We start from the raw sequence: 57,671 nt of genomic DNA, 5'->3' as shown, positions 1-57,671 counted from the left end.
CACTATAAGTACGGACAATTCTCAGCAGGTCTGTTTTGACACTCTCCCAGTTTTCCCCAGCCAATTCTGCCATCCTTTGGTAATCCACAAAGGAGGGCTTCATTTGAAAAGCTGCCTTGATTGCTAATAAAGCCGCTTCACTATTACCCAACTCACTAGCTAAATCACTTGTCCAAATTCCCAATTCATACTGACAATTACCTGGTAAATTTAATCCACTCTGGGCTATATCTAATGCTTGCTGTAATGCTCCCTGAACGCTGAGTGTTTTCGCCAGGGCAAAGGCTTCTTCCATTGAGTTCATCTGGGTTTGAGCAGCATCAATTGCTTCTTCCACCCTGCCTAAACGCCCCAACATTGTCAGATATTGCTGAGTTTGCCCTTCCGCTTCTGCTAAATACAGGTATTCTTGATAACGTTCTTGACGTTCGAGAATTTTCAGGCGAATTAATGCCAAATCATCAGCATAATCTGGTACGTCTTCTTCCCAAGCTCCCCTTTCAGTAATATTGCCTTGGAGAACTTGTACCAGCGGCGGATAGTCCCAACCTTGGCGTAAAGCCTCCATAACTAGACCAAAATCAGCATTCCACTCATCTTGCCAAGCTTCCAAATTTATTTGAATATCAACTTTTTCTTCTGGAGTAAGTTCGGCAATCAGAACTGCTTCACACCAAGCATTATTTAATTCCCCGACAACTTCATCATTTTCAGCCCCGTATTCGGCAACATCATCCCAATTTTCCGCACAGGTAGAGGTAATCGCTTCTAAAATAGCGATCGCATTTTCACCTTCTCCCCGTTCGCTAAAATCTACCGCAGTTTGCACTACACTCAGCAAATCTTCGCCAATCGGGTCTTCTTCGTATCCCTCCTCAAAGTAGCGCACGGTATCCTTGAGAATCTGCCGTACTTGCCGCCGAAACGGAGCGGGATCGAGAGTACTGCGGCGCAAGGATTTTATGGTTGTTTGGTTGTCAGCAGGATTCGTCATCCAACTTACATGACGGTCAATTGCCTCAATTAGGGGGGGGTATTCTGCTACCAACTCTTGCAGCAGCCTTTGGGTTTCGATATAATTCAGGCGATTTAGTAGTTCCTCTAAGGTAGGGCGCTGCTCAATATTTTCGGAGTTACGCGCACAAACGAGCATCGTCGCGACAATGTGTTTGCACCACCCTTCATAGTCGTAGGCACAGGTGCATTTTACTGAGGTTAACCCACTGCTATCGAAATTCAGGTTGACATGATAAGGTCTAGCTTGAGTGCCTGTAACCTCTGCCTGAACCAGATGACCGCGTTGGATAACGGCATTGACAGCACCAGCGTTATAATATGCCTCGCCCCGCTGGAAAGATTTGGCGTTGGCATGACGGCGGATAGTAAATTCACTAATTTGGGGAATAGACATCGAGCGATCGCCTGCGTAAATCTTCTGGATCAATCCTAAATCCAGCTTAGTGTTACGCTAACGCGCTGTAAAGGAGAAAGGTGTGGAGATTCTGAATGAGACTGCAATTTCTATTCATTAACTAGCTCAGAACTGGGAATCAGCTTCATTACCCTGCAAATACTCACTTAATTTCTTGTCGCTTTTCTGGGAAAACCAACCCATATAATGAAAATATCCATATTTTCGCCAGAAGTGAGTGAATCATAATTTTAGTTAGCAATACCCAAACCTGAAATCAGTGAACAGTCAACAGTAAACAGTCAGGGTAATGTAAGGTAAGGGATTTAGAGTTCAGCGATAAAACTGATAACTGATAACTGTTAAAAGGGTTGCGCTGATTGTCGGTCAAGTTGAGAATAAATAGGCGAAGCAGACGGGGAAACTAACGTGAGTCAAGGATATGATTACGATTTAGTAATTATCGGCGCTGGTGTAGGCGGACATGGCGCAGCCTTACACGCCGTAAGTTGTGGTTTGAAAACAGCAATTATTGAAGCTGCTGATATGGGAGGAACCTGTGTTAATCGGGGCTGTATTCCTTCTAAAGCACTGCTGGCAGCATCTGGACGCGTGCGGGAGTTACGCAATGCCCACCACCTCAAGTCACTAGGAATTCAAATTGGTAGCGTAGAATTCGATCGCCAAGCGATCGCTAATCATGCTAACGATCTCGTCTCGAAAATTCAAGGCGACTTAACCAACAGCCTCAAACGTCTAAAAGTCGATATTATCAACGGTTGGGGAAAAATCGCTGGGGCGCAAAAAGTCTCTGTTACCGGAGACGGTGGTGAAAAAACCATCACAGCCAAAGACATTATTCTTTCCCCTGGTTCAATTCCTTTTGTGCCTCCAGGGATTGAAGTAGACGGTAAAACTGTCTTTACCAGCGATCAAGGTGTCAAATTAGAGTCGTTACCAGACTGGGTGGCAATTATTGGTAGTGGTTATATCGGTTTAGAATTTTCTGATATTTACTCAGCTTTGGGTTGTGAAATCACCTTGATTGAAGCCCTAGATCAGTTAATGCCAGGATTTGACCGCGATATTGCCAAACTTGCCGAACGGGTGCTAATTACTCCCCGCGATATTGAAACGAAAGTCGGGATATACGCCAAAAAAGTTATCCCCGGTTCACCTGTGGTGATTGAGTTAGCAGATTTCAAAACCAAAGAAGATGTAGATGTCATCGAAGTAGATGCCTGCTTGGTGGCTACGGGACGCATTCCAGCGACCAAAAATCTTGGTTTAGAGTCTGTGGGTGTAGAACTCGATCGACGGAATTTTATTCCAGTAGACGATCGCATGGCAGTGCTATCAGCAGGTGAAGTCGTGCCGCATTTGTGGGCAATTGGCGACGCTAATGGGAAGATGATGTTAGCACATGCGGCTTCTGCTCAAGGCATCATCGCGGTAGAAAATATAGTTGGGAGGGAAAGAATAGTAGACTATCGCAGCATCCCAGCAGCGGCGTTTACCCACCCAGAGGTCAGCTATGTAGGCTTAACTGAAACAGCAGCTAAGGAGTTGGGACAAGCCGAAGGATTTGAAATCGCCACAAGTAGGAGTTACTTCAAAGGAAATTCCAAAGCGTTGGCAGAAAATGAAGCCGACGGTATTGCCAAGGTGATATATCGCAAAGACACCGGAGAAGTTCTAGGAGTCCATATTTTCGGACTACACGCCTCAGACTTAATTCATGAAGCGTCAGCTGCGATCGCCAACCGTCAATCTGTCCACAATCTTGCACATCTAGTTCACGCCCACCCGACACTTTCCGAAGTCCTAGACGAAGCTTATAAACGAGCCATTTAGTCATTTGTCCTCTGTCATTTGTCCTTTGCTAATAAACAAGGACAAATGACTAATGACAAATGACTAATGAACAATGACCAATGACTAATGACAAATTATGCAAATCCGTCGTCGTTCCCCTAACCCAGCTATTGATGTATCGATATTACGTTATCAGGCTATCGTGCCTGATGCAGCGCCAAACAACATTTTGGAGGAAATTGTCTGGCAGAAAGAAGTAGAATATGACCAAATGCGGGAAAAGGTTCCTTTACAGCAATTGCTTAAGCAGGTACTCACTGCACCGCCAACCCTTGATTTTGTTGCCGCTTTGCGCCAAGGGAAGACAAAGCCAGCATTGATTGCCGAAGTCAAAAAAGCTTCTCCCAGTAAAGGCGTTTTCCGAGAAGATTTTGACCCAGTAGCGATCGCCAAATCTTATCAGCAAGGTGGTGCTAGTTGTCTTTCTGTACTCACAGATACCAAGTTCTTTCAAGGTAGTTTTGATAACTTAGCCAAGATTCGCGCTGCGGTAGACTTGCCCTTACTATGTAAAGAGTTTGTCGTTTATGCTTACCAAATATACTTGGCGCGAGTTCAGGGTGCAGATGCTATTTTGTTGATTGCAGCTATCCTGAGCGATCAAGATTTGAAATACTTCCTCAAAATTGCTAACAACCTGAAAATGGCAACCTTGGTTGAAGTCCATAGTTTGGCAGAACTTGACCGTGTGTTAGCCTTAGATGGAGTCTCCTTGGTAGGAATCAATAATCGCAATTTGGAAGATTTCTCTGTCGATCTGCAAACTACTTGCCAACTTTTGGCTGCAAGAGGTAGACAATTGCAAGAGAAAAATATCCTTGTTGTCAGCGAGTCAGGACTACACAACCCAGAAGATTTGAGTTTGGTGCTGACAGCAGGTGCATCTGCTGTACTCATTGGAGAATCTTTGGTAAAACAACCAGATCCCGGTGCTGCGATCGCTCGTATATTACCGAGGAATTTTTGAAAGAAACACCCCAACTGCCCTAAAAGGCGCAGGGCAACTGCACATAATAGTTGAGCAATTGGGCACACTATGCGTATACACCCAGCACTTTGCTATCAAATATCATCAATATCTTTGCCAAATCTTCATTGCTAATCAAATCAAAGCCATAAGCAACTAGTTATTTATTATGTAACAATTTATTAACAAGAAACAAACTGTGACTAATACAAAATCCCAAATATGAAATCAAAAGTTAACTTCATGGAGCAAATTCCTCTACCTTCGCCTATTCACTACGAACTTATACTTCAACTCTTAGAAAGACAAACTATGTTAGCGGTCAATGATAACCCAGATTTACGGCATCAGGTGAATCAGCTAATTATTACTCTCCGTAAAGCTGCTGTACAGCAAAAGCGACTAGAAGAAATTTGCGAGTTTTCCTCTGTAACTATCGATCACCGTTGGTCAATCAACCATCATAATGGTAGCAAAGTTGTTGCCCCCGATTGAAGTTGATAACCTAAATATTTCAACCTCAAAATTGACATCTTTGTTAAGTTAGCTTCCCATCATCAGAAAGTGTCTTTGTTTATTCAAGTGGCAGTGTTAAAAAAACTACTGCATTTAGTTAACTCAAATGCGCGGTTTAGAGTGTAATTTCAAAGAATTTACATAGATTCTGCTGACAAAACTTTCTCTACTTTGCAAAAATATCTAGAAATAGTAGGTGAAGATTTTAAATCGACAGTCTCAATGCTCAGACTTTAATTAATATAAATCTTAATTTCTTGAGCTACTGTCCTCAAGTTATACATAATTATTTTTTCTATAACTACTAACTTATAGCATTTCCTAATAATATCAGGTACATTCATAGTCCCCTCTTTGCTTGCAGGGAGGGATTCAGGTTCTTACAACTCACTCAAGCGAGAATCGCTATGGCTTTCAAAAATTTATACAAAAATACTATTAATGCTGTAGATAAAAATTGTCATCTTTAGAAGATTTTAGTTCTGAGAAAGTTCATCTTGATTTAGACAAAACTGTATATAAGTTAAAATAAAATATTGATGAGATTCTCTCTCGAATTTGATGAAAGATGAAATACAACAGCATTGATGAACTCCTCAGAAATAATCAAGCTTGGGTTGCCGAAAAGCTAGCTCTAGAACCAACTTACTTTCAAGAATTATCTAATGGACAAACACCACCTTTTCTATACATTGGGTGTTCTGATAGTCGTCTGGCATTAACAAAGTTTACCCGTACTGAACCAGGAGAGTTATTTGTACATCGTAATATTGCCAATCAAGTTTCTCTAACGGATATAAACTTTTTAGCCGTTTTAGAGTACGCAATTTTACACCTGAAAGTGGAACACATTATCGTTTGTGGTCACTACGATTGCGGAGGAATTAAGGCAGCTTTAGAAGGGAGAACTATAGGAATTCTTGATAACTGGGTAAATCCGATTCGGGAACTGTATTTAGAGAAACAAGAAGAAATTGATGCCTTGCCAACAAGAGAAGAACGTCTGAATCGCTTGGCAGAAATCAATGTTGTGGCGCAAGTGAAAAATCTTTACCAAACTTCCATCATGCGTCAAGTACTCCATGAGCGAAAAGCGCCTATGGTTCATGGCTGGGTACTAGATATACGCACTGGCCTAATTAAAGATTTAAACGTTTCAACTGTGCAATGGCAATTGCACATCTGCCCCTTGCTTCTAGAATTTAGACTCTATGCCATGTTAAAAAATTAGACTTAATTCGGTATTTAAGCTGTTCCACATTTAAATTGCATAATTACGGCGGGCAAGATGCCCACCCCACATGAGTTATATAAATTTTAGATATGCAAACTAGATGTAGTTTAGCTTACCGCCACACAAAAGCTGACATTAAAGACTTGATAAATATTGTTTTTACAACTTTTTTTATTTAGATATCGGGTTTTCTTGGGTAGTATTTAGTATATTTCAAAAATTAAAGTAGTATTCTTAGAGATTTTTGTTTAATTAAAGTTACGAATACAAAGTAGTTAATTTCATGAAACTTTTTTTATAGAGGCAATTCATAAATTGCCTCTACAAGAATCAGTAACACAGATATTGGTACACTTAACCTACTTCTACAAAAATTATTTCTTAGCAATTATCCATATTGCATGAATAATTCCAGGAATGTAACCAAACAGCGTCAAAAGTATATTAATCCAAAAGTCTACACCAAAACCTACTTGTAAAAAAACTCCCAAAGGCGGTAGGAAAATGGCACACAGAATCCGAACTAAATCCATTTAAACCTCCTATTAATCTCAGAAAAGACAGCTTGTTGGCAAACTAATTTACCACTATTCAAGCATATTTGTACCTTTCAAAGATAACATCTCCTCTCTTAATCTAGATTGCGGTTAAGATACGGTAAACCGCACTCAAGATTAGCCACCGCTAATTTTGGCTTTGTAACCTAGCTTGGTCAAAATCTCGACAATTTTCTGTTTGTGTTCGCCCTGAATTTCAATTTCGTTGTCTTTAAGTGTCCCACCTGTGCCACACTGGGTTTTCAACTGCTTCACCAAATCTGCTAATGTTTCGGGTTTGGCTTGAAAACCGCTAACGACTGTGACGGTTTTGCCTTTGCGTCCTTTGCGGGAAGCTTGTACTTTCAGATTTTGTTGTTGTGGGGGTAGTTCTGGAATCGGTCTTTCTGTGGCTGCGGAGTTGTCATTGCCAAATTCGCGGTAGACAAAGCTTTTGTCAGAAGATTGAGACTTGGAAGAAGACATAAAATGAATGTTTAAGAAAAATTTCAAAGGCAGTGGAAACTTCTACGCAACCATTCTGCTAGGATACAATTTCTAGGCTAACATTACACATCCATACATCATAACCAAACTGACGTAATACTTGAACTAATTCAGGAAAATGGCTTATCTATATCTAGAATTAAACCTAATCTTACCTAAACCATCTCAAACTCTAATTGATGACTCTTGAGAAAATCATGGGTGAAATGATCCACCATATTTGTATCAGCTAGTTCCAAATTATAAAAATCCACAGCTTCATGGTCAAAATGGGGGCCAGCGTGCCAAGTACCCTCATGTAGCTTGATAAAACAATTCCCCGGAATGCGGAAAGCAGCAATCTCTTCTAATGCTGGTTCATTCACATCATTATGAGGAGGACAAACTGCAATTAACCAATCCTTCCCTTCCAAAGAACCCAGACATTGAGTGCATTGCACATGGCGAGTAATTTTGTAGAACTTTCGCCCTATATTCTCCAAACGCATAATATAAAATCGTGGAATCCCATTTTGCAGGTTTAACTGGGCATCTTCCCCATCGTAAGTTTTGCCATCAAGACTTGCAAAAATAACCTGTCCATAAGGCCGAAAGTTTTCAGAAGTCACCCATTCTACCTGCAATTGTTGCACTGTCTTTGGTGTACTCATATCAAATCTTTGAGAGAGATTATTTAGATTTATTTTCCCCCAGAATGACTGAATTTTATACAGCCATTATGGTGACTTCCTGAGTTTCAATGCCTTAAATTATGAAAAAATAACTTTAGCTAGCTAGATAACTACGTACTTGTTCCTTTTGGCGTCGGAGAAGACTGAGAGCTTTTTGTTCTATTTGACGCACCCGTTCTCGACTAATACCCATGCGATCGCCAATCTGTGCTAAAGAAAGTTCATACCCATCCGTTAGACCAAAGCGCAGGGTTAATATTTCTCGCTGCTGAGGAGACAGCTTTGCCAATAAGTCTTGTAAATCTTGGTGAAGAGATTCTTCAACGGCATAATCTTCAGGAGAAGGGCCATCATCCTCCAGTATGTCTTGCAATTCTGTATCTTGTTGTTCGCCAACTCTCGCCTCTAGAGAGAAGGGTTGACGAGCTAAGTACAAACACTCTCGAACTTGGCTAGCTGTCAAAGATAAGGCAGTGGCAATTTCAGCAGTAGTAGGAACGCGACCTAACTGTTGAGATAATTCTCGCTGTACCCGTTTAATTTTGTTCAGTTTTTCAAAGACGTGGATAGGTAAACGAATTGTACGTCCTTGTTGAGCGATCGCTCGTGTGATTCCTTGACGAATCCACCAGTAAGCATAAGTAGAAAACTTGTAACCAAGAGCGGGATCAAATTTATCCACCCCTCGTTCTAAACCTAAAGTACCTTCTTGAATTAAATCCATAAATTCAAGGTTCCGGTGCTGGTATTTCTTTGCCACAGCTACCACTAACCGGAGATTAGCCTGAATCATTTTCTGCTTGGACTGGTGCCCTAAATTTAGCTGTTGCTCTAGCACCTCTACACTCAACTCCACCCGATCTGCCCATTCTTGCAGCGTGGGTTCATGGTTTAATTTCACAGCCAATTCTTCCTTAGCAGCTAATAAATTCATCATCTGCTGCACTTGTTGGGCAAAAATAACCTCTTGTTCGCGAGTCAACAAATCTACACGCCCGATCTCTTGCAGATAACTACGCACAATATCATCTGTCGCTCGAGGCTTTTTATCTGCGGCTAAACTTTTTTTCTTCGTTTTTTGAACTTCGGTATGTAAAGATGTTAAGTTGCTCATGGTTATTTGCTCCTCTGTAACCTCATCAATTTATTGGTATCAAGTCTAGATATTCAGACCCACAGCCATTTCACACTGCTAATCAATAGATATCTTGCAAAAGTACTTAACACCCCATTCCTTAATTTCCTTCCCGCTTTCGGGGAGGGGTGACAAAGCTACGCTTTGGTGGGGTGGGGTTCTTAATTTGTAATTTATGCAAGAGGTCTAATCAATTTGCAACACGGATGAATTCTGGTCTATGATACATTACAAGTTAATTCTTGGAGATAATAAACCCAAAATCAACCCACCCCTTAATAATAACATCATCACCAGTCACAAATCAATTACCTAAAGTATCATTAGCATATCCTTTGAAGTAATTACATTCTTTTATCATTGATTTTTGCATATTCTAAAATACAATAGCAATTAAATTTAGTATAATGATCCAATGCAGTTTCTGGAAAAAGTAAAAAATATCGAGTAGCGATTTAATTATCTAAAAGATAAATTATTAATAGCAACTCTGAAAATATCACAAAAAATTAATTTATTGAAGTGCTCATAGTCTGCTTATCAATAGATGCAATCTTATTAAATAAAAACTTATTAAATATAAAATATCCATTTTTAATGTCATTTTTTTTGTAAGAAAATCTAAGCATATCAAGTCAGGTACATAGTGGGCGATCGTTAAAGATTAAAGAAAGAACTTTTCCTGTTCCCCTTATTTAACTCTCTTCCGTCAGTCTTAGAAAATTAACGAATTTTCGGCGTTTCAGCCAATGAAAATTTAAGGCTTTACCCCAGAGTGACGGAAGAGGGTTAATAACAGCTTTCTTGAAGAATCTGGTCAAATAAACCATGTCTACCTTGACAACCGTAGTTTTTTGGAATTAGGTTAAAGCTCAGAAATGAAGCCACAAACGAATAATACACTCTCCTTAAAAACTCCAGGTTTCAAAATGAACGGGGTTTACTTAGTAATTAGGCATCTAGTGAAATTAATTATGCGGTATCCAGAACACTTGCACAGACGTAGCACTCCTACATCTGCGTTTGCGGGAAGTATACAAAAATGTCAAAGCACCTTTAGTTTATGACTTGCCCTATAACATTACCTTACTAGAAGGCGAAGGATGGGTAACACGCAAGGGCGGTTGTCCTGCCAATACAGGACAACCAGTGATTATCCCTGGTTCAATGGGTGCTTATTCTTATCTGATGGTGGGTAAAGGGAATTCAGCATTTTGTAATTCGGCGTCACATGGGGCGGGAAGAATTCGTTCTCGCTTCGACCTCAGTCGCAGAGGTGTATCTCAAAGTGAGACAGAACTGGGACTAACTGGAGTAGACTGTATTACCCTGCGTGAAGAACGCCGAATTGAGGAAGCACCTGCTGCCTACAAACCGATTCAGTCTGTGATTGATGTGCAAGTTAAGGCAGAAATGGTAGACGTTGTGGCGCGATTGAGTCCGGTGTTGACGTTTAAGGCGTAGATGGCCAAATAAAAAGCCCCTGGTGTTTACCAGGGGTTATCCATCTTTATTCCCTCATCTAGAATGGCATCTGTGAAGCGATAGTAAATCCGTATTAATGCGATAAACGCATATCAATGATGATTATTTTGCAATCGGCTAGCTTAGATAGGAATTTACTTAGTTTTATGGATGAGAGCGATGTCTACAACGGATGGGCTACGCCTACGCTTTTTTGCCAAATTAGGCAATAGTTCTAATTGTTTGTATAACTTCTGAGTGCAATCTCCATTCAAAACATGGGATTGTGTTCATTATCCCAACACTTGCGATCGCTCCAATGTCTGCCAGTATGTTCGCATTCAGATGCATTATCTATCCAAGGAATCGATGTAGAGTGGTACGAGTTTCCAATGGCAGCAAATAAGCTAGCACTGAATAAGGGTAATAATAAGGATAAAATTATTAATGTACAAATTGGTAGAGTGATTAAATATCCAGTGAGCAGTACAATGTTGCTATGAGTCAAAATAAATGTACCTGTATTCTTGTTTTTTTGACGAGTTTTTAAGCTGGTTCTTGAATTCGATAAATGCATAATGCAACCCTATTAATACCAGTTTATATAACAATCAAATTTGATTTCTAAAAGCCAAGCTAACTAAGAGCAAGCCCGATTGGGTTTTGCTCTCAGTCTATTTAGCAAAAATCAAATATGAGTCTTATACAAGTATGGATTTTTACGTAAGAACATTATTCAGGCTATACACTCTGATGTCAAAGCTACAAGTGATGACTTCTTAGAACTTTTAATTTGTGGGCGTAAAAAAATGTTTTACGTGAAAATATCTTGAAGTTTTGGCACTCGCTTTTGTGTAAATACTGACAAACTTCACTCACAGCCTTCTTTCACAGATACAGCAAAAATACTGATATATTGCTGGATATTTATATATAGCAGTTTTCAAGTTGGTGAGGTACACAAGCTAAGTCTATTATCCAGACAGAAAGAGTGTTTTACTTCTGAATTCTGCTGTATCTGTATCTGATACCAAAATTTGGTGTAATCCTGGCAGAGTAGAAGTAGCACTAATTCTTTTTTATGCCTAGAGATGATAAATCCGAAGCTTCACAAAAGAGTGCATCTGCGATCGTTGGTTATGAAGATTTTTTAACTGAACTAAAAACACGAATTTCTAGCGCTCAGTTACGAGCCGCAGTTGCAGTCTAATAGACCTCTGCAAAAGTCTCTAACACCCTACCCCCAACCCCTCCCCGTTTGCGGCTACGGTGTACACACAAGTCTTCTAGAGTTGCACCACAGCCTTTTGATCCCCCCAACCCCCCTTAAAAAGGCTACGGTGTACACACAAGTCGAAAAAAGCTTGATTGTTCCATTCTTCTCTCGTTTATCTCGAACACAAGCTCTACATGGGAATGCTCCTCGTGGAGGCTCTGCCTCCAGTCTGGCATTGAGTCAGAGACTCAATGAATGCATTCCCAGCCGGAGACTGGGAACAAGGAAAGTCTTATCAAGCTAGGTTTTTAGGACTTGTGTGTACACCGTAGCTTAAAAAGGGGGGGCGCAAAAGTTATCAATCGTCTGACTTACAGAAAGCTTTTCCAGAAATAGAAAGCCTTTTCGCTTCGCAACTTCAAGTATATGCGGGCATTTACCGAAGCTTATGCAGATGAGCAATTAGTGCAGCAAGCTGCTGCACTAATTGCCTGGAGTCATGACAAAAAAACTGAGTTCTCATCAGAAGAAATAGAAAACGAAGTTGCAAAAATTCGGAGCGAAATAAATGCTAATACAACTAAAGATTCTGATTTAATTTAGAGTGTATTCCAATGCAGAGAAAAATATCTTCAATCTGCTGTCAGCGCGAGACGCAAAGAAGCAGAGAGTATTTGATAACTTCTCTGTGCCCCTGCGTCTTCCATAAACTACTACTACCAAATTCGATTTCCATTTTCATCAAGTCGTGCCTGCCGAATTACGTCAGAGATTTCTTCAGCATCTTTAACGTGATGGAGTGCCTTCTTTTCGCCGTTGGGTTCATCCACAACAAAGTAAGTCGGGACTGTGATTCTGTCGCCTGTAATGTCTGGTACATCATCAACAGCTGCCTGTTTAGCCTTCTCTTCAATTGATTGAGGCTTATCGGAAATTCTATCTCCTGGATTCGCAGTTAAGTTTCTTTCGTTCACATCTGGCTTATCACGAGAATCTCGATCTTCGCTTACTGGTTGATTAATTTGATTTTCTTGATTTTTATCGCTCATGGCACTTTCAGTTATTAAAACATGTTGCTTGACTAACAACAGCTTAAAAAATCAAAGGCATAAAGAGTTCTTTCTCTGGAGAGAGTTTGAGAATATATTTTGAAGAGATTTTGTGAGGAACATATCTTAGGTTATAGCCTAGCTCTGAGGTTTATAAATAACCTCATACTCCAGAAATAAATAATAATTAAAAATTAAAGCTTAGGCACATCTATTAAAAAAAGCCAATTTTATGAAAATCAACCCACAGTAAACACAAATGTACATTAATATTAATGCGATCGCACCGTAGTATATTAGTAGACCTTTCTTGGTAAATCGAATCATCATGGAAGATTCTTCTAGTAATGGCAAAATTCCAGCGAAGATAAAAACGCGCCGGGATTTTTTAACCTATATGCTAGGTACTACAGTTGCATCAGTAGCTATCGGATATCTTTTTCCCAAATTCAGCCAAAGTCGTGAGATAGACCTAGAAACCCTTTGCTCGCTTTATCCCAAGAATTCACGCTGTCAAAATTATCTTCCAGGATCGGTGGCACTGGCTGAAGACGGCAAGCAAATTGAAGCTAATGCACTATTAGCAACCGCAAAGCCAGGAATTCCGATTCTCGTAAAAGGCTTACCAGATCGTAGCGTTGATTATCTGATTATTCAAGACGGGCCACAGATTGCTGAGTACGCTATCAGTCCAATCTGCACCCATTTAGGATGTACAGTCGAGTGGGATCTTGAGGAAAATCACTTTATTTGTCCTTGTCATGGATCTCAATACGATTCTCAGGGTCGAGTTGTTCGTGGCCCAGCTAAACGTTCATTACCACTAATCACTGTAGTAGTCAAGCAAAACCAAATTCGTTTAGTCGATCGCAAACCTGCTGTAGATCCTCGTTAACCTACCAGTAAAAAATCAAATTTAACAATGCCACCATACTTTTTCAGCAAATTTATGAATTATAAAAGACTAACAAAAATTACTGCATCATTTAAATTTGTCGGGTAAGCTGACAACAGCAGTTTCATTCTCAAACCAATGACCGCAAGTAGTCCCAAAATTTTAGCCCTGGACTTTGATGGAGTGATTTGCGACGGATTAATTGAATACTTTGAGGTAGCATGGCGTACCTACTGTGAAATTTGGTCTTCTGCTAACGATACACCACCAGATGATTTAGCTTTGAGATTCTATCGACTAAGGCCTGTTATTGAAACAGGTTGGGAAATGCCCATTTTAATTAAAGCCTTGATAGATGGAATTTCTGATGAAAAGATTCTGCATGAATGGGTGAGTATTGCACCACAAATTTTGTTAAATGATAAGCTCCAAGCAAGAGAAATTGGTGCGAAACTAGATAATCAGCGAGATGAATGGATTACCACGGATTTAGATGGTTGGCTGAGTCTGCATAGATTTTATCCGGCTGTAGTCGAAAAAATAAAATTAACTATTGATAGTGGAGTTAAGCTATACATTGTGACAACTAAAGAAGGACGTTTTGTACAGCAGTTGTTGCAACAAGAAGGGGTGAATTTACCACCTGAAGCAATCTTTGGAAAAGAAGTTAAGCGTCCCAAATATGAAATTTTGCGAGAATTAATTCAGTCATCAGAAGACAAATCAGTTAGTCTCTGGTTTGTAGAAGATAGACTCAAGACATTACAGTTAGTCCAACAACAAGCAGACCTTGAGGATGTAAAACTTTTCCTGGCGGACTGGGGCTATAATACCCAAGCAGAAAGGGAATCTGCTCAAAACGATCCGCGAATTCAGTTGTTATCACTTTCTCAGTTTGCCAAAGATTTCTCAGCTTGGCTTTAATGTATTAAATATCTCGTGAAAAAGAGACGTAGCTCTGCTACGTCTCTACAAGGATTCTGAATAATGCATATTTAATTTGTGAACGTATATATAATATAAATCAAACTATGTGTTTTATAAATTTAGGTGAAATAATAACTTACAAGTATTCACTCCTCACTTCGCACTTACTTTTATGCTTGACCTAACAAAACTGGCGCGACAAATGCAGGGTTTAAGCCAGCATCTTACCTTAGAAGCTGCTGCCAGTCGTCAGCGTTTAGAACTGGCACAACAACATTTAAAAAATGCTTACGAGTCTCAACAAGATTTAATTGATCGCCAGGAAAAATGGCGCGATCGCATTCTCTTTGCTAATGCTACCCCAATCGAGCCGCTAGAAACCTGCATCAATATCCCAGTTCCCCCAAAAATTCATACTGTCATCGCTACCGATGGTTCCCAAATTGCCCCCAACCATCACGAAATTGCTTACTGTTATCTGCTAAATATTGGCAGAGTCGTCTTGCACTACGGACAAAATCGCCATCCGCTACTCGATAGTTTGCCAGAAGTATTTTACCGCCCAGAAGATTTATATATGTCTCGGCAGTGGGGAATTAGAACCGAGGAATGGATGAGTTTTCGCCGCACTGCTTCCGAAACAACGGTGTTAGCAGAACTTGCGTGTAGTGCAGCACAAGCGGAAACGCCAGCGCTAGCAATGGTAGATGGTTCGCTAATTTACTGGTTTTTAGAACAATTGCCGATGGATGCACGCGATCGCATTTTACCCCCCATTCTAGAAGCTTGGCAGCAGATGCGTGATGCTCGAATTCCTTTAATGGGCTATCTTAGCGCCTCTCGCAGCATTGAAACAATGAACTTTTTACGGTTATTAGCTTGTCCCCATCCAGCGCCAGACTGTAAAAGTCATTGCCCAAATCAGCTAGAAAAAGTACCTTGTAAAATTTTTGAACAGTTGCGAGATACTTCTGTTTGGGCAAGCCAACTCAAACCAGGACAACGCAGTACTCTGTGGCGCAGCAATTCCCCCATTCTCGAACTTTATGGCGATCAAACAATTTACTTTTGCTACGTCCACGTTGGCACTGAAATCGCCCGAATCGAAGTTCCGGCATGGGTAGCCGAGAATGCAACCATGTTAGACCAAGCATTGGGACTGATGTTAGCACAAGTGCAAAAAGGGTATGGTTATCCTGTAGCGATCGCCGAAGCCCATAACCAAGCAGTAGTAAAAGGTGGCGATCGAGCGCGTTTCTTTGCTCTTCTCGAACAACAAATGATTAAAGCTGGTTTGAAAAACGTGGGAACTTCCTACAAAGAAGCCAGAAAGCGCGGGAGTATTGCTTAAAATAATTTGTAATTCGTAATTCGTAATTGAATTCTTAGCTACTTAAGGACAATTACAGATAAAAATTCTGATTAATTCAGTTTATGTAACACTTCTTATCTTAAATTTAAAATATAAATGTTTACTTTACAGCTTTTTAGGGAAACCTGTATTTAGTAGAGAACTAAGTCAACAGCTAGCTAGCTTACTCAGTAAAAACTAGTAGATACTTATTGGCTTTACTATCAAGCTCATTATGTTTTTATTCAGAAGTAGCCAGTCTTCGTCATAACTGATACTAGGCGAGTCTCTAGATTGAAACATCCTATTGCAATGGTTCTTAAATTTTAACAATAAACGTATTAACTTTTATCCAAAATATTCATACCTAAAAAAAGCTGATGAAACTAGTTAAATCTGAGTACAAAAAATCCGAAGAAAAATACTCTCGATTTTTCTCACTTTCTATAGATTTATTGTGTATTGCTAATTTTGATGGTTATTTTAAGTATTTAAATCCAGTATGGACAAAAACACTAGGTTGGTCAATTCGTGAACTTGTTACTAAACCTTTCATCGAATTTATTCACCCTGAAGATCGTGAATTAACTATTGCAGTAGCCCAAAAAATTACACAATCTGTAGATTCAGTCAGCTTTGAAAACCGCTATCTTTGTCGGGATGGCTCTTATAAATGGCTGTCATGGAATGCGACTAGTTTCAGTGAAGAAAAATTAATTTATGCAGTAGCTCGTGACATCACTGCTAATAAACAAAATGAGATAGCACTAAAAAATTCCATCCAAGAATTAGAAGCTTTTAGATTTGCTTTAAATGCCCATTCACTGGTAGCTATTACTGATAGAACTGGAAAAATCACCTATGTCAATGACTTATTTTGTGAAGTTTCTAAATATTCTTCAGAAGAACTTTTAGGGCAAGATCATCGGATTATCAATTCTGGATACCACACAAAAGAATTTTTTGCAAACTTATGGAAAACTATTGCCCAAGGGAAAATCTGGAAAGGAGAAATTCAAAATAAAGCTAAGGATGGCAATTTTTATTGGGTGGATACTTTGATCGCCCCAATGTTGGGACAAGATGGAAAGCCCTATCAATATGTATCGATTCGTACAGATATTACACAGCGTAAGCTTTCAGAGTTAGCTTTGTTGGAGCGATCGCGCTTGTCAGTTTTGAGTGCAGAAGTCAGTTTAGCCTTATCTCAAAGTGGCACACTTCCAGAAATTTTGCAAAATTGTACAAATACTATTTCCCAATATCTTGATATCGGCTTTGTTTGTATCTGGACATTTGAACGACAGACAAACCAACTACAATTGCAAGCTGGCGTTCATTGTACAGATATTACTTGTAGTACTTTGAGCGATACCCAAGATTTCCCAGAACATATCGCTTTAGTCAATAATATTATTGGCTTAATGATTCAAAACCATCAAGCTATTTTTAACCAAGAACTGTCAATTAATAATTCAGGAAAACTTGTAAATTCTACATTTTCAATTTCTCGATTTTCTGCTTATCCCCTAATAGTAGAGCAGCAAATAATCGGTATAATGGCTTTATTTAGCAAGCAATTATTTACCGAACCAACTCATAACCTATTAAATTGGATTGCTAATAATATTGCTGTGGCTATTGACCGAATCTGGGCGCGAGAAGAACTCCTCAGTCGTCGGGAAGCTTTGTTACTGCGTCTAGCTAGTCAAATCCGCAGTTCTCTTGACCTAGATATGATCCTAGAAACTGCTGTGAACGAAATTCGCAGCTTATTACAAATTGACCGTTGCTACTTTCTTTCTTATTTACCGCACCCATCCCAAGCAAGCCTAACTATTACCTATGAAGCACGAAACCCTAACTTGGCAAGTATGTTAGGCAGTATTCCACTGCAAAAAAGCACTTTTTTGACTCAAAACCTTCTCTCTCAAGAGCTAATTTGTATAGAAAATATTAATAATAAATCACAACTTGATTATGATACGCAAGAACTTTTAACTGAGTTTGGGATCACATCTCAACTAATGCTACCAGTGAAAAGCAATTCTGGAGAAATTGGAGCAATTGTGTGCAGTCATTGTAGTGGCGATCGCATTTGGAATAACAGTGAAATTAGCCTGTTACAAGCTGTTTGCGATCAAATAGCGATCGCCATCGATCATGCACAACTTTATACCCAAAGTCGCACTGCTACTTTAGAAGCTCAAACTCAAGCTGAAAAACTCACCGAAACCTTGCATAAATTGCAACAAACTCAATCTCAACTGATCCAAAATGAAAAAATGTCTAGCTTAGGACAATTAGTCGCTGGAGTTGCTCATGAAATCAATAATCCAGTTAATTTTATTCATGGTAACTTAACCTATGCTAACGAATACTTTCAAGAGATGTTAACTCTCTTGCACCTTTATCAGCAACATTATCCCCAACCGGAAGTAGAAATTGAAGATTTTGCTAAAAAAATTGATTTAGAATTCCTTACTAGTGACCTTTCTCAACTTCTATCCTCGATGAATATGGGTACTAATCGTATCCGTGAAATCGTTTTGGGATTGCGAAATTTTTCTCGCCATGATGAAGCAGATAAAAAATTAGTTGACATTCATGAAGGAATTGAAAATACGTTATTAATTTTGCATCACCGCTGGAAAAATAATGGAATTGGCTTAGATATATCTATAGTGAAAGAATATGGTAATTTGCCTCTAGTTGATTGTTATGCTGGGCAGCTAAATCAAGTATTTATGAATATTTTAACTAATGCGATCGATGCCTTAGAAGATTCAATGGTCAAGAAAAAAACAAATCATAAACCGCAAATCATAATTCGTACTGAAATTTTAGAGAGTAAATTTGTTGTCATCCGAATTGCTGACAACGGATTAGGAATGGTAGAAGATATTAAAAAGCGGTTATTCGATCCATTTTTCACCACGAAACAGGTAGGCAAGGGAACAGGTTTAGGACTGTCAATTAGTTACCAAATTATAGTAGAAAAACATGGTGGAATTTTGAATTGTCTATCAGAACCAGGAAAAGGCACAGAATTCTGGATTCAAATTCCAATTTAAAAAGACTCTACCAGAACATCCCAAAATTGAAATAATCAAGGAATATGGTGAGTTACCTGTGTTAGAGTGTTATGCAGGGCAGTTAGATCAAGTGTTTATGAACGCGATTAACAATGCGATCGCAGCACTTGATATGTGCAATCTTCAACGTTCTCTGCAAGAGATTGAGAGCAATCCTAGTAAGATTATAATTAGTACTAAGCTGATTAGTAATAACCGAGTAGTGGTGAGAATTCCAGATAATGGGCCAGATATGACCCAAGAGTTGAAAAATAAACTGTTTGATCCATTTTTTACCACTAAACCTGTGGGTCAGGGAACAACGTTAGGCTTATCGATTAGCTATCAGATTGTGGTGCAGAAACACTCTGGAGTACTGCGGTGTGAATCAGAACTAGGCAAAGGAACCGAGTTTTGGATTGAAATTCCTTTGCATCAGGTGGGAAAATCGGTAAGCCACAACGGATTAAAATTGCTTACTGATTTGCAAGAGTCAAAAGTCTAGAGAAATTATTGACTAAAAACTATGCAAAATTTAAGTACATCCAACGCTACTATCGGACTGAGTTTAGAACTTTTTCATGTCCAAACCAACACTGCTTTTGAGTTACCACCAAATACTACGGTGTTTCATATCGGTAAACCCAATGACCAAATTCCGCCAGATATTGATGTTTCCAACTTGCCAGATGCAGATGTAGTGTCTCGCATCCATGCACAGATTAAAATCTACAAAAATAATTACTTTATTGAAGATTTAGGAAGTTCTAATGGGACATTTGTGAACAACACTAAATTAGAACCTAGAACACCCTGCCAAATCAATTTAGGAGATAAAATAGACCTTGGTCAAGGAGAAAAAGTCACGTTTATATTTCAAGATCGGATACAACATCAACACAACCTTCTTCCTCTTGCAAGTTCCACCAAAATGCAGGCTCAAATTGCTGTTAACAATACACAGCCTCCAGTCAAAAAGACAAGCAAGTATATAGGCTTGGCTTTGATGATTGCAGGGATCATCATTTTAACTGCAAATATTCGTGTTGGTATATTTTTTGGTATTCCTGGTTTATTACTATGTATTTCCGGTATTTTTATCCTTTGTCAGCAGCGAATAAACCCTAACTTAGGATGGATTTTGATAGCTCTAGGAATTGTAGTCATAGCTTTTACTGGTAATGTATTTGCGTCAGTTAATCTTTTAGTTGTTGTGGCATCATCTGCGTTAATTTTCGTAGGATATCAACTTTTGAATACTGGAAAAATCTTAAATTATGAATTGCGATCGCTCTACAAATTAATTAAAAAATAGCTTATTTTCAATAATTCCAAATTACCTTTTTATTCTTTCCACAATGCCACTTGCTCTTTCAGTTCCGTCATATCCAAATAATCGTGAGCAAAAGCTTTCCATAAAAGTGGATGAGGAATAAAAGCATCATATTTTTGAATTTCTGGTGCTTCTGAGGTACTTACTAAATCTTCTGAGGTAATTCTTTGCTCACATAATGAAGTAATTTCACGATACAGATATTTAAATTTATCCTTACCTAATTTGATTGTCAAATAATAGGGATTTACTCCACCAATACTTGTAATTTCCAATGATTCCCGACAGTATGAGTTGAGTAATCTTTCTAAAGTGCGATAAGCAACCGTACCCATCCAAGGAAAAATGCAGCATTTACCTTTTTTCAATTGCAAAATATTATGCTTATCTAATCCAGCGTGCTGCGCTAATTGGCGAACTTGATGTAAACGTTGCAAAGCATTTGGTTGCAAGTAACTGTACTCAATATTCTCAAATAAAACTTGCTGCATTCGTTGCAAAACTTTGGTATGAATAGTACCACCACCACCACGCCAATAAATACTAGCTTTACCCTCAGCTTGTTTAACAAAAATAGCCTTCTTTTTAAAGTCAACTTCTACGACTTCCCAAGTTCTCCCAGCTAAAGCAAATTGATTGCCAACAGGAAGTGGCGTGACGATACTACCAATTTCTGTTGAACCTTGCTTAACAATATATTCTTGCTGTTCAGCAAAGACAGCATAAAACTGAAATTTTCTCACCACCTTTTCTCCTGACAAACCCAGGATTAATTTACCTTGTTCAGTACGCTGAATATGACCAATATCAATTAAATAACGTAGTAATAGTTGTAAATCCTCTTTGAAAATCATAGCAAAGGGCGGCAGGCTAAAAATTTGTTTAGCTAGGGCATTAGCTGAAATTTCCCCTGCTGCTGTTAAAATACTCATTGTTTGGTGATAAAGCAAACTCAAAGGATATTTAATTGGTCTAATTGGTTCAATCCATTGTTCCTCTAAATAAAGTTGAATTATCGCAATACACTGTAAAAGTTGCCAGGGTATTTGTTCTGGCAGAGAAGCTTCTGATAATGGCTGATCTTCAGCGCAGACAAAACGCATATCAGCAGCTTCACCTCTTCTACCGCTGCGTCCCAAGCGCTGTAAAAAGCTAGCTACAGACAAGGGTGATTCTAACTGAATCACTCGCTCTAAATGACCGATATCTATGCCTAATTCTAGAGTCAGAGTGGCGGCAGTAACAGCTGGATTGTTGGGTTCGCGCATCGCATTTTCAGCAGCTTGCCTTAAGCTAGCAGATATACTCCCATGATGCACATGATATATATCTGGTAGTCCTTGTTCTGTGGCAATTTTTCGCAAAGATGCAATTACAGATTCGGTTCGTGTGCGATTATTAGCAAATATCAGGCATTTGCGAGACTTGCTGAGGTTGAAAATATATTGTTCATCTGCTGTCGCTTCTGATTCATCTACTTCATCAGTAATATAAAAATGTTCTACAGCTAGTTTTATTTGGCGTTTTATCCCGTCAATTTTTGGTGTAATAACTGGCTTATCTGTTCCTGAACTCAACCAGTTTTCAGCTATTGAGTAATCACCAAGAGTTGCCGACAAACCAATACGACGCGGTTGTTTTTGTGTCAACTTTGCTAAACGTTGCAATTGGCAAATAATTTGACAACCGCGTTCTGAACCCATAAAGGCGTGAATTTCATCAACGATCACAAATCTTAAATCACCGAATAAGCGAGGTAAGTCGTTATTTTTGTTAATTAGCAAACTTTCTAGAGATTCTGGGGTAATTTGGAGAATGCCTTGAGGATTTTTTAAAAGTTTGTTTTTTCGAGTTTGCGAAACATCACCGTGCCAGTGCCAAACTGGAATATCTGCTTCTTTGAGTAAGTCGTTGAGACGCTCAAATTGATCGTTAATTAAAGCTTTGATTGGACTAATATATAATGCGCCAATTGTGGCAGCAGGGTTTTCATGTAATAGGGTCAAAACTGGTAAAAAAGCTGCTTCTGTTTTACCCGCAGCAGTTGCAGCTGTAACTAGTAAGTGAGCATCAGTATCAAATATAACTTGACAAGCTGCAATTTGAACTGGTCGTAATTCAGTCCACTGGTGATGATAAATATATTCTTGGATGAAGGGTGCAAGTCGGTTAAAGGCATCGCTCATATTTTTTATGGATAAAAGTGTTAGGGATTTCCAAGAAATAAATTATCCAAAGAAACGAACCACAGAGACGCAGAGAACACAGAGAGAAGAGAAATAGAGAGGATTTTTGCGTCAGTTTTGGGATATCTTTTTATTTGGAAGTCCCTTAGTAAAACTACTCCTTGGTATTTCAGAACCCTCGAATCATGGATCGACGAGTTCCATACTTGGAATTACCGATTGCTAAAAGCGATCGCTAACCTTCAATTTCTGCTATAGAGATTCTACGACAAGAGCATTCTATGTCATATATGGAGATTGTTGCTTAATTATTTTATGCCTATTCAAATCTACGGAATTCCCAATTGCAGCACTTGCAAAAAAGCTTTGACATGGCTCCTACACAACAACATTGACCATGAATTTATCAATACCAAAGATACTCCGCCGACTCGTGAGATGATTCAAAACTGGGTAAAGTCTTTGGGTTTTGCTCCTATGCGAAACACCTCCGGTCAATCCTACCGCGCTTTAGGAGATGAAAAGAAGACTTGGGCTGATGAACAGTGGGTTGATGCATTCACTCACGATGCAATGCTGCTCAAACGTCCGCTTTTTGTCAAAGATGGAACAGCTGTGTTGGTTGGCTTTAGAGATGAGGGAATAGTTCGAGAAAAATTAGATTTAGCTTAAAGAGTTCTAAGTGTTGATTCCCGATAGTTAAAACTAGGGAAACTATATTATTGGCGATTATTATAGCGTTTCCTAATAAAACAAATAGCCCCCTGCCATGAGACAGTGGGGAGGGGGTTGGGAGTTGGGTTCAGTACCTACTTAACCAAGAATTGGTGACGATCGCCTTTTTAGATTTGGTGCGATCGGAAGCCGATAGGGCCTTCACCAGCATAAGTGATAGTTCCAGTCAGGGTTTTACCGTCGTCGTTCGATGTAATATCGATCGCTTTTGTAATTACTTTGGAAATTTTGTCGATTTTTACTCCTATTGACTCAATGCAGATTAACATCAGTCAGTCAAACTGAAGTAATAAGGGGAAGTATATAATGAGGCAAAAACTATGAAGAAGTATAAGGAAATATTACGTGTCATCCTGGCTATAGCCATCATTGTGGTTGGAGTGACACACTTTGTTATCCCAGAACCGTATGTCAAAATTATGCCACCACAACTTCCTTACCCTTTAGGATTAGTTTATCTCAGTGGCTTTTATGAAATTTTGGGTGGTATTGGGTTATTAGTTCCGCCTGTAAGTCAAGCTTCTGCTTGGGGACTTATTGCTCTTTTTATTGCGGTTTTCCCTGCCAATATCAACATGGCGGTTAATCACATTCAGCTAGAACATATACCAAATTCACCTTGGGTACACGTAGTTAGACTTCCTTTTCAAGCCGTTTTAATTGCTTGGGCTTGGTGGTACACAAAATCTTCGTTTGGGGAAAAACAAGCTTCTATTATTCCTAAGTCACTGATTCCCAAGGAACTAGAATGAGAATAAGTGCGTTTTTTATATCTGAATTATGCGCCTTACAACTTTGTTTGGAATAACACTCTCGTTAACAATAGGCATTGGAGAAGTTACGCTGCCGGTGGCTAAAGCTGTGCAGCTTAGAGATGGCCTAGTCTATTTCGTTCAACCGCCAACACTTGTTAACGCGACAACTACTTATAAAGAGGTGAATGTTTGGGGCGCAACTTACTATTTCACTATCAATGTGCCGGAAAATGCTGGAGAATCCCTCCAAAAGGTAACGATCGCACAAAAAGAGGGAGCAGAAAACATCCGCTACAATCTTGATGATACCCGTGCATTTGTCGGAACACGCGATGCCTACGGCGGGCTACGCCTACGCAAAGAAACGCAACTGAAACTAGGCTCAGTCACAAACGACCGTAAGACACGCACGGTTTCTGTAAATTTTGACCCACCTGTAACTCCAGGACAGACAATTACCATCGCTCTCCGCCCTGTAAGTAATCCAAGCTTTTCTGGTGTTTACTTATTGGGTGTTACAGCATTCCCTGTGGGTGAAAAATCTCACGGTCAATTTCTTGGCTTTGGACGGTTTCAGTTTTACAGCAATAGGGGAAGTTGGTGGTTCCGATAGAGGGAATAGGGGATAGAAAATGGGGAATGGGTGTGGAAATATTTGTGAGATGTGTGGAGAAGTTTTTGCATTAATTGAGTAGGTGTAAATTAGCTGTTTTTTTACCCTGTTTAATTTACACCCAACTTTACCAAGAAATTTCTCTGACTTGTCCTGGTTGTTAATTGTACCTGACCAAGCGATCGCAAGTGATTTACAACGTTAGGCACACCTTCCATCAAGAAAGAACAGTGATTAGTATCCAAGAGATACATAATTAAAATTCTAGAGGTATCCGACTGTCATGAACTAGTTGCAGGCATTCTCTAATATCTGAACCTTCCCAACTGCCCACAAATTCTAATAAATCTTCAGCAGTAGAACCTGTTAAGGTATGCTCTGTTGTAAGCATCTGAGCAGATTGGCTATTTGAAGATATGCTGTTTGGCTTGCAAAAATTGCACAAAATCTAAAATTTCCTGTAATAAGGGTTCAGGTAATTTTTCTAGTTCTTGATTAATTTGTTCCTTAGTAGTCATTATTGGCCCTGTGTTTACAAGGTTGAAAAACTGGGTATGATTTTGTTATTACCAGGACTTACGCAAGAACTCTCTGAAACTCTTATTCCTTTGTGTCCTTTGCGTCCTTTGTGGTTCGTTTTATCATGATTTTGCGTAAGTCCTAATTACATTTATATATTATCTAATGTTGAAATATTGATTTCGGCTTTTTGTGTTTGCCAAGTGTGCGCCTTAGTGCCTTGCCTATTTAAACAGTGACAGGTAACAAAAAGCTAAAACCCGCAAGGCTTCGTGGAATATATCTTGTTCACAAAGTTTTACAAATCTCGAAAACCTTTATAGATTACAATTTACAAGTCTGGACGCGAGAGAAGAAGTTTTTGGGAGATGCTCTAGGAACATCTCGAGCCTGGTAGTGGTATCGGTTGTAGGGAGATGCCCCTGGGTAGAGTCTAGCGAATAGTTGTATTCGTTAATCTCTAGCCAGCAACTTTTATTGCGCCATCCTAAGCGATCGCCCAAAAGACACTCCGTTTCATAATCTACTTTGCCAGCGCATTCTAGCCAAATGCGTTTTTGTACGCTAAAGCCAAAATGACCATTGCTGTATTTTACCCATAATTGGTCAATTGTCCGTAAGTCTGTGCAGGGAAATTTTTCTATGGATTTAGAGTCAAGCCAGCCTTGCCATTCTCTTTTGGCTGCTTTCAGCATGACTTTGGTGGTTTCTTCGTCTGCTGCTTTCCATTGACCCGCTTTGAGTAAATTCTCTAGATTTTGGTAATTTACCCCCACATCTGAAGCTAATATCACTTCTGTTAGATTAGCTTCAGATGTGGGGAGTAAATTCAACCACTCTTCCATTGTCTGGGGTCGGTCTTTTGCCTCTAATGCCATGCCTTCCAGAATCGCTTCATTTACAGCATCACTAAGACTAGGGACAAGTTGCTTTGGTGGTACTAATTCCTCTTGATCGTACTTACGGTCAAATGAATTGGTGGGGCATTTTCCAGTGATGGCATAGTACAACGATCCAGCTAAACAGTAGATATCAACTGTTGGGTGACGAATCCCTTTGCGTGTTAACTCATAGGGCGCAAATACTCTGTTACCAAAAGACCTAGACAGGGTACTCGGTGGAGACATATCGCCGGCAATACCAAAATCTATCAACACCGCTTTGCCAGAGTTAGGAATCCCTGAATTAAAATTGAGCATAATATTAGGAGGAGTGACATCAAGATGTAATACTCCTTTTTTATGTACATCTACCAAAGCTAAACCCATTTGACGGATGTATTTTACAGCTTCAGTTTCAGGTAATTTCCCTTGGCGTTGCACGTATTCCCATAAACTCTCACCTGCTATATATTGCATTTCTAAGCAGTAGCGATCATTTTCTTCAATAAAAAAGTCGAATACTTGCACAATATGGGGATGTGAGTCTGTACAACACATTGCTAGCATCTGTGCTTCTTTTTTGAAGCGTTCTACATACTTGGGATAGTTTGGATCTCGTTGGACGCTAATGTTGGGGGTTTTGATCACGACTCGGCGGTTTAGCTTAGTATGCATTGCTTGGTAGGTAACTGCAAAACCACCACCACCCAAGTATTTTTCTATTTTGTATTTGCCGTTATATATTAGCTGTCCGTCTTGCCAGAACATACGCCCAGATTTATTAATGGCTAATGTTGATTGTGACACGCTTTTTGTGAGTTCTCGTGGTTGGCGTTGTTGAATAAGCTCACGCAGCACTTCGACTACGCTCAGTGACCGGCGCAGAGAGGTGAGGTCTTCTGGCTAATGCTGAACTAACTATTAGAGTCGCAAAAGCAACTAATGTGACTTGAAAACCAACTTTTGGAGTCACAAAAGCAACTAATGCGACTTGAAAACTAACTTTTGGAGTCGCAAAAGCAACTAATGTGACTTGAAAACTAACTTTTGGAGTCGCAAAAGCAACTAATGCGACTCTAAAACTAACTTTTGGAGTCGCAAAAGCAACTAATGCGACTCTAAAACTAACTTTTGCGTAAGTCTAGCCTATTACCTATTTTGTGGTTTAGCAGAAGATGATGGCGTTTGTTGTGTTGGGGGATTGGTAGGTGCTGATTTGTCTGGGAACCAATCTTTGAATAAATCTGTGCCGTCTTTGACTCCTGATATCAAGGCTGCGAATAATGCTAATACACCCATAATCTCTAATATCCACGCCCACAAGGGTTGTGTCCAAGGAAGTTTGGGAAGAGAAAAACCTGCTGTTTTGAAACCCAATTCTTTTAACCAGTCTTCCACTGTTTGGGGACGGTTATCTGGTTGTAGTTGCATTGCGTGGAGAATGGCATCATTGACGCGATCGCTAATCTTATCATTCAATTCGTTAGGTGGAATTAAACGCTTATTGTTATCTTGGCGCTCAATAGCACTTTCTGGCTGTTTTCCTGTTAATAAAAAATATAAAGTTGCCGCAAGAGAATAAATATCAGTCCAAGGTTTACGTCGCGCCTGTTGTCTAGGAGAGTTGGAATACAGTTCAATTGGTGTAAATTTGTCAATCAAGTTCCCGCGACTTGACACTGGGTTATCAACAAATCTTCGTGCTAAGTCGAAGTTTATCAAAACAACCTGATGCGTACCCGCCCGCAAAATGATATTTTCTGGTTTCACATCTCGATGTAAAAATCCTTGTTCATGCACTACGATGAGTGCTTTTCCAATTTGTTGGATGTAATCTAAAGCCTCTTTTTCAGGGAGAAATCCTCGCGGTTGGACAATCTTGGCTAAATTATCTCCTTGAATATACTCCATGACCATGCATTTTAAATCACCTTCCTCGAAGGTATCAATGACTTGGACAATATTCGGATGTTTGCATATTGCTAGTTTACGGGATTCATCTGCAAAACCTGATTTTAAGCGATCGCGGTCTTTGTTACTTAATTGATTGAGCAAATTGGAATCCAATGTTTTAATTACAACATTCTTGGCATCCCGATCCTCAGCAAGATAAGTAATAGCGAAGTTCCCTTGTCCTAACTGTTGTTTAATTTCATACCGATCGCGGTGTAACTTTTGTCCAGATGCCCAAGTCATTGGTTGATTATCTCAGAGACTTGTATTAATTTTTGCATATAGCAATTCTCCTGTGGATGTAATACAGCTTCTCTCAACAAATGTTCTGTAGCTTGCACCCTGACATCTAATAGTGAAGCTGTTATGCTTCAAAAAATGTAATATGACGCGATCGCAAAAGTTGTGTTATAAAAACGGGCAAAGTCTTACAAAATACAAAAATATTTACTGTGAAGCTTTTTCGGTAAATGCGTAATTTCTATATCAATGGCATCAAATGCTACTGTAACCAATCGAGCTTTAGCGTTTAATCATCAGTAATCTTTAAAAAATTGAAAAAATAATGTTAAGTATACCTATTAACTTAAATTTACCTCGTACACCCCATTTAGTAACTTCCTTACCTGGGCCTCGCGCTCAAGCAATTGTACAACGCGATCGCGCCGTAACTTCTCCTTCTTATACCCGTGATTATCCGTTAGTTGTATCTCGCGGTCAGGGCTGTATGGTGGAAGATGTGGATGGCAATGTATTTCTGGATATGACCGCAGGTATTGCCGTTACCGCCACCGGACACGCCCACCCGGAAGTCGTCAAGGCAATTCAAGAACAGTCGGCGCGGCTGTTGCACATGTCAGGGACAGATTTTTATTATGAGCCGATGGTGGAACTAGCGGAACAATTAGCAATTCGCGCCCCTTTTCCTCAGCCACAGAGTAATGCTGCATTTCCCGCAAAAGTATTTTTCACGAATTCCGGGGCAGAATCGAACGAAGGAGCAATCAAACTAGCTCGATATTACACTAAGCGATCGCTAATCGTGGCATTCTTAGGTGCATTTCACGGACGCACCTATGGCGCAATGTCTCTCACTGGTTCTAAAGCAGTGCAGCGAGCTAACTTTGGGCCTTTAGTTCCTGGCGTTACTCATATTCCCTACGGCACTCACGCCAGCTTAGATTATCTAGAACAACAGTTATTTTGTACAATTTTACCACCGCAAGAAGTAGCGGCGATCGTCGTCGAAGCAATTCAAGGAGAGGGTGGATATATCGTACCCGAAGATGGTTTTTTGCAGCGAATTCGGGAGATATGCGATCGCCACGGTATTCTGATGGTAGTGGATGAAGTGCAAGCGGGGATGGGGCGGACTGGTCGCTTATTTGCGATCGAGCATTGGGGTGTGATGCCTGATATCATTACTACTGCTAAGGGTATCGCCAGTGGTATGCCATTAGGAGCGATACTAGCTAGACCAGAGTTAATGACTTGGCCTCCCGGTTCTCACGCTACTACATTTGGCGGTAATCCCGTAGCTTGTGCTGCTGGTATTGCCACACTGCGACTGCTAGAAAGTGGTTTAATGACTAACGCTACCCAGATGGGAGAATTATTACAAGCTAGTCTTACCCAGTTGCATCAAAAATTTCCGAGAGTATCGCCGCCACGAGGTAAGGGTTTGATGGTAGCGGTAGATTTATTGGATGAACAGGGTAATCTCGATCATAAATTGCGCGATCGCATTATTCAAGAAGCTTTTTTACGCGGTTTATTATTGCTAGGTTGCGGTAAAGCAGCAATTCGTTTCTGTCCCCCTCTAGTTATCGACAGCGACCAAATTAAAATCGCCCTTCAGATTATCACCGAGATTTTAAGTTCTTAAAAAATGAAGGAAATCGGGGACAAGGGAAAAATAACCCATGTCCAATGCCCAATGCCCCATGCCCCAATACATTATGAAACCCGAAATAGCCATTGATTTATGGAAATTACTTTGGCAAGAATACAGTGCCAGGGTCAATCATGCTCGTACCTACCAGCAAATGATTACTACTGCGGGTGGAACTGTCGCCAATGACCACATCGCCTTTCGGTCTTTGCGTTTATTAGTAGATACTCCAAAAGGTAAACTTAACTTAGGAATTGACTACCTTGGACAACTTGCAGAAGCTTTAGGTTATGTGGCGGCTGGAGAGTATACTTTTGCTCAAACTCATTTGTACGCCCGTCATTATCGTCATCCACAGCAAGAGGAATTTAACTTACCCAAGCTGTTTATCAGCGAGTTAATTGTCGATGAATTGCCTGCTAATATTGCCCAACTCATCTTTAAAACAGTATCTTCAATCCCAGACGGACTGACTTTACCCTTTACTCTTCTACAAAAAGACGGGAACCTTGAAACCATCGCTAAACAACTCCAGCAAGTCTTCACCCGCCCTTGGCTACCTCCACAGCGTTCTGTCGTTGAAGAGGTGAATCAGGTTACTCAGTATGGGGCTTGGGTGTTGCTGCACGGATATGCTGTCAACCACTTTACAGGCTACATCAACGGACAGAATACCCCAGAATATCCAGACATTGATACTACTGCCAATGCTTTGGCTAACCTGGGTGTACCAATGAAAGCAGAGATAGAGGGAAATGTTGCTTGTGGTTTGCGGCAAACTGCAACTCAAGCAGTACCAGAAATGGTAACGGTATTAGATGATAACAGTGGTGCAGAAATTCAGATTCCTTGGACTTACGCCTATTATGAAATTGCCCAGCGCTATCTAGTAGAAGTGGAATCTGGAAAGCAGGTACTTTTCGATGCTTTTTTAGGAAGTAATGCCCAGCAATTGTTTGAAATGACTCGTCTATCTAAATAGCCCAGAGTTGTTATACCAATTGAAAAAAAGAATGCGACAAATAGGCCATTTGTAGAGACGCGATTCATCGCGTCTTTACCCAAAGAGGTGTTGCAATCATTAATTGAATTGGTATTAGTAAAGGATTCAATTTCAAAGTTCCGAGCTAGTAGTTTCGTGTTTTGGACAAACTACACTTGCAAGGCAAAATCTGATGCCGTGAGAGTTGGCGCACCAGTTATAGTCGCAAATAGACCACCATTGCCAAAACCTGGTGCGCTGGCATTTTGGTTGTAGAACAACTGTCCACTGACAGGATTGTACACAATTTTCGCCATGCTAGTCCCTGCTAAATTAGTGACTTGAAAATCATTGGCGTTACTAAAACCATTTCCTGCAACAGAGGTAATGGCACTAAAGGAAGTTATATCCAGTACAATCTTGTCACCTTCAGAACTATTAAAGTCACTAATGGTATTTACTAGAAGAGTAAAAACTCTGTAAGAATCGTTTTTGTACACAAATCTATCAGCACCTGCACCGCCAACGAGAGTATCATAGTCTTCACCACCACTGAGGATATCATTACCAATGAGGGTATCATTACCAGCGCCGCCTCGTAGCAAATCGTTGCCACTCTTGCCGTCGATGATATCATCACCTCCCCGACCATTAATCACATCATTGGAATTGTAAAAACCTGTGATGTTATTGTTAAGGTCATTGAGGAATGTCACCGTGTTCTTATTAAACAAGTTAGTTTGAGTGGAGTTGGCATCGAAGACATCAAAACTGTCAACGACGCTGGTCTGATTATCAAACAGGATATTGCCGATCGCAGCTCTGCTACCTGATACTGGTAAATTATCCAATTGTTCTAGTTGAAAGTCTTGCAGGATAACTTTGGTATTGGCGACATTTTCAAAAGTGACTTCTAAATCGTTACCATTTTGAGTTAATTGCAGATTTCTAGCAGTCAATCCCAATCCTGTAAAGTTCAGGGTGTCAACTTGAGAAATCACCACCGATGAAGGATTTGTACCTTTGCCAATGCCGCCAAAGTCGGTGATGGTGTCGATACCATCGCCAGGATGAAAGATAAATTTATCTTGACCACCGTTACCTGTGAGGATATCGTTACTAACTTTTCCATCGATAATGTTGTTGTTGAGTGTGCCGATAAGGATATCTGCACTCTTAGTTCCCGTGATGAATTTCTGGATAAAACCCAAGGTGGTAGTTGCTACTGTACTGGTATTACTAAAACTTTTCCCATCATTAACGACAAACTCAATTGTAGTGTTAGCAGTAGCGGCAGCAGTATTGTTGTAGGTAAGGCTGTTAAGAACTTGTTGGTAATTGGCAATAGTATCTGTGCCGCTCAGGGTGAGAGTACCCGTAGTTGGGTTGTAGGTAGAAGTGATATTACCAATGGCAGTGGCATTAAGACTTTCGGCTGCGCCATTAAAAAGATTAGTAATGGTAATGGTGACACTAGCTAAGGTAGTATTGTTGTCACTTAGAGTGAAATTGCGATCGAGGATGGCGACGGGAGTACCGCTAAAGGTAGTGCTAAAATCCATTCCCTCTGAATTGCCGTTGAGGTCGAGTACGGGAGCGCGGTTGCCAAACACCACGTAGGTGTTCTTCTGTGAGAAATAACCTCCGCTGAAGTCGCCATCTAGTGAGCTGAGAATTAGGTCGTCGATGCCGTCACTGTTGATATCTCCCGCACTGCTGCTGACAGAGGAGCTAAAAGGGCTACCTCCGTAGCCATTGAGGGTAAAGCCATTAGTGCCGTTGAGGGTGGAGAGGTCGAGTTGGGCACGAAAACCGTCCTTGCTACCAAACACCACGTAGCTCTCCCCTGAACCTCCTCCCCCGATAATCAGGTCGTCGATGCCGTCACCGTTGATATCTCCGGCACTGCTGACAGACCTACCTGAGTAGTCAACTATATCAGTGCCGTTGATGGCAAAGCCATTAGTGCCATTGAGGGTAGAGAGGTTGAATTGAGCATCAAAACCGCCCTTGCTGCCAAACACCACGTAGCTTTGCCCTGAGAAGTCGCCGTTGGGGCTGGCATCTGGTGCCCCGATAATCAGGTCGTCGATGCCGTCACCGTTGATATCTCCGGCACTGCTGACAGACCTACCTGAGTAGTCAACTATATCAGTGCCGTTGATGGCAAAGCCATTAGTGCCATTGAGGGTAGAGAGGTTGAATTGAGCATCAAAACCGCCCTTGCTGCCAAACACCACGTAGCTTTGCCCTGAGAAGTCGCCGTTGGGGCTGGCATCTGGTGCCCCGATAATCAGGTCGTCGATGCCGTCACCGTTGATATCTCCGGCACTGCTGACAGACCAGCCTAAACTGTAACTTTCTTTGATGCCGTTGATAGTAAAGCCATTAGTGCCGTTGAGAGTGGAGAGGTTAAATTGGGCATCAAAATCGCCCTTGCTGCCAAACACCACGTAACTCTGCCCTGAACGGTTGCCGTTGGGGTCGGCAAAGAATGCCCCGATAATCAGGTCGTCGATGCCGTCACCGTTGATGTCTCCTGCACTGCTGAGAGACGAGCCGGAGAAGTCACCTTCTTCGATGCCGTTGATGGCAAAGCCATTAGTGCCGTTGAGGGTGGAGAGGTTGAATTGAGCATCAAAACCGTCTTTGCTGCCAAACACCACATAGCTTTGCCCTGAATAGGAACCGTTAGGGTCGGCAAAGCGTGCCCCGATAATAAGGTCGTCGATGCCGTCACCGTTGATGTCTCCCGCACTGCTGAGAGACCAGCCTAAACCGTCACCTTCATTGATGCCGTTGATAGTAAAGCCATTAGTGCCGTTGAGGGTGGAAAGATTAAATTGGGCATCAAAATCGTTCTTGCTGCCAAATACCACATAGCTTTGCCCTGAAGCGGAGCCGTTAGGCGAGGCTCTAAATGCCCCAATAATCACATCGTCGATGCCGTCACCGTTGATGTCTCCTGCATTACTGACAGAGCCTAAGAAGTCACCTTCATTGATGCCGTTGATAGTAAAGCCATTAGTGCCGTTGAGAGTAGAGAGGTTAAATTGGGCACCAAAATCGTTCTTGCTGCCAAACACCACGTAGCTCTGCCCTGAATTGTATAAGTCGTTGGGCGAGGCAAGGAATGCCCCAATAATCACATCGTCGATGCCGTCGCTGTTGATGTCTCCCGCATTGCTGACAGAACTTCGTGTACTGTCACCTTTATTGATTTCGTTAATAGCAAAGCCCTGAGTGCCGTTGAGATCCGAAAGGTTAAAAGTTGAATTTGCCATCATTTCTCTTGTGTTAGTTTTTATGAGTTATTTGTCGTTAGTTATTAGCAAAAATACTAGTACTGCTTTGCTTAATTCGTAATTACGATCGCATAAAGATTTTAGACATTTTAAACGGGTGGTTTATTTACGCGGTGCCGTATTCAACCTCCCCACACTGCCATTGAATTGCCAATCTTTTACTACGTTGCTGTTCAGGTGATGTCTACGACGGGCTACGCTTATGCACTTACTCTGAGATGCAATATTCTTCCGCTTACTCTCTTTTATGTCCTTATGCTGCCACATCCAACCGATAGCGGCAATTGAATAATTCGTAATTTGTGATTCGTAATTAGCAAGTTTGATCGCAAGTTACAAGCTTACAATTACGAATTGTATTAATAGAGGTATTTTGATGTCAGCTAGTCAACTTATCTGAGGTTGTAGGCAAAAATCACTTTAATAACTGTTAAATCACTTAAATACTCTGATGAATATCTAAGCATTGTCAATAGGCTAGGTGTAATTTTGATAAAGTTACAGTAAATTTTAAGAAGCACTATATAAAGTTTTTGCGTCACTGATAGCGTATCTTTAGGGTTAAGCAAGCTAGTAAGAGCGTCTTGTAAAGAAGCGTTAGCAAGTCATTGAACATCACAATTCTTGGTAGACATGGCACTCTTCTTAAAGATGATGTTGAGGAACGAAACCTAAAAATTTGTGCGTTTGCTAGCTGAAATTTGGGTTCGATACAACCTAAATCACAGCGTTACTAATGAAAAGAATGAATTTACTAACCAAAATCATTCTTTTGTAACGAAAATAATGATTTTACTAACTAAAAGGGTAATTTTATAACGAAAATTATAATATTTGTTATAAAAATAATTACTTTACTAACCGAAATGATTATTTTGTAACAAAAATTGCAACTTTAGTAACTAAAGTTGCAATTTTTATAAATAAAACTAGGGCTGATGCTCAGAGAATGTCGCGCTTTGCGAGATATTGGTACATTTGCCAACGGGCATCTACCTCAGTTTGGGCTTGTTCTAACAAGTGCTTGGCAACGTCAGGTTTACTCTTAGTGAGCATCTTGAAGCGATTTTCTTGATACATCGAATGTTCTACAGATTGCGTAGGCGATCGCATATCCAATTGCAATGGATTTTTACCCTGGTTAAGCAACTCTGGATTATGCCGATACAGCAACCAACGACCTGATTCTACCAGAGTTTTTTGATGATTCATCCCGGTAGTCATATTAATGCCGTGGGCGATGCAATGGCTGTAAGCAATAATTATAGATGGGCCATCATAAGCTTCTGCTTCTAAAAATGCTTTCAGGGTATGTTCATCTCTAGCACCAAGAGCTACACTCGCTACGTAGACGTTTCCGTAGGTCATGGCAATCATCCCTAAGTCTTTTTTAGGTGCTGGCTTACCACTGGCGGCATATTTGGCAACTGCGGCTCGTGGCGTAGCTTTGGAAGATTGACCGCCTGTATTAGAATATACTTCTGTATCCATCACCAATATATTGACATTGCGACCACTAGCAATTACATGATCGATGCCGCCAAAATCGATATCATAAGCCCAACCGTCACCGCCAACAATCCAAACGCTTTTTCTCACCAAATAATCTGCAAGGGATTTGAGATTTTGGATTTTAGATTTTAACTTGGGGTCAAAAGTTACGATTTCATCTAACTTCTGCTGCAACAGTTCTATTCTTTCGCGCTGTTCCCAAATATCAGCTTCGGATTTTTGTTCAGCTTTCAGGATGGAGTAGACAAGGTTTTCATCTATTTCACTTCCCAACTGTTGCAACAATTCCGCCGCAAACTCAGCTTGTTTGTCAAGGGAGAGGCGGAAGCCAAAACCGAATTCGGCGTTATCTTCAAATAGATTATTAGACCATGCGGGGCCGCGTCCTTCGGCGTTGGTTGTCCAAGGAGTGGTAGGAAGATTGCCACCATATATTGAAGAACAACCTGTAGCATTGGCAATGACGGCGCGATCGCCAAACAATTGTGTTAATAATTTTAAGTAAGGTGTTTCACCACAACCTGCACAAGCACCAGAGAATTCAAATAGAGGTTCTTGCAGTTGTTGTTGGCGAATCTGGTTTAATTTTAGCGATCGCCTGTCAGGATTAGGTAAACTCAAAAAGAAATCCCAGTTTTTTCGCTCTTGCTCTTGCAATGGCAACTGTCTTGCCATGTTAATCGCTTTCAGCGATGGCTCAGATTTATTTTTAGCAGGGCAAATATTTACACAAATAGTGCATCCCGTGCAATCTTCTGGCGCAACTTGAATGGTAAATTTTTGATTGGCAAAGTCTTTATCCTTTGCACCCGTTGACTTGAAGGTTTCTGGTGCATTAACTAACTCATCGACTTGATAAGCCTTGGCGCGAATGGCACTGTGGGGACAAACCATAACGCACTTACCACATTGAACGCAGACATCCGGTTCCCACACAGGTATCTCTTCGGCAACGTTACGTTTTTCCCACTTCGCAGTACCTACGGGAAAAGTGCCATCAACAGGCAGTGTGCTAACAGGTAAGTCATCACCTTCCCACACCATGATTTTGCCCAGAACTTCTCGCACAAAATCGGGAGCGGAGTTAAGTGAGGAGTTAGGAGTTAGGAGTGAGGAGTTAGGACTTGTACTGAGCGGAGCCGAAGTAGTGAGGATTGTTTGGGGGACATCTACTTTATGCAAGTTGTCTAAGGTATTGTCTACAGCTTGCAGGTTCATGCGGACAACTTCTACGCCTTTTTTACCGTAGGTTTTGTCAATTGCTTGTTTGATTTTAGCGATCGCTTCTTCTTGCGGCAAGACACCCGCTAAGGCAAAGAAGCATACTTGCATAATGGTGTTAATTCTGCCACCCATGCCACTTTCACGGGCAACCTGGCTAGCATTGATTACGTATAACTTCAAATGCTTATCGATAATTTGCTGTTGTACCTTCAAAGGCAGATATTCCCAGACGGTATCTGCATTGTATGGACTGTTAAGCAGCAAAGTCGCTCCAGGAATAGCAGCCTTCAAAATATCTATGCGTTCCAGAAATCCCCAGTGATGACAACCAATAAAGTTAGCTTGGTCAATTAGATAGGTAGAGCGAATTGGCTTTTTACCGAAGCGGAGATGAGAAACGGTCATTGAGCCAGATTTTTTGGAGTCAAAGACAAAGTAGCCTTGAGCGTAATTGTCGGTTTCTTCACCAATAATTTTGATGGAGTTTTTGTTAGCGCCAACTGTACCATCAGCACCCAACCCATAGAACATCGCCCTGACAACATCATCCGATTCTGTAGAAAAGTTAGGGTCAAAGCTGAGAGAAGTGTGACTAACGTCGTCATTAATCCCAATCGTAAAATGATTTTTTGGTTTAGCTTGGGCAAGATTATCAAAAATGCCCTTCACCATCGCCGGAGTAAATTCCTTAGAAGAAAGACCGTAACGACCACCAATAATTTTAGGGTATGAAAAAGTATTTTCTCCCCCTGCCTCCCCTGCTCCCCCTGCTCTCCTATCCCCCCACGCTTCATGAATAGCAGCCACTACATCTAAATACAAAGGCTCACCAGCGCTACCTGCTTCTTTGGTGCGATCGAGAACTGCGATCGCTTTTACACTAGTTGGTAATACTGCAACAAACCTTTGGACATCAAAGGGGCGGTAAAGTCGCACTTTCACCACGCCAAGTTTTTCACCACGGGCGTTAAGGTAATCTACTGTTTCATGGACGGTTTCACAACCTGAACCCATAAGAACGATAACGCGATCGGCATCCTTAGCACCGTAATATTCATAGATTTTATAATGCCTTCCCGTGCGTTCTCCAAATTCATCCATGATGCGTTGGACAATATCTGGACAGGCATTGTAATAAAGGTTAGCACCTTCACGTCCTTGAAAGTAGACATCGGGGTTTTGGGCAGTACCGCGCAATACGGGACGATCTGGGGTGAGGGCGCGGCTGCGGTGGGCGAGTATTAGATTATCGTGGATTAGCGATCGCAAATCATCATCTGAAAGCAATTTGACTTTCTGCACTTCATGTGATGTGCGGAAACCGTCAAAGAAATGCATAAACGAGACTCGCGTCTCTAAAGTAGCAGCATGGGCAATGAGAGCAAAATCTTGACTTTCCTGCACCGAAGCCGAACACAGCAGGGCGAAACCAGTCGCACGAGCTGCCATGACGTCGCTATGGTCGCCAAAAATTGATAAAGCATGAGTAGCCAAGGAACGGGCGGCAACGTGAACCACGGCACTAGTCAACTCACCAGCAATTTTGTAGAAGTTGGGTATCATCAACAATAATCCCTGAGATGCCGTAAAGGTGGTACTCAGGGAACCTGTTTGCAAAGCCCCATGTACAGCACCAGCCGCTCCCCCTTCGCTCTGCATCTGCACGACGCTGGGAACAGTACCCCAGAGGTTGGGACGACTTTCTGCCGACCAAGCATCTGCCCATTCACCCATTGCTGAAGAGGGGGTGATAGGATAAATGGCAATCACTTCATTTAATTTGTAAGCAACACGGGCAACAGCCTCATTCCCATCGATAGTTGCAAAGGTTTTGTTCATAACTTGATTTTGTCCCCGCCTCTAAACTGCATTATCAGAACACTTGAATATAAGAATCATAAATAGCCAGAATTAGAAAGTGAGTGTATTATATGCATTAAAGATTTAGCGGTAGGATTTACCCACATTTAAAGGATAATTTATTGATGGTTTTAGGCTTTTAAATTAACTTTCAACCAATACTGCATCTATTAATTATCTCATTTGCAATACCGCATCTATTAATATGCATTAATAATGTACTCAACAATCAAAATCTCTGTTTGAAAAGACTTTGAGGCAATTTATTCTTTTTTGTGGGGTATAGGGTCGGGAATCTCTGATGTATTTTACTTAAACCTTAGAGGTCACTTATCAAGTCAAAATACAATTACTGTAGTACAAACAGAATGAGCAGTAGCTTATTCTGCTTCTATTACTTAAGATTACTCACAAAAGTCAAAAGCAATTTACTATTCATTCAAAGATGACCTATTTTTTACTTTCTCTAGCAGCAATCTCATTATTTGGTAGTATTAATCCTAATGGCTTTGCAGTACAAATTTATCTACTGAGTACGCCGAAACCTGTTATCCGTGTATTAGCTTTTACCTTTGGGGAATATGTTGGACTTTTGATTTCAGGACTATTAATTGGTTGGGGACTTAGACAAGTAATTCAAGAAGCTTTAAATTATGTTGGTGAGAGTATTTATGTATTGCAATTACTTGCAGGAATAGGACTATTGATTGTCGGATATAACGCACCAAAAACTTTGAAGCCTTCTACAAAAGCTGTACAACCTCATTCACTCAAGCCACTGCACACTTTTCTTTTAGGTTTTACCATTGTCGCCGTAGAAACTCCAACTGCATTGCCTCATATTGCTGCTCTCCAGCAAATGAATGATGCCCATCTTTCAATCCCAATATTTATATTAATTTGGGCATTATACGATTTAATTTTTATCTTTCCATTATTGATAATGGTTGCTATCTATCTAGTGTTAAATGACAAAGCTATTAGTTATTTAGAAAAATTTTATTATAGAATAAATAGTTTGGTAAGCAAAATCTTACCCTTTGTTTTAAGTGGGATTGGGGTTTTTTTGATTGTCAACAGTCTCATTCAGTTTTTTAGTTAGATAGTTTTTTGTCGCAGCATAATTTATTTTACTTTGTCATCATAAAGTTTAACCAATGGTAAACCTCGATTGTGAATACTACTAAGAAAAAGCTGCTTTATCTCATTCGATTTATATGATAAAAAATAACTAAATACTGCAATGATACTTGATATTAATACTAAACTTACGTGAACACTTATTGAGATCAAAACCAATGTTAATAATGCAAATATCATAATACAAATATTACCAAAAGTTTGTACCTTTTCTAGAAAAACCAGAGAATTACGACAACTTGGACAATGCTTTGTATGTCTATGCCATCGGTCATATAATTGTTCATCACTCAATTGTTTAACACTGTCTTCTACACACCCTTGCCATGAAGGACTACCTCCAGCAAATTCGTCTAGCCATTTTCTGAAAGTTATAATACCCACATCAGAGGGAGAAGGCAGAAAGTATGCCCTTTGCCATTTTTTATCTAATGATGACTGATTCACTTCCTGGGAATGCATAGCTGATAAATCTTGGTCACTTAGCTTATATGTGGATAAGTGCTGTAACCCAGTTTGTAAATCTTTTGGGAGAATCTTAAACCAAAAATTCCTTTTAACTGAACTTCCATCAGAAATCAACTTGCCAATATACCTACAACAACCTGGTTGTGTAGGAACAAAGTACAACTGAAAAATATTAGTTTTGCCGTTGGGGTAACGATATATCGTAGTATTAGAACAGGGTGGAGTAAACTTCCGCATCGCCTCCATATCTTTGTTGAAGAGATTGTAGCCTTGATGTTTGAGAGTAAAACCTTCTTGAGCAGATATTTCTCCAACAGATTCAAAATATTCCATAGGCACAGCTGTTTTAGGTGAAAAAAGACCTATTCCTTCATGAAGAAATTCTGCATGAGAAGGATCAAAAGTACTTTCAACAGAGACGGTATAACCAACCGGAACTTCTGTCATCTGCCAGGAGGTGGAAGATATATCTAATTCTGATTCAGGGATGGTAGCTGGCTGCTTTGAGTAACAATCTTCAAAGGCTGTTGAACTATCATCTGGCCATACCCAAAGCAATTCTTGGATAACTTGTGTAGGATATGTTGTAACTCGTGACCTTAAACTATCACAAGCAGTTACTTCTGCTTGGCTACCAGCCAACATAGGAATTTTAGTGCATTTCCCTTCACCGTTAAAACACCAACCGTGATGTCTACACATTAAGTTTCCATCTTCAGTAATGGTTCCCATAGATAGTCGCACCAACTTATGAGGACAAACATCATCCATTACTACCCACTTGAGATTTTTGTCTCTCCAAATCACCAGTTTTTTTCCCAGAAGAGTGATAGGAGTGGGATTCAAAATATCTAAGTAGTTTAAAGGAATAATAGGATACCACTGTTTAGTCCAAGAAAACTGAGTTGTCATAATAAGAGTTAGAAACCTAATTTATAAAACTATAACAGTAAGTTAATTTGACAATATAACGACTCACAGATTGGTATTAATTGCCGTTTGTGACAATAACTACACTATCGATTTTCAATTGACTATATTCCATATAAATGATGCGATCGGCTTTACGTTCTAAGAATAGCTGGAGAAAAGTAGAGTCAATGGCGATCGCATCACCATCGGCAGCAAAGTAGTACGATCTAAAAACATCACAATTTTGCAACTATCCGGTGCTGATTTAGACATAATTAACTATTTATGATCGAATGAATCTTTATTATTAAGGATAGTATCTTTCCCGCTAGTATGTTGTAAAAGTACAGTTAATTGATGTAAGTCGAACATGCGTTATACTTTAACATTTTTATATTGTGTAATGACTGTGTGAATTATCACTAAACCTCAAAAAGTATCAAAATTTATTTTGTAATATAATCTTATGTGTTTTTGATTAAATACAATTTATGCCTTATCGGAGAAATTTTTTAAGAAGAGCAGGATATACAACCCTTTCTGCTTTATTAACTATGGGGTTTTTACAAAAGGATAACCAAAAAGAAAATCAAGGTACGAATGCTATTGCAGGAAATTATACAAGTAAAAATTTAAATTCTCCTCTTCGGCCTCTTCGGCAATTAGCTGCCGCCAAAGGAAAGCGTTATGGCGCAGCAATTTCTAGTGAATTTTTGCAAACAGAGAAAGATTACGCTAACCTGATGGCTCGTGAATGTTCCATTGTGACACCGAACGGTGAATTAAAATGGAACGCTACTGAACCACAGCCAGGACAATTTACCTTTGAATCAGCAGATGCGATCGCTGATTTCTGCCAAAAACATAAGATAGAATTGCACGGGCATACCCTTTTCTGGCACATGGGAAACCCAGACTGGGTTCCTTATCCACCTACACTTACGATGATCGAACGCCATGTTAAAGGAGTCATGGGGCATTATCGCAATAGTCCCGTTTTAAAGTCTTGGGATATTGCCAATGAAATCATCGCTGATAGTGAAAATGAAACTGATAACGCTACCTATGGTTTGCGTAAAGGGGTAAAACCAGAATTGATTCGAGACTTGTTTTTAATTGCCGCTTCAGTTGATAGCAGCAAGAAATTTTACCTAAACGATTTTGGCATCGAAGGCACCACATGGAAATCAGAACGTTTCTTAAGAATGGTCGAATATCTGAAGAATAGTGGCGTTAAAATTGACGGGGCAGGTATCCAGTCACATCTATGGTTTTCTACTGCCTATGGTTTTGACGAGAAAGGATTTAATTCGGTCTTAAAACGGCTTAACGATCTTGAAGTGAAACCAATAATTACGGAATTAGATATTATCATTGATACCCCGCTACCCGATAGTATCAAAAGCTTAGACCAAATGGTAGCCGATAGTTACAAGCAATATCTTGATCTGTGTTTTGCAGCTAAAGTCGATACTGTGATTACATGGGGACTTAGCGATCGTCATACCTGGATACGTCATCCCGAATGGATGCCAAGAAAAACCTTTAGAAACAATCCAAGTCTCTGGAAATTTCTACGTCCGCTTCCCTTCGATGAGAACCTGCAATCTAAACCAGCTCGCAATGCTATAGCCCAGGCTTTTCAGGAATCAACTTAATACTCCGCCCAGGCGTAAATATAGCGTTTCCTTAGCAACTGAGGTACATAAAAATCTTGTTTACCAAGCTTAGTAGCTTTGAAAATGTACCTCACTATACCGGGAATTGCTATAAAATTTTTATTATTTTAAGCAAAATAGATGGAGATATTTTTAGTTATTCACGATTATGAAAGTTGAATAAGACTTACTGACTAATTAATCATTAAATCTTAGTACAACATTTCATAAATTCGTGACGAATTGAGCGACCTACTGCTAAGAGTCTGAGAGACTCGATCAAGCTACGAACTTTTGAAATTTCGTACTTATAAATACCAGAAGGTTATTTTTTTTTCGTTTACTTGAGATATTCCAAATTTCTTGTAAAAATAATGTGCCAACAAACCAAGGCTCAACTAAGTAACGTCTCCAAAGCCTCTTCGGTTCAGACAACAAGCGATACAACCATTCCAAACCCACCTTTCCCATCCACCGAGGAGGAGTAGGTATTGCTCCTGCTATATAGTCCATACAGGCTCCACTAGTCAAAATAGTATTGGCATGAATATATTCAAGATTTTCGTAAATCCAATATTCTTGGCGTGGCATACCCATTCCCACCATTAATATATGGGGTTTGTAAGCATTAATTGCAGCCACAGTGGCGAGATTTTCTTGACTATCTTTATCTATATCAATATAGCCATGAGCGCAAGCAATCTGTAAACCAGGAAATTTCTGGCATAAAATATTTGCTGCGTTTTCAGCAACTCCTGGCTTTGAACCTAAATAAAATACACGCCAGCCTTTAGTAGCAGCTTCTGCCATCAGAGGCCATACCCAGTCAGCATAGGTTACTCTTTGTTCGCGTTTAATTGGAAAACCCAACAGCTTTCCAATAAACACTAAAGGCATACTATCAATATGGGTATATTCTGCCTTGGAATAAAAAGCTTGCATTTTTAGATCATTATGTAAGAGATAAAGACTATGTAAGTTGTGGTTAGCAATAATCCATTTTTCATTCCGATCGATAGATTCTTCAATCAATAAATTTAAGTCAGGAATAGAGAGTGCATCCACTTGAGCACCAATAATTTTATAAGAAAATTGCTTTTTCATATTTTATTTTTCTTTTGACAAATATGAGATTTTATCTCAATTTAAAAGTGATTTTGTAAAACTAATTAGTAATATTCCAACACTGAATTACTGAAATATCCAAGTTTTTTAGTTAAAAATTATTATTTAAATATAACTAAAAAACACTTATTTTCATGAGGATGTCTGCGATATTCTGTGCTCTTGCATTCCAGGAATACTTTTCTGTAATTAAAGTATATGCTGTATCTACAAGTGATTGATATCTATCAATATTTGAAGCAGCATCCAGTATTGTATTAGCGACTTCTTCGCTAGAACATCCTGTTACTAACAGATGTTCTAAATGGCGAAATTCTTCTAAACCTCGTAATCCTTCTGGTGTTGATACAACTAATTTTCTACTAGCGAAATAATCTAATGCTTTATTGCGAGCGCCACCTGCTACTGCTTGTTTTGAAAATGGCAATAAAGCAATATCTGCATATTTCAGATGGGAGACAAAATCTTCTCTTTTAGGTAAAAAGCCTAAAAAAGAAATATTAGAGGGTATTGGTTCTGAAATATCATTACTATCCCTACCAATGACGACAAAATGTAGTTTTTGCTGATGACTTTCAAGGTATTTAGCAACCTCAATAGCCATTGATACAGACATATCATTAGTTGGAAATTGAAATGTTTTGGGAGCAATGATAACGACTATTTTAGCTGGTCTGAATGCCTGATAGGGGTCTTTATCTGGAAAAACTTCAGTATTGAGTAAGTCTTCAGTAACACCATTCCCGATAGAATAAATTTGCTCTGGAGTTTTTCCATACCATTGGGAAATTAGTTTAGGAATTGATTCACCTGCTGCAATAATTGGACTACCAGAAAATATTAAAATTCCCTGAGCAATATATGTCTTAATACATTGTGCAAACTCTTTGAAAGGATTGGCAACTGAAAACAAACGCATCCAGTATTCATAAGGCGAAAATGTATGAAAATCTAAGACAAGAGAGGAGCTACTGTGTTTTCTAAGCTTTAGTGAAATTAAAGCAGCCAATCCAGGTAGTGTTTCTTGAGCATACACAATATCTGGACAAAACTCGTCGATGCACTTTTCTATGGATTGAATATATGACTTCAAGCTTCTTGAACCAATAGAAACAGAAGGTGCATAATCCACAGACGAACAATCTAAACCTAGTTGAAAAACATCAAAATGTTTAGTAAGATATTGCCCTAGATAAAAAGGTCTAGTAAATGCACCGAATGGCTGACTAGAATCGAGAGTTGAGACGATTAGTAAGCGTTTACCCATAGAATGATTTCTGATTATTATTTTATAATTTGAAATTGCATTTGTCAAATTCTTAAGATACGTTAGAACTTATCCAAATATTATCTAGCAATGACTCTCGTGCAAGTATTAGACTTCTGAGCCAGTTTGATTAATATCCTCAGAAAACGTAGGAGAGGTAGCCAAATCTTTGTAACCAATAATTGCTCTTATATAAGGTAAGAACCAGTAAAATATCCAGAATGGCCCAGAGTGTCTGCTACAAAATATAGTCCATGATTTCAATGGAAATGCTTTGATTTGTAGTACTTTTTTCAAACGTTCTAAGAGATTTAAATTGGTGTCTGCCCAACTATTGCGGATAGAGTTTTTAGTGCAAGTACCAATATACTCAGGGGCTACCCATATTTTACAACCCAATTTACGCGCTCTCAGGGCATAATCTAAATCTCCTAAACTATGGACAAAAGCTGTATCAATATTGCCAACTTTGGCGGCCACACTTTTAGGAATTAGCACGCAGTTACCATACATAGCATCGCATTTTTGGATAACGGAGCTTGGTTTTAAAAATTCAAATTTATTAGAATACCAATTTTTAGATTTTACTGCTCCTCCATAGGTTGCTTTTCCTGTAATTGAGTCTTTAGTTGAACCAACTACAATTGAGTCTGGATAACCAAGTTCTGTTAAATTTTGATGAACCTGTAATAGTTTACTCACAGCATTGGCTTCCAAAAATGTGTCATCATTCAACCATAGATAATAATCATATTTATATTTTATTGCTTCACCAAAAGCGAGATGCATTCCTCCCACCCAAAATAAATTGCCATTACCTTGAAGAATTTGTACTTCTGGATATTCTGCTTTAATAGCCTCTGTAGTCCCATCAGAACTTCCATCATCGGTTAAATAAACATCACAATCATTTTTTTGCTGATATAAGGCATTTAGACAGGCAAGAGTTGTATTCCGTCTGTTATAACATGTCATAATTACAGCTAGATTCGCTTTATTCATCTCATTTGCCTCATAATAATATGTACAAAAATAGTTAATCAAAATAATAAATTTAGATATATTTTAGATGGATTTTATTTATAATCTCAATTCTCAAAGTTTTACCTTTCATATATCGTGATGTCAGTTTAAAACTTAACCTTGTTCTCTATCCATCCGCTGAAATTAATATCTAAGTTAAAGCTTTTTAGTTTTTGTTCCATTCTTCTGACTTCCAACAAATATCTATGCCAAACTGATACACGAGGCATATTAAACCTGACAACCTCTTTACATAACCATTGATATTTATCTGAATGAATATTAAACTTTTTCAAGCTTTTTATTTGTCCATACCAATCGTGATAAAAAAATAAGTTGAAATAATGAATGGATACAATATCATCCCAATGTTTAATTTGTATTTCTTTCGATAAACGGTTATGTAAAGGTAATGGATAACTATAATTAGAGGGAAGATGTTCAACGTTTTCTTCCAAGGCACATAAAGTTACAGACAAAACAGACTGCTCAACAAAATAAATACCCTGGGGAGGAGTAATATCCAAGCGCATTACTTTTTCAAAGTTCTCTTTCCAAGTTGTAAATATACCCGTACTCCTTCTGACAGCAATCAAACCAGAATTCCAGTAGGCTCTGATTCTCTTATTACCAATGGGTGTGTCAACAAATACCTCACGCTTTACTCCCAGTACTTCATATAGTTTTTGCCAATACCATTCTTGAGGATCTTGCAAACCTGTAGAACCAATTCCTTGACCATACTCAGGACGCATCCGTACATTACAATCTACGGGCAATAAAAATTCTTTTGGTTCCGAAAAAAAGCATTTGTCACTGTCTAAAAAAACCAATATTTCTGCATCGATATTTTGTTCTGCATAGGCACAAACTAGGGGCTTATTAGCTAAATAATATTCATGGAATTCTTGATTTATCGGGATTTGTTGATGAGTCACCTGCAAAGCTTCAAAGGCTTGTTGGGTTTCCTTTAAAATAGGTTCACCTACTCTAGGATGGAAACTATATATAGGTGTATTTTTCAATTCGCCGCAGAACTTACGAATACTTTCTGCAAGCATCAAAGATTGGCCTTCTAAACGACCAGGTTCTGTACAAATTATAAAAGCTATAGGTATTGACATATTATGAAGTATTGATTTACTAAGTTAATTACTCAATGAAGATTTCTTTGCTATCATCAATATTTCCTGAAACAAGCCTGAATAACGACGTGCTTGAAGTTCCAGGGTAAATTCTTGCTCGGCTTTCTCACGAGCATGAAATGACATTTTTTGCAACCTCTGTTCATTTTCAAGAACCCAGGTAATTCCTTTGGCAAAATCCTCAACTTCATAAGGTTTAGCCAAATAGCCGTTCTGCTGATGATCGACAATATCTTTTAAGCCAGTAGAATTAAACGCTACAACTGGAGTACCACAAGCGAATGATTCCGAAGCTGTCTGTCCAAAAGATTCTTGAAGAGATGGTACAAGCATTACATCAGCAGCTGAGTAAACAGTTGCTAAAGATATAGCATCATGTAAGTGTCCCAAATAGTGGGTTTTGAAGCCTAAATCAGGTGGATTTTCGGGTTGAGATGCTCCAAAAATCACAACTTCCAAGTCATTCTTCCAGCCAGATTTACTCAATTCTTGTAAAGCTGGTTGCAACAAATGAAATCCTTTATTTCTGTCGCTTGTGGCTTCTATCGCTCCAAAGAGTATCAGTTTTTTATCTCGAGGTAGATTGAGTGCTTCTCGTGCAAAATGTTGATTAATCGGTCGATATTTTTGAGTATCTAATCCGTGGGGAATTACCTCAATTCGCAAATTCTGGAATAAAGAGCTAGAACGAGCACACTCTGCTAACCAAGAACTTGGTGAAACCAGAGTTAAATTTAAATTTTTCCAAGCTTTTACTTTGCGCTGCCATACCCAACGGGATAAATCCCATTCACTACCACTGTTGAGTTGAGGACAAGCCCCGCAGGATGCTTTGTAGCGATCGCATTCTCCAGTAACGTGACATCCTCCTGTAAACCCCCACATATCATGGAGAGTCCAAACTAGAGGACGCTTCAGTTTAGCAAAGGTTTCTATTTGCATAAAACCTCCGCTAATCCAATGCAGATTGATTATATCTGGATTAATCTGAGCAACTTTCGGAATAACTCTATCTGGCAACCATTGAGTAAAAAATGGAGTATTTTTCTTTTGACGATAAAGCTTTAATGGTAAACTTTCAACTGTCAACTTTGCCTTAGCGATGCCTTGAAATAGTCTAATTTTAGGTGCAATTACTGTTTTATCATTGCTATATTTTTCCTGAACTAACATTTGTGACTGTAGTCCTATATCCTGTAAACCTGTGTGTAAACGATATGCAGCCCTCGCCGCACCGCCATTAATATCATAGGTACTAATATGTAAAATTTTCATTTTTATTAACTTAATAATCACTAAAATTCTTTCTGACTGCCATAAAAACTAATTGACTAAAATATTTTTACGATTTCTTTGATATTCAACAGTTAAAGATAATGAAGTGGTGACATACATTAACCAATTCCAGCTAGGAGTTAATAATCTTGCTTCTGAAAAATTAACTATGACTATGATAATTAGCATCTGCATTGGCCAATAATCTTCCGGTTTTTTAGCGACAGAAATAATTCGAGTCAATGCCATTGCAAAAAAGCGGACAAACCCTGCTGCAAAAGTCAAAAAACCTAAAAATCCCAACTCTAACAATAATTCTAAAAAACCATTATGGGCATTACTTGCCCAATCATAAGTAGCTCTTAATTTAGATGCAGCATTACTAGTCCAAAATCCCGAAAATCCATAACCTAACCAAGGTCTTTCCAATATCTTGGAAATTACTAGATCCCAGAGGTCAGAGCGTCCATTGAAGGTAAGGTCTTTACCAGAAGTACCAACTACAGTTTCGGCATTATTGAGAAGTAATATTGAAGAAATCATCAGGAACATCAAAGTTGAAGTAATCATAATAACTTGTAATTTATAATTAGTTTTCTTCAAGGATCTGTAGAAAGGTAAAAGTAATACCATTGTCAATAAGATCGTTAAAGATGTTGTTGAACGTGAGAGAATAATTAGACATATAGAGATCCCACATAATCCCCACATCAACCAGCGATATCGATGACCACTAAGAGCTAGGTGCAAAAAAACTCCTGCACTCCAAGCCATCATGTAACCTAATTCATTTTTATGACCATAAATTCCACTCCACATACCTAGTAATTCAGGTGATTCGTGAATATAACCTGGTACGAATGCAGAAAATATTATAGATAATGATGCAGCTACACCAAGTGCCCAAGCTATCAGTCTCATTTGTTCCCTAAGGGAATAACGCATTGCTAAATAGATTGCAAGAAAATATATGCGGATTAGACCTCTTAGATAAGTAAGACTAGAACTTAGGTCTTCTGACCATAAAAGAGAAAATATAACTATTGCTAGTAGAAAAAACTGTAATGGACTTCTAGTAATTACATAAAGAAAACCTTTCCAGTATAAAATTAGGAAATAAAATAGAATTAAATATGAAACTATATTGAACAAAGTATCTAGCTTATCGCCTCCAAGGGTAGACATGGAAACTTCTTGTGCAGGGTGTATTGTTAATGCCCCTACAGCAATGAGTAATAGCAAGATAGTTAATATTTTTTCTGTTAATTTTACTTTCATTTGGGATATTTAATTAATTTATTATTTTATCGCTGAGTAATTCAATCTTTTCTTCACTTCCTCTTTAAAAATGTCCAATGCAGTTGCTTTATAGACTGTTTTCTGTGTAAAATTATCTGCTTCTACATTCCTGACAATAAATGGTGGATGTTGTAAGGGAAATTCCATTGCTTGCATCGGCATATTGATGAACGAAAATTCTTGATTGGAAGTGAAGTGAGTTGCGTCTGCACCAACACCAACATTAGAGATTAAATTGACATTGGGAATAATACTTAAGCTTCCCTGCATCCAACAAGCAAATGTCCATTGGTAATCCCAGGTTATACCGGTAGGATTGTCATAAACAGATTGAAATATTCGTTGCCAAGAATTTACCGCTTTTTGGTCTAGAAGAATGTCATATAAAAGGTTTTCTGCTTGTACCTCTTTCCAGAGTTTGATGGTCAAATCATAATGTTGCCAAGCACGTCTCCAACTTGCCCAACCCCAACAGTGGTTGTAACGAGAAAAATAGTAACTATAATTTGTACGTTTTCGTCCAAGTTGAAGATTTTGAGCAGAAATTGTGGCGATTCTGGTATCATTTCTATATTTTTCCAGCAGTTCTTCGCTAAACCTGAAAAAAGTTGGATGAGGGATACAATCATCTTCTAAAATAATTGTCTCCTCAACATTATTAAATACCCAATCTAAACCACTTGATACCCGTTTTGCACAACCTAAGTTGATATCAGAATAATTCTTGATTACTTCACAATCCCAATCAACTCTCTCAATAATTGCCCTAGTAGCTTCGCATTTTTCTACCTCACCTTCGCGGTCAGTGCGGGGGCCGTCTGCAATTACAAAAAGTTTTGTTGGCTTTGCTTGGCGAATAGCTTCAAAAACTTTCTCTGTTGTTTGTGGACGTTTAAAAATAATAAAAGTTATGGGTGTTTGCATAATAATAAAATTTAAGTAGCAACAATTAGTATTTGTAAAAATGAATAAGCGATCGCACCTGAATTTTAAATAGCTTTTGTGTTCTTGAATCAAATGCGTTGCATATAAAAGCAGCAGCAGCTTGAGATATTATTGTTGCGATCGCAGCCCCAAGTCCTGCATATTTAGGAATAAGTAATAAATTGAGAATAATGTTTAGTATCGCTCCAAATAAAGTTTTACCTAAAGAAACGTGGTTCAAACCTTCAGCAATAAACCAAGGTGATGTTGCAAGACCCATAAATACAAACAAAGAAGTCCAAATATGAACTGCTAATATTGCTCCTGCATCTGCATATCCACTTCCAAACATCACCATAATTATCTTGTCAGATAAAAAGGACATTGGAAGAGCAATTGCTAAAGATATACAAGTCATGAGACTGAGTAATTGTCCTATTCGCTGATAGTAAAGACTTTCTGATTTTTCCTTGGCGGCATAAATTGCTGGAGCAACAGAAGAAACAATCGCCCCCGGAATAAAATACCAAATTTCAGAAACACGTACAGCCGCAGAATAAATACCAACCTCACTATCTCCGATCATTTGACCTAACATCACCTGATCTATTCTCATAAAAATCATGATGGCGAACCCCGAAAAAATTAGAGGTAAGCTCTCTTTCAGAAGAGTTTTGGCAGCTGCAACGCTCCAACGCCATAACCACAATGAAGACCCTTTGACTTGGTAAACAATTAGTAAGCCAATTGCACTCATTGCAAATTCTGCTAATGTTACCAAAGCAAAAGCTAGCAACGGTGCTTTTGTTAAAATAAGTACGATTTTGATGAGAGTATTTAGCAGAAACGCTATGTTTTTAGCGATTACAGTATATTTTGACTGCACCTGTGATTGAAACCACAGTTCAATAGTATCAGATGCCCTAAAAACTCCTGCTATTCCTAAAATTGCAACTAGCCATATCTTTAGTGTTTCATGCTCACCTAAGAAAAACATCGTGCTAACTGCCAATAAAACAGAAGCAATTCCACCCAAAAATTTTAGCCAAAAAGTAGTTCCTAAAATTTCCTCTTTGTTTGATGATTGACGAACAAGATGGCGAACTACTACGTCATCTAGTCCGAGAGTAAAAACTGGGCTGAATAAGGCAACAAAAGCTAAAGCATAGTTAAATAGACCATACTGTTTTACGCCTAAATAACGTGCTACCCATACTCCTACAACCAAGCTTGCACCCATACGTAGAATGCGATCGGCAAATAACCAACCTGTATTAGCAACAATTGCACGCAGCCCAGAACGAGATTTAAATTTCGATAAGTTTTTAATTTTTAATTTGCTTAACATTATTTTTGTGAATTAATCACATACGATTATTTATATTTATCAATCTTGCTCATACAATTTTTTCATTTTTTCAAATACAAAATAAAGTGTATTTATTTAGTAACTCACATTAGCGATCACTTAGATAATTTTTAATTTACCACTAATCAAAATTTTCAAAAAATAGCTAAATAAGAAAACAATGCCCTTGATTTTCCAATACAAACTATGCTCAAATAAAAATATTATTTTCAAATAAGTAACAAAATCGTTATATTTGGGGCATGGTATTGTTTGTAGCTCCCTGATAGATGTAAAGGCTAATAATAATGGGGAGCTAAAATTGTTTTTTTGCAGAATGTAATTAAACAGGGAATTGCGTTTCCAGAATCTTTTGTATTCATAGTTTTTGTCTACATCTAAAAAATTCTTATTATGATACTGGTTATTGTCATGTATTCTATACATCACTAAAGGTTTAGACATATAAAACTTTTTAGCCCCCACCAAAGAAGCTCCCCATACCAAACAGTCATCAGCCCTTACACGCCAATCTTCTAAATTTGGAATAGGTAAAAATTTTCTGACTATTTCTCTACGTATTGATAATGTTGAAGTTATGGAACCAATCCATTCGCCATTATATAAAGTTCTAATTACTGAATAACCCAAATCTAAATCAACTGCATCGTCTTGAAATATCCCTTCTACTGCTCCAAATTTTTTATACGCACAAAATAAAAAATCACATTCACTGCGTCTATTGTAAAAGTTTAGGACATTTTCTAAATACTGAGGTTCATAAATATCATCAGCATCTAAAAAAAATATAATGTCACCAGTAGCAGCTAAAAAACCTTCATTAAAAGATGATAATTGCCCTTGATTTTGTTCTTTAAAGATAGATTTAACATTAGCAAATTGAGTTAATTTATTGATAACTTCCGCAGAATTATCTGTAGATGCATCATCAACAATGATAATTTCATCAAATTTAACTGTCTGATTTAAAGCGCTATCAATTGCTTCAGAGATAAATTCAGCATAATTGTAATTATTAATTAAACAAGAAGTTTTGATTTTAGTTTTATCCATTATTCCTATAGTTACAAAATTGGGTTTAGATGGTTGTAGTGATAGTAGCTTTCACAATTTCTAAGATAACTTAACGCTCTTGGCGAAATTTAGTTAAGCTGCTAGATACTAAATCTTGTTCAATTTGTCGTTTTTTAGTGTCATAAAAATAATTATTAGGTTCATTTTTAGTATTCACACCATTGATGACTATCCCTAATACCTTCTGACCTGACTGAGTTAAAAACTCTTTAGCTGCATTTGCACTATTCAAGTCAACCACTCCAGGACGAACGACTAATAATATACCGTCAGTCAAGGTGCTTAAAACAGCAGCATCTGCTATTCCTGACAATGGGGGAGTATCAAAAATTACAAGATCGTAATCTCTCCCAAAGCTACTAATTAATGTAGCCATACGTTGAGAATCTAGCATTGCCACCGGATTGGGAGGTAAAACTCCAGAAGTAAGAACTTCCAGATTAGGCATGACTTCCTGAACAACTGTATCTAAAGAAGCTTGATTAATTATTACATTACTTAGTCCCATTGTATTTGTTAGTCCCCAGATATGATGCTGTATGGGATGACGCATATCTGCATCCACCAACAACACCCTACGCCCCGCCTGAGCCATAGTCACAGCTAAATTTGCAGATACGTCAGACTTTCCTTCTTTGGCAACGGAACTTGTAATTACAATGCTTTTGAGCGGTTTATCAGAACAGAGGAACTTCAAATTCACTTGTAGTATTTGATATGCATTACCAACAGGGAAGTAAGGAATATCTCTGCCAATAATTTTGGGAATAGCTCTATCAAGTCCTGGTATAGAAGAATGATCTTTAGCATTTCTACCTTGTGTAGGAATGACTCCCAAAACACTGTATCTCAAGACTTCTTTGGCTTCTTTGACGGTCTTCACCGAGCGGTCTATCAAGTCTAAAGTAAAGGCGACAATGATACCTAAGAAAAAACCAACTCCTGCTCCACCAACGATAAACAGCATTTTCCGAGGTCCTTCTGCTTTATCAGGGATTAAAGCATAGGAAATGACACGAGCATTTGGAATTTTTTGGTTCTGTGCAATATCAATCTCTTGGCGTTTCTTTAAGAGTGTTTCGTAAGTTGTTTGAGCTGCTTGCAGTTTCCGTTCTAGCTCTCGTTGACTTTGTTCTAGCCTTGGCAAATTATTTGCTCGTTTGATATAGGCATTTTGCTGTTGTTTGAGTGTGGCAATTTGTCTCTCTAGACCAACGCGTTCTGCCTGGGCACGTGTAATATCTGCAATTAGGCTTTGCCGCAGTTGTCCAACCTGTAAACTTCCCTGTGTTATCTGCGCTCCACCAGCTACTTGTCCTGTCCGCTCTTTTAGCAAGTTCTTAAGAGCTACGACTTTTTCTTCTAAGTTAGTAATTGTAGGGTGTTCAGGTGCAAAACGAGTCCGCTCTATTGCTAGTTTGCTTTCTGTTTCTTGGAGTTCAGCAAGCACTTTCTGAACTCCAGGTGCTTGACTCAATTCAGATTCAATTACACCTTGCCGTGAATCTACCTGAGCTTCACTGCTTAACTGTTCTAGACGACCCTTCACATCATCTAGTTGAGCTAAAGCTTGAGAAATTTGGTTTCCTAACTTAGAAATTGTATCGACTGCTGCGGCTGCTTCTTGGTCTAGGACAACAACTTTATTCGTTTCTTTAAATACTCGCAGTTTTGATTCGGCTCTTCTGACAACTTCCTCAGCTTTAGGTACTTCCGTTACAAGAACCTGTTTGGCTGTCCGCGCTTCATTCTGATTAGCCTTGATATTTAGATCGATATAACTGTCAATAACTTCATTGACGATTTTAGCAGCTAGTTTCGGATCGCCGCCTTTATAAGAAAGTTGTACAACATCAGTGCCTTTGATTCCTTCTATTTTTATTTGTTTTGCCAAGTCTGGAATCGAGAGCAGTTTACCTCGGCTATCTTTGAGATTGAGAGAATTAATCGTTTTCTCAATTACTGGATTCGATCCGATAACTCTCACCTGAGTTTCCAGGGGATTGTCGTTCACATTCAAAGCTTCTAGGCGTCCTATGTCATCCGGTAAGCCCGTGAGTGAAGAAGAGCGATTTGTTTTAATCATCAAACTTCCTTCTGCCTTGTATGAAGGTTTTAGTGAAAATGCATACAAGCATCCAAGGCTAACAGATATGGCGAAAATTCCAACTAGAGGTAGCCAACGCCGTTGAAGAACTTCTAGGTATTTCTGAATATTTACTTCTTCAAAATTTGGTAAAGATTCCATCGTCATAATATTATGTAAAATTTTATAAAAAGGCTATTTACTTACAGCAAATATTATCAACATTTTTGACTACAGTAGTGCTGTAGTCTATTTTGCACTATTAATATTTGCGTTGATTGTTAGCTAATACCTTGTTGCTGAGGTTCTTCAATATCTGAAGTTAACTATTAGCTTTGCAAGTTGCAATTTTAACTTAGATTGATATTTTATTGATTGAGAGCAAAAACAAGATGAGTCACAATTTTATTCCTGATTTAGTCGCTTTTCATTTTTGGAGCTTAATGTTGGTTAACTTCGTTTTGTATTACTACTAATGCAAATATTGATTAGTAAACTAACAATCACTATCATATTATGTAAGAACACTGAATTTGATAACTTTACAAAAAATTCATAGAATATACTAATACATTCACTCTCGGTTTGCTGATTTTGAAAAGACAAGAAGAGTTAATTCCTTCAGGGTAAGGAATAGAACAATTGTGCCAGCCTATAAGCAATGTAAGCACTTCAGAGATAGGCTATAGACAGTGAAAACAGATGCCTATAAAGACTGGATGAATCTTTACGTAAGCTACTTCAAAACTTTAAAGAACAACTAATTCTTGCTCTGAATAATAGTTAATTTTGGGAATAATACGGGACTGGCAATCATAAAATTGCATGATTTTAGTATTGAACCTATAAGCACTCGCAATCAGTTTAATTCGCCTTTATGTATATTTATACTACGATATGTAGCATAAATATCTGCATGTTAACACGCATGAAATATAAACGGCTAGTAAGTAAATTGGTACCAGCTTCAATTTAACGTAGCCCAGCAAAGGAGTATCAAATAACAGCGTGGCTAGAGCAATAAATTAGTCTACATCAGACTAGTACAAGACAGCGGAAATCCAGCTAATATCTCAATTAACTAGACAAATAGCTCAAGCAAATTGTTCAAGGTAGGCAAACTTCAGTCATATTTTACTAGATTTCACTATATTTTTCATGAAGTTTGGCTATATTTATTATTACCTGTGTTAATCTAAAGTACTCAAGATAGCCTCCTATTTCTTTGTTTTTGGATCTAGGCAATTGTAATTATTAAACTGACATTAAATGTTGAGAGATTGAATTATGAAATCCTCTTCTATTATCTTAGCCGTTGTGATTAGCGCACTCACCCTCAGTCAGAGAGCCTATGCTAACCAAGAGAATGTTCCTATAACAATGGATGATCGCGATCGGGTTGGAGTTTTATTGACAGAACCAGCTACGATTAACGCTACATGGAGCAATTTTATCGGACAGACTAATAATCCAAAACAAGCTGCTGAATCAATTTCGCTGATGCAGGAGCGAGGATGCCAAAAAATTAACCCGCTTGAGTTCATCAATAACCCAAGCGCTTTTTTTAAGCAATGTCAGGAGCCAACCAAGACTCAAAGTACTGAACCAATTGAGTATCTCAAGGTTCCTAAACTGGATTCTGGTATTCGTGTGACAGTTACTAAATTTTGATATAGGACGCCTTATGTGAATTAAAAATGCCCAAGCTATAGCAAGGGTTTCAGGCTGTGGTTTAGCCAAGATGTTTAACCATGTTGACGTATTTACGCCTTTCCAGACTCCAACTCACATAAGCCATATAGGAACTTTTTTAACAATAATTTTATGTCAACTAGAAGTTGAAACTAGTAAGCGAGAAAGCTGTGAGATGTTCCTTCATTAGGAGTTTTAAACTATTTCCCACTTCTCCAAAAACTGGGAATGTTGTTGTTTAAGCTATGCTGCGCAACAATCAATTAGATACCCTTACACAAAAATCTTTTTGCTTCAAGAGGATATTAGGGCGATCGCGGGTGTTTCTGTCTTGTCAAGTATCATCCTTGATGTTAGTGTCACCACTGTTAGTACTTTTATTCCATAAAATTTCTCTAGGAGTAATCAAGTTGACAATACCGCATCCAGTGCAGATGTCTGCGTGCAATTATGACACAAGTGCAATTGTCACAGATATCTGCGTCTTCTCGATCATCCTAAATCCCAGGAAAGAGATATGAGTAAGAATGAAGACACAGATGTAGCAGTTCCGCTAACAGCAGGCGATTGATAAAGCCATAGTTAGGGGTTGCTGAAAAATAAAGAAAAGGTGACAGTATCTAAATTATTAGACTCT

At 39.0% G+C, this 57,671-nt stretch carries 47 protein-coding genes and 1 pseudogene (1 of these 48 running past the window's edge); 21 read left to right on the top strand and 27 right to left on the bottom strand.

Annotated features, from left to right (window positions below):
* A protein-coding gene (locus tag ACM0OX_RS07810; RefSeq protein ID WP_414514406.1) for an SWIM zinc finger family protein crosses the window boundary here: on the bottom strand, positions 1-1,411 show its 5' portion. It extends 365 nt beyond the left edge of the window; only the first 1,411 of its 1,776 coding nucleotides appear in the window; the start codon lies at positions 1,409-1,411; the stop codon falls past the left edge of the window.
* A gap of 429 nt (positions 1,412-1,840) precedes the next feature.
* Here ACM0OX_RS07810 and lpdA point away from each other — a divergent pair, with 429 nt between their 5' ends.
* From lpdA to ACM0OX_RS07790, 4 genes are all read left to right on the top strand, one after another.
* Complete coding sequence (gene lpdA / locus ACM0OX_RS07805; RefSeq protein ID WP_414514380.1) at positions 1,841-3,265, top strand: dihydrolipoyl dehydrogenase; 1,425 nt, start codon at positions 1,841-1,843, stop codon at positions 3,263-3,265.
* A gap of 97 nt (positions 3,266-3,362) precedes the next feature.
* Positions 3,363-4,253: an indole-3-glycerol phosphate synthase TrpC gene (gene trpC / locus ACM0OX_RS07800; protein WP_414514379.1), complete on the top strand. Its 891-nt coding sequence runs from the start codon at positions 3,363-3,365 to the stop codon at positions 4,251-4,253.
* A gap of 243 nt (positions 4,254-4,496) precedes the next feature.
* The gene (locus tag ACM0OX_RS07795) at positions 4,497-4,748 is read left to right on the top strand and encodes a DUF5340 domain-containing protein (RefSeq protein WP_104907996.1); all 252 of its coding nucleotides are present in this window, start codon (positions 4,497-4,499) and stop codon (positions 4,746-4,748) included.
* A 589-nt stretch (positions 4,749-5,337) separates the two neighbouring features.
* Positions 5,338-6,000, top strand: a complete 663-nt coding sequence (locus tag ACM0OX_RS07790; protein ID WP_414514378.1) for a carbonic anhydrase — start codon at positions 5,338-5,340, stop codon at positions 5,998-6,000.
* A gap of 377 nt (positions 6,001-6,377) precedes the next feature.
* On the opposite strand, the gene ACM0OX_RS07785 is transcribed toward ACM0OX_RS07790, so the two are convergent.
* The 4 genes from ACM0OX_RS07785 to ACM0OX_RS07770 form a co-directional block, all read right to left on the bottom strand.
* Complete coding sequence (locus ACM0OX_RS07785) at positions 6,378-6,536, bottom strand: YqaE/Pmp3 family membrane protein (RefSeq protein ID WP_289794807.1); 159 nt, start codon at positions 6,534-6,536, stop codon at positions 6,378-6,380.
* A gap of 141 nt (positions 6,537-6,677) precedes the next feature.
* Entirely contained in the window at positions 6,678-7,025 is a 348-nt protein-coding gene (locus ACM0OX_RS07780; protein WP_322735908.1) for a translation initiation factor, read from the bottom strand.
* A gap of 176 nt (positions 7,026-7,201) precedes the next feature.
* The gene (locus tag ACM0OX_RS07775; protein WP_414514377.1) at positions 7,202-7,696 is read right to left on the bottom strand and encodes an ureidoglycolate lyase; all 495 of its coding nucleotides are present in this window, start codon (positions 7,694-7,696) and stop codon (positions 7,202-7,204) included.
* Positions 7,697-7,811: 115 nt separating this feature from the next.
* Complete coding sequence (locus tag ACM0OX_RS07770) at positions 7,812-8,831, bottom strand: RpoD/SigA family RNA polymerase sigma factor (protein WP_257235816.1); 1,020 nt, start codon at positions 8,829-8,831, stop codon at positions 7,812-7,814.
* Positions 8,832-9,875: 1,044 nt separating this feature from the next.
* Between ACM0OX_RS07770 and ACM0OX_RS07765 the strand changes: the two genes are divergently transcribed.
* Entirely contained in the window at positions 9,876-10,316 is a 441-nt protein-coding gene (locus ACM0OX_RS07765) for an RtcB family protein (protein ID WP_414514376.1), read from the top strand.
* Positions 10,317-10,587: 271 nt separating this feature from the next.
* Here the strand turns inward: ACM0OX_RS07765 and ACM0OX_RS07760 are convergent, their stop codons facing one another.
* The gene (locus tag ACM0OX_RS07760) at positions 10,588-10,893 is read right to left on the bottom strand and encodes a hypothetical protein (protein WP_414514375.1); all 306 of its coding nucleotides are present in this window, start codon (positions 10,891-10,893) and stop codon (positions 10,588-10,590) included.
* Positions 10,894-11,397: 504 nt separating this feature from the next.
* On the opposite strand from ACM0OX_RS07760, the gene ACM0OX_RS07755 reads away from it, so the two are divergent.
* Together ACM0OX_RS07755 and ACM0OX_RS07750 are read left to right on the top strand one after the other, a co-directional pair.
* Positions 11,398-11,526, top strand: coding sequence for a hypothetical protein (locus tag ACM0OX_RS07755; RefSeq protein ID WP_414514374.1), 129 nt, complete (start codon positions 11,398-11,400; stop codon positions 11,524-11,526).
* A gap of 432 nt (positions 11,527-11,958) precedes the next feature.
* Complete coding sequence (locus tag ACM0OX_RS07750; RefSeq protein ID WP_414514373.1) at positions 11,959-12,135, top strand: hypothetical protein; 177 nt, start codon at positions 11,959-11,961, stop codon at positions 12,133-12,135.
* Positions 12,136-12,248: 113 nt separating this feature from the next.
* On the opposite strand, the gene ACM0OX_RS07745 is transcribed toward ACM0OX_RS07750, so the two are convergent.
* Positions 12,249-12,581, bottom strand: coding sequence for a hypothetical protein (locus ACM0OX_RS07745; protein ID WP_414514372.1), 333 nt, complete (start codon positions 12,579-12,581; stop codon positions 12,249-12,251).
* 328 nt (positions 12,582-12,909) lie between these two features.
* Between ACM0OX_RS07745 and ACM0OX_RS07740 the strand changes: the two genes are divergently transcribed.
* The 6 genes and pseudogenes from ACM0OX_RS07740 (at position 12,910) to ACM0OX_RS07715 (ending at position 20,143) form a co-directional block, all read left to right on the top strand.
* Positions 12,910-13,476: a Rieske 2Fe-2S domain-containing protein gene (locus tag ACM0OX_RS07740; RefSeq protein ID WP_414514371.1), complete on the top strand. Its 567-nt coding sequence runs from the start codon at positions 12,910-12,912 to the stop codon at positions 13,474-13,476.
* A 138-nt stretch (positions 13,477-13,614) separates the two neighbouring features.
* Entirely contained in the window at positions 13,615-14,400 is a 786-nt protein-coding gene (locus ACM0OX_RS07735; protein WP_414514370.1) for an HAD family hydrolase, read from the top strand.
* Positions 14,401-14,575: 175 nt separating this feature from the next.
* Positions 14,576-15,754, top strand: a complete 1,179-nt coding sequence (locus ACM0OX_RS07730; protein WP_414514369.1) for a DNA double-strand break repair nuclease NurA — start codon at positions 14,576-14,578, stop codon at positions 15,752-15,754.
* Between the two features lie 380 nt (positions 15,755-16,134).
* Positions 16,135-18,828, top strand: a complete 2,694-nt coding sequence (locus ACM0OX_RS07725) for a PAS domain S-box protein (protein WP_414514368.1) — start codon at positions 16,135-16,137, stop codon at positions 18,826-18,828.
* A 1-nt stretch (position 18,829) separates the two neighbouring features.
* Positions 18,830-19,333, top strand: a pseudogene (locus ACM0OX_RS07720) (sensor histidine kinase); the annotation flags it as partial.
* A 21-nt stretch (positions 19,334-19,354) separates the two neighbouring features.
* A complete protein-coding gene (locus ACM0OX_RS07715; RefSeq protein ID WP_414514367.1) occupies positions 19,355-20,143 on the top strand; it encodes an FHA domain-containing protein in 789 nt (262 codons plus the stop codon).
* Between the two features lie 29 nt (positions 20,144-20,172).
* On the opposite strand, the gene ACM0OX_RS07710 is transcribed toward ACM0OX_RS07715, so the two are convergent.
* Complete coding sequence (locus ACM0OX_RS07710; protein ID WP_414514366.1) at positions 20,173-22,347, bottom strand: DEAD/DEAH box helicase; 2,175 nt, start codon at positions 22,345-22,347, stop codon at positions 20,173-20,175.
* Between the two features lie 315 nt (positions 22,348-22,662).
* Here ACM0OX_RS07710 and ACM0OX_RS07705 point away from each other — a divergent pair, with 315 nt between their 5' ends.
* Complete coding sequence (locus ACM0OX_RS07705; RefSeq protein WP_414514365.1) at positions 22,663-23,019, top strand: Spx/MgsR family RNA polymerase-binding regulatory protein; 357 nt, start codon at positions 22,663-22,665, stop codon at positions 23,017-23,019.
* Between the two features lie 170 nt (positions 23,020-23,189).
* On the opposite strand, the gene ACM0OX_RS07700 is transcribed toward ACM0OX_RS07705, so the two are convergent.
* Positions 23,190-23,351: a hypothetical protein gene (locus ACM0OX_RS07700; protein WP_414514364.1), complete on the bottom strand. Its 162-nt coding sequence runs from the start codon at positions 23,349-23,351 to the stop codon at positions 23,190-23,192.
* A gap of 51 nt (positions 23,352-23,402) precedes the next feature.
* Between ACM0OX_RS07700 and ACM0OX_RS07695 the strand changes: the two genes are divergently transcribed.
* Together ACM0OX_RS07695 and ACM0OX_RS07690 are read left to right on the top strand one after the other, a co-directional pair.
* Entirely contained in the window at positions 23,403-23,834 is a 432-nt protein-coding gene (locus ACM0OX_RS07695) for a DoxX family protein (protein ID WP_414514363.1), read from the top strand.
* 28 nt (positions 23,835-23,862) lie between these two features.
* The gene (locus ACM0OX_RS07690) at positions 23,863-24,450 is read left to right on the top strand and encodes a DUF2808 domain-containing protein (protein ID WP_414514362.1); all 588 of its coding nucleotides are present in this window, start codon (positions 23,863-23,865) and stop codon (positions 24,448-24,450) included.
* 256 nt (positions 24,451-24,706) lie between these two features.
* On the opposite strand, the gene ACM0OX_RS07685 is transcribed toward ACM0OX_RS07690, so the two are convergent.
* From ACM0OX_RS07685 to ACM0OX_RS07670, 4 genes are all read right to left on the bottom strand, one after another.
* The gene (locus ACM0OX_RS07685) at positions 24,707-24,841 is read right to left on the bottom strand and encodes a hypothetical protein (protein ID WP_414514361.1); all 135 of its coding nucleotides are present in this window, start codon (positions 24,839-24,841) and stop codon (positions 24,707-24,709) included.
* A gap of 13 nt (positions 24,842-24,854) precedes the next feature.
* The gene (locus ACM0OX_RS07680; protein WP_414514360.1) at positions 24,855-24,968 is read right to left on the bottom strand and encodes a DUF2281 domain-containing protein; all 114 of its coding nucleotides are present in this window, start codon (positions 24,966-24,968) and stop codon (positions 24,855-24,857) included.
* Positions 24,969-25,286: 318 nt separating this feature from the next.
* Positions 25,287-26,708: a GUN4 domain-containing protein gene (locus ACM0OX_RS07675; protein WP_414514359.1), complete on the bottom strand. Its 1,422-nt coding sequence runs from the start codon at positions 26,706-26,708 to the stop codon at positions 25,287-25,289.
* A gap of 291 nt (positions 26,709-26,999) precedes the next feature.
* Complete coding sequence (locus ACM0OX_RS07670) at positions 27,000-28,046, bottom strand: protein kinase domain-containing protein (RefSeq protein WP_414514358.1); 1,047 nt, start codon at positions 28,044-28,046, stop codon at positions 27,000-27,002.
* A gap of 322 nt (positions 28,047-28,368) precedes the next feature.
* Between ACM0OX_RS07670 and ACM0OX_RS07665 the strand changes: the two genes are divergently transcribed.
* Entirely contained in the window at positions 28,369-29,688 is a 1,320-nt protein-coding gene (locus ACM0OX_RS07665; RefSeq protein WP_414514357.1) for an acetyl ornithine aminotransferase family protein, read from the top strand.
* A 73-nt stretch (positions 29,689-29,761) separates the two neighbouring features.
* Positions 29,762-30,676: a DUF1338 domain-containing protein gene (locus ACM0OX_RS07660; RefSeq protein ID WP_414514405.1), complete on the top strand. Its 915-nt coding sequence runs from the start codon at positions 29,762-29,764 to the stop codon at positions 30,674-30,676.
* A gap of 170 nt (positions 30,677-30,846) precedes the next feature.
* Here the strand turns inward: ACM0OX_RS07660 and ACM0OX_RS07655 are convergent, their stop codons facing one another.
* Together ACM0OX_RS07655 and nifJ are read right to left on the bottom strand one after the other, a co-directional pair.
* Positions 30,847-33,960: a beta strand repeat-containing protein gene (locus ACM0OX_RS07655; protein WP_414514404.1), complete on the bottom strand. Its 3,114-nt coding sequence runs from the start codon at positions 33,958-33,960 to the stop codon at positions 30,847-30,849.
* Between the two features lie 963 nt (positions 33,961-34,923).
* On the bottom strand, positions 34,924-38,556 hold the full coding sequence (gene nifJ, locus ACM0OX_RS07650; protein WP_414514356.1) for a pyruvate:ferredoxin (flavodoxin) oxidoreductase: 3,633 nt from the start codon (positions 38,554-38,556) through the stop codon (positions 34,924-34,926).
* Between the two features lie 466 nt (positions 38,557-39,022).
* On the opposite strand from nifJ, the gene ACM0OX_RS07645 reads away from it, so the two are divergent.
* The gene (locus tag ACM0OX_RS07645; RefSeq protein WP_414514355.1) at positions 39,023-39,679 is read left to right on the top strand and encodes a GAP family protein; all 657 of its coding nucleotides are present in this window, start codon (positions 39,023-39,025) and stop codon (positions 39,677-39,679) included.
* 23 nt (positions 39,680-39,702) lie between these two features.
* Here ACM0OX_RS07645 and ACM0OX_RS07640 read toward each other — a convergent pair whose 3' ends face one another.
* A complete protein-coding gene (locus ACM0OX_RS07640) occupies positions 39,703-41,097 on the bottom strand; it encodes a Rieske 2Fe-2S domain-containing protein (RefSeq protein WP_414514354.1) in 1,395 nt (464 codons plus the stop codon).
* Positions 41,098-41,173: 76 nt separating this feature from the next.
* A complete protein-coding gene (locus ACM0OX_RS07635) occupies positions 41,174-41,347 on the bottom strand; it encodes a hypothetical protein (protein WP_414514353.1) in 174 nt (57 codons plus the stop codon).
* 304 nt (positions 41,348-41,651) lie between these two features.
* Between ACM0OX_RS07635 and ACM0OX_RS07630 the strand changes: the two genes are divergently transcribed.
* Entirely contained in the window at positions 41,652-42,755 is a 1,104-nt protein-coding gene (locus ACM0OX_RS07630) for an endo-1,4-beta-xylanase (RefSeq protein WP_414514352.1), read from the top strand.
* Positions 42,756-43,034: 279 nt separating this feature from the next.
* On the opposite strand, the gene ACM0OX_RS07625 is transcribed toward ACM0OX_RS07630, so the two are convergent.
* The 10 genes from ACM0OX_RS07625 to ACM0OX_RS07580 all read right to left on the bottom strand — a co-directional run bounded on the left by ACM0OX_RS07625 (position 43,035) and on the right by ACM0OX_RS07580 (position 55,510).
* Positions 43,035-43,859, bottom strand: coding sequence for a WecB/TagA/CpsF family glycosyltransferase (locus ACM0OX_RS07625; protein ID WP_414514351.1), 825 nt, complete (start codon positions 43,857-43,859; stop codon positions 43,035-43,037).
* A gap of 136 nt (positions 43,860-43,995) precedes the next feature.
* Complete coding sequence (locus ACM0OX_RS07620; RefSeq protein ID WP_414514350.1) at positions 43,996-45,147, bottom strand: glycosyltransferase family 4 protein; 1,152 nt, start codon at positions 45,145-45,147, stop codon at positions 43,996-43,998.
* Positions 45,148-45,255: 108 nt separating this feature from the next.
* Positions 45,256-46,149: a glycosyltransferase family 2 protein gene (locus ACM0OX_RS07615; RefSeq protein ID WP_414514403.1), complete on the bottom strand. Its 894-nt coding sequence runs from the start codon at positions 46,147-46,149 to the stop codon at positions 45,256-45,258.
* A 128-nt stretch (positions 46,150-46,277) separates the two neighbouring features.
* Entirely contained in the window at positions 46,278-47,294 is a 1,017-nt protein-coding gene (locus ACM0OX_RS07610) for a hypothetical protein (protein ID WP_414514349.1), read from the bottom strand.
* A gap of 24 nt (positions 47,295-47,318) precedes the next feature.
* On the bottom strand, positions 47,319-48,590 hold the full coding sequence (locus tag ACM0OX_RS07605; protein ID WP_414514348.1) for a glycosyltransferase family 4 protein: 1,272 nt from the start codon (positions 48,588-48,590) through the stop codon (positions 47,319-47,321).
* A gap of 48 nt (positions 48,591-48,638) precedes the next feature.
* The gene (locus ACM0OX_RS07600) at positions 48,639-49,868 is read right to left on the bottom strand and encodes an O-antigen ligase (protein ID WP_334896634.1); all 1,230 of its coding nucleotides are present in this window, start codon (positions 49,866-49,868) and stop codon (positions 48,639-48,641) included.
* A 21-nt stretch (positions 49,869-49,889) separates the two neighbouring features.
* Positions 49,890-50,813, bottom strand: coding sequence for a glycosyltransferase family 2 protein (locus ACM0OX_RS07595; protein ID WP_414514347.1), 924 nt, complete (start codon positions 50,811-50,813; stop codon positions 49,890-49,892).
* A gap of 25 nt (positions 50,814-50,838) precedes the next feature.
* Complete coding sequence (locus ACM0OX_RS07590; RefSeq protein WP_414514346.1) at positions 50,839-52,161, bottom strand: flippase; 1,323 nt, start codon at positions 52,159-52,161, stop codon at positions 50,839-50,841.
* A 120-nt stretch (positions 52,162-52,281) separates the two neighbouring features.
* The gene (locus ACM0OX_RS07585; RefSeq protein WP_414514345.1) at positions 52,282-53,235 is read right to left on the bottom strand and encodes a glycosyltransferase family 2 protein; all 954 of its coding nucleotides are present in this window, start codon (positions 53,233-53,235) and stop codon (positions 52,282-52,284) included.
* Between the two features lie 70 nt (positions 53,236-53,305).
* A complete protein-coding gene (locus ACM0OX_RS07580) occupies positions 53,306-55,510 on the bottom strand; it encodes a GumC family protein (protein ID WP_414514344.1) in 2,205 nt (734 codons plus the stop codon).
* 1,119 nt (positions 55,511-56,629) lie between these two features.
* On the opposite strand from ACM0OX_RS07580, the gene ACM0OX_RS07575 reads away from it, so the two are divergent.
* Positions 56,630-57,013 (top strand): hypothetical protein, encoded by a 384-nt coding sequence (locus ACM0OX_RS07575; RefSeq protein WP_414514343.1) that lies wholly within the window; start codon positions 56,630-56,632, stop codon positions 57,011-57,013.
* Positions 57,014-57,671: the final 658 nt, after the last annotated feature.

Origin of the sequence: Nostoc sp. PCC 9305 (genome assembly GCF_963920915.1) — a bacterium.
GTDB lineage: Bacteria > Cyanobacteriota > Cyanobacteriia > Cyanobacteriales > Nostocaceae > Nostoc.
This window is presented reverse-complemented; position numbering and strand designations above follow the sequence as displayed.

Bases quoted from the DNA above. Each gene is read 5' to 3' on its own strand.
- trpC (WP_414514379.1), top strand. From the start codon at position 3,363: ATGCAAATCCGTCGTCGTTCCCCTAACCCAGCTATTGATGTATCGATA.
- ACM0OX_RS07795 (WP_104907996.1), top strand. From the start codon at position 4,497: ATGGAGCAAATTCCTCTACCTTCGCCTATTCACTACGAACTTATACTT.
- ACM0OX_RS07790 (WP_414514378.1), top strand. From the start codon at position 5,338: ATGAAATACAACAGCATTGATGAACTCCTCAGAAATAATCAAGCTTGG.
- ACM0OX_RS07785 (WP_289794807.1), bottom strand. From the start codon at position 6,536: ATGGATTTAGTTCGGATTCTGTGTGCCATTTTCCTACCGCCTTTGGGA.
- ACM0OX_RS07780 (WP_322735908.1), bottom strand. From the start codon at position 7,025: ATGTCTTCTTCCAAGTCTCAATCTTCTGACAAAAGCTTTGTCTACCGC.
- ACM0OX_RS07775 (WP_414514377.1), bottom strand. From the start codon at position 7,696: ATGAGTACACCAAAGACAGTGCAACAATTGCAGGTAGAATGGGTGACT.
- ACM0OX_RS07770 (WP_257235816.1), bottom strand. From the start codon at position 8,831: ATGAGCAACTTAACATCTTTACATACCGAAGTTCAAAAAACGAAGAAA.
- ACM0OX_RS07760 (WP_414514375.1), bottom strand. From the start codon at position 10,893: ATGCATTTATCGAATTCAAGAACCAGCTTAAAAACTCGTCAAAAAAAC.
- ACM0OX_RS07755 (WP_414514374.1), top strand. From the start codon at position 11,398: ATGCCTAGAGATGATAAATCCGAAGCTTCACAAAAGAGTGCATCTGCG.
- ACM0OX_RS07750 (WP_414514373.1), top strand. From the start codon at position 11,959: ATGCGGGCATTTACCGAAGCTTATGCAGATGAGCAATTAGTGCAGCAA.
- ACM0OX_RS07745 (WP_414514372.1), bottom strand. From the start codon at position 12,581: ATGAGCGATAAAAATCAAGAAAATCAAATTAATCAACCAGTAAGCGAA.
- ACM0OX_RS07740 (WP_414514371.1), top strand. From the start codon at position 12,910: ATGGAAGATTCTTCTAGTAATGGCAAAATTCCAGCGAAGATAAAAACG.
- ACM0OX_RS07735 (WP_414514370.1), top strand. From the start codon at position 13,615: ATGACCGCAAGTAGTCCCAAAATTTTAGCCCTGGACTTTGATGGAGTG.
- ACM0OX_RS07730 (WP_414514369.1), top strand. From the start codon at position 14,576: ATGCTTGACCTAACAAAACTGGCGCGACAAATGCAGGGTTTAAGCCAG.
- ACM0OX_RS07725 (WP_414514368.1), top strand. From the start codon at position 16,135: ATGAAACTAGTTAAATCTGAGTACAAAAAATCCGAAGAAAAATACTCT.
- ACM0OX_RS07715 (WP_414514367.1), top strand. From the start codon at position 19,355: ATGCAAAATTTAAGTACATCCAACGCTACTATCGGACTGAGTTTAGAA.
- ACM0OX_RS07710 (WP_414514366.1), bottom strand. From the start codon at position 22,347: ATGAGCGATGCCTTTAACCGACTTGCACCCTTCATCCAAGAATATATT.
- ACM0OX_RS07705 (WP_414514365.1), top strand. From the start codon at position 22,663: ATGCCTATTCAAATCTACGGAATTCCCAATTGCAGCACTTGCAAAAAA.
- ACM0OX_RS07700 (WP_414514364.1), bottom strand. From the start codon at position 23,351: ATGTTAATCTGCATTGAGTCAATAGGAGTAAAAATCGACAAAATTTCC.
- ACM0OX_RS07695 (WP_414514363.1), top strand. From the start codon at position 23,403: ATGAAGAAGTATAAGGAAATATTACGTGTCATCCTGGCTATAGCCATC.
- ACM0OX_RS07690 (WP_414514362.1), top strand. From the start codon at position 23,863: ATGCGCCTTACAACTTTGTTTGGAATAACACTCTCGTTAACAATAGGC.
- ACM0OX_RS07685 (WP_414514361.1), bottom strand. From the start codon at position 24,841: ATGCTTACAACAGAGCATACCTTAACAGGTTCTACTGCTGAAGATTTA.
- ACM0OX_RS07680 (WP_414514360.1), bottom strand. From the start codon at position 24,968: ATGACTACTAAGGAACAAATTAATCAAGAACTAGAAAAATTACCTGAA.
- ACM0OX_RS07670 (WP_414514358.1), bottom strand. From the start codon at position 28,046: ATGACTTGGGCATCTGGACAAAAGTTACACCGCGATCGGTATGAAATT.
- ACM0OX_RS07665 (WP_414514357.1), top strand. From the start codon at position 28,369: ATGTTAAGTATACCTATTAACTTAAATTTACCTCGTACACCCCATTTA.
- ACM0OX_RS07660 (WP_414514405.1), top strand. From the start codon at position 29,762: ATGAAACCCGAAATAGCCATTGATTTATGGAAATTACTTTGGCAAGAA.
- ACM0OX_RS07655 (WP_414514404.1), bottom strand. From the start codon at position 33,960: ATGGCAAATTCAACTTTTAACCTTTCGGATCTCAACGGCACTCAGGGC.
- nifJ (WP_414514356.1), bottom strand. From the start codon at position 38,556: ATGAACAAAACCTTTGCAACTATCGATGGGAATGAGGCTGTTGCCCGT.
- ACM0OX_RS07645 (WP_414514355.1), top strand. From the start codon at position 39,023: ATGACCTATTTTTTACTTTCTCTAGCAGCAATCTCATTATTTGGTAGT.
- ACM0OX_RS07640 (WP_414514354.1), bottom strand. From the start codon at position 41,097: ATGACAACTCAGTTTTCTTGGACTAAACAGTGGTATCCTATTATTCCT.
- ACM0OX_RS07630 (WP_414514352.1), top strand. From the start codon at position 41,652: ATGGGGTTTTTACAAAAGGATAACCAAAAAGAAAATCAAGGTACGAAT.
- ACM0OX_RS07625 (WP_414514351.1), bottom strand. From the start codon at position 43,859: ATGAAAAAGCAATTTTCTTATAAAATTATTGGTGCTCAAGTGGATGCA.
- ACM0OX_RS07620 (WP_414514350.1), bottom strand. From the start codon at position 45,147: ATGGGTAAACGCTTACTAATCGTCTCAACTCTCGATTCTAGTCAGCCA.
- ACM0OX_RS07615 (WP_414514403.1), bottom strand. From the start codon at position 46,149: ATGAATAAAGCGAATCTAGCTGTAATTATGACATGTTATAACAGACGG.
- ACM0OX_RS07610 (WP_414514349.1), bottom strand. From the start codon at position 47,294: ATGTCAATACCTATAGCTTTTATAATTTGTACAGAACCTGGTCGTTTA.
- ACM0OX_RS07605 (WP_414514348.1), bottom strand. From the start codon at position 48,590: ATGAAAATTTTACATATTAGTACCTATGATATTAATGGCGGTGCGGCG.
- ACM0OX_RS07600 (WP_334896634.1), bottom strand. From the start codon at position 49,868: ATGAAAGTAAAATTAACAGAAAAAATATTAACTATCTTGCTATTACTC.
- ACM0OX_RS07595 (WP_414514347.1), bottom strand. From the start codon at position 50,813: ATGCAAACACCCATAACTTTTATTATTTTTAAACGTCCACAAACAACA.
- ACM0OX_RS07590 (WP_414514346.1), bottom strand. From the start codon at position 52,161: ATGTTAAGCAAATTAAAAATTAAAAACTTATCGAAATTTAAATCTCGT.
- ACM0OX_RS07585 (WP_414514345.1), bottom strand. From the start codon at position 53,235: ATGGATAAAACTAAAATCAAAACTTCTTGTTTAATTAATAATTACAAT.
- ACM0OX_RS07580 (WP_414514344.1), bottom strand. From the start codon at position 55,510: ATGACGATGGAATCTTTACCAAATTTTGAAGAAGTAAATATTCAGAAA.
- ACM0OX_RS07575 (WP_414514343.1), top strand. From the start codon at position 56,630: ATGAAATCCTCTTCTATTATCTTAGCCGTTGTGATTAGCGCACTCACC.